The 57,671-nt window shown below is 37.1% G+C and carries 44 protein-coding genes (1 of these 44 running past the window's edge); 35 read left to right on the top strand and 9 right to left on the bottom strand.

The window, feature by feature from the left end:
* Nucleotides 1–332 precede the first annotated feature (332 nt).
* The 7 genes from IGI37_RS14700 to IGI37_RS14670 all read left to right on the top strand — a co-directional run bounded on the left by IGI37_RS14700 (nt 333) and on the right by IGI37_RS14670 (nt 8,394).
* Nucleotides 333–1,157, top strand: coding sequence for a phosphate acyltransferase (locus tag IGI37_RS14700; RefSeq protein WP_438762815.1), 825 nt, complete (start codon nt 333–335; stop codon nt 1,155–1,157).
* Between the two features lie 42 nt (nt 1,158–1,199).
* Complete coding sequence (gene buk / locus IGI37_RS14695; protein WP_438762814.1) at nt 1,200–2,267, top strand: butyrate kinase; 1,068 nt, start codon at nt 1,200–1,202, stop codon at nt 2,265–2,267.
* Nucleotides 2,268–2,310: 43 nt separating this feature from the next.
* On the top strand, nt 2,311–3,723 hold the full coding sequence (gene lpdA, locus IGI37_RS14690) for a dihydrolipoyl dehydrogenase (protein WP_438762813.1): 1,413 nt from the start codon (nt 2,311–2,313) through the stop codon (nt 3,721–3,723).
* Nucleotides 3,724–3,740: 17 nt separating this feature from the next.
* Nucleotides 3,741–4,727 carry a thiamine pyrophosphate-dependent dehydrogenase E1 component subunit alpha gene (locus IGI37_RS14685; RefSeq protein ID WP_438762812.1) on the top strand — a complete coding sequence of 329 codons (987 nt, stop codon included), beginning with the start codon at nt 3,741–3,743 and terminating at the stop codon, nt 4,725–4,727.
* Nucleotides 4,728–4,749: 22 nt separating this feature from the next.
* Entirely contained in the window at nt 4,750–5,736 is a 987-nt protein-coding gene (locus IGI37_RS14680) for an alpha-ketoacid dehydrogenase subunit beta (protein ID WP_438762811.1), read from the top strand.
* Nucleotides 5,737–5,760: 24 nt separating this feature from the next.
* Nucleotides 5,761–7,092 (top strand): dihydrolipoamide acetyltransferase family protein, encoded by a 1,332-nt coding sequence (locus IGI37_RS14675; protein WP_438762810.1) that lies wholly within the window; start codon nt 5,761–5,763, stop codon nt 7,090–7,092.
* 249 nt (nt 7,093–7,341) lie between these two features.
* Nucleotides 7,342–8,394: a PTS sugar transporter subunit IIC gene (locus IGI37_RS14670; RefSeq protein WP_438762809.1), complete on the top strand. Its 1,053-nt coding sequence runs from the start codon at nt 7,342–7,344 to the stop codon at nt 8,392–8,394.
* Between the two features lie 18 nt (nt 8,395–8,412).
* On the opposite strand, the gene IGI37_RS14665 is transcribed toward IGI37_RS14670, so the two are convergent.
* The gene (locus tag IGI37_RS14665; protein WP_438762808.1) at nt 8,413–9,309 is read right to left on the bottom strand and encodes a LysR family transcriptional regulator; all 897 of its coding nucleotides are present in this window, start codon (nt 9,307–9,309) and stop codon (nt 8,413–8,415) included.
* Between the two features lie 186 nt (nt 9,310–9,495).
* Between IGI37_RS14665 and IGI37_RS14660 the strand changes: the two genes are divergently transcribed.
* Nucleotides 9,496–10,437, top strand: coding sequence for a 2-dehydropantoate 2-reductase (locus tag IGI37_RS14660; RefSeq protein WP_438762807.1), 942 nt, complete (start codon nt 9,496–9,498; stop codon nt 10,435–10,437).
* 180 nt (nt 10,438–10,617) lie between these two features.
* Here the strand turns inward: IGI37_RS14660 and IGI37_RS14655 are convergent, their stop codons facing one another.
* Nucleotides 10,618–11,562 carry a hypothetical protein gene (locus tag IGI37_RS14655; RefSeq protein ID WP_438762806.1) on the bottom strand — a complete coding sequence of 315 codons (945 nt, stop codon included), beginning with the start codon at nt 11,560–11,562 and terminating at the stop codon, nt 10,618–10,620.
* 118 nt (nt 11,563–11,680) lie between these two features.
* On the opposite strand from IGI37_RS14655, the gene IGI37_RS14650 reads away from it, so the two are divergent.
* Genes IGI37_RS14650 through IGI37_RS14635 form a run of 4 tightly spaced genes read left to right on the top strand, consistent with a single transcriptional unit; the run spans nt 11,681 to nt 17,178 of the window.
* Nucleotides 11,681–13,093, top strand: coding sequence for an FAD-dependent oxidoreductase (locus IGI37_RS14650; protein WP_438762805.1), 1,413 nt, complete (start codon nt 11,681–11,683; stop codon nt 13,091–13,093).
* A gap of 11 nt (nt 13,094–13,104) precedes the next feature.
* Nucleotides 13,105–14,385 carry a citrate transporter gene (locus tag IGI37_RS14645; RefSeq protein WP_438762804.1) on the top strand — a complete coding sequence of 427 codons (1,281 nt, stop codon included), beginning with the start codon at nt 13,105–13,107 and terminating at the stop codon, nt 14,383–14,385.
* Nucleotides 14,386–14,406: 21 nt separating this feature from the next.
* Complete coding sequence (locus IGI37_RS14640) at nt 14,407–16,539, top strand: hydantoinase/oxoprolinase family protein (protein WP_438762803.1); 2,133 nt, start codon at nt 14,407–14,409, stop codon at nt 16,537–16,539.
* A gap of 12 nt (nt 16,540–16,551) precedes the next feature.
* Nucleotides 16,552–17,178, top strand: a complete 627-nt coding sequence (locus IGI37_RS14635) for a hypothetical protein (RefSeq protein ID WP_438762802.1) — start codon at nt 16,552–16,554, stop codon at nt 17,176–17,178.
* A 52-nt stretch (nt 17,179–17,230) separates the two neighbouring features.
* Here IGI37_RS14635 and IGI37_RS14630 read toward each other — a convergent pair whose 3' ends face one another.
* From IGI37_RS14630 to IGI37_RS14620, 3 genes are all read right to left on the bottom strand, one after another.
* Complete coding sequence (locus tag IGI37_RS14630; protein ID WP_438762801.1) at nt 17,231–18,085, bottom strand: MurR/RpiR family transcriptional regulator; 855 nt, start codon at nt 18,083–18,085, stop codon at nt 17,231–17,233.
* Nucleotides 18,086–18,364: 279 nt separating this feature from the next.
* The gene (locus IGI37_RS14625) at nt 18,365–19,327 is read right to left on the bottom strand and encodes a 1-phosphofructokinase family hexose kinase (protein WP_438762800.1); all 963 of its coding nucleotides are present in this window, start codon (nt 19,325–19,327) and stop codon (nt 18,365–18,367) included.
* Nucleotides 19,324–20,085: a DeoR/GlpR family DNA-binding transcription regulator gene (locus IGI37_RS14620; RefSeq protein ID WP_438762799.1), complete on the bottom strand. Its 762-nt coding sequence runs from the start codon at nt 20,083–20,085 to the stop codon at nt 19,324–19,326. Before IGI37_RS14620 ends, IGI37_RS14625 begins: the two co-directional genes overlap by 4 nt.
* A 299-nt stretch (nt 20,086–20,384) precedes the next feature.
* Between IGI37_RS14620 and IGI37_RS14615 the strand changes: the two genes are divergently transcribed.
* The 5 genes from IGI37_RS14615 to IGI37_RS14595 are packed head-to-tail and all read left to right on the top strand — an operon-like array spanning nt 20,385 to nt 23,604.
* Nucleotides 20,385–20,843, top strand: coding sequence for a PTS sugar transporter subunit IIA (locus IGI37_RS14615; protein WP_438762798.1), 459 nt, complete (start codon nt 20,385–20,387; stop codon nt 20,841–20,843).
* Between the two features lie 12 nt (nt 20,844–20,855).
* Complete coding sequence (locus IGI37_RS14610) at nt 20,856–21,155, top strand: PTS sugar transporter subunit IIB (RefSeq protein WP_438762797.1); 300 nt, start codon at nt 20,856–20,858, stop codon at nt 21,153–21,155.
* A 34-nt stretch (nt 21,156–21,189) separates the two neighbouring features.
* Entirely contained in the window at nt 21,190–22,554 is a 1,365-nt protein-coding gene (locus tag IGI37_RS14605) for a PTS galactitol transporter subunit IIC (protein ID WP_438762796.1), read from the top strand.
* An 18-nt stretch (nt 22,555–22,572) separates the two neighbouring features.
* Nucleotides 22,573–22,848, top strand: a complete 276-nt coding sequence (locus tag IGI37_RS14600) for a hypothetical protein (RefSeq protein ID WP_438762795.1) — start codon at nt 22,573–22,575, stop codon at nt 22,846–22,848.
* A 3-nt stretch (nt 22,849–22,851) separates the two neighbouring features.
* Nucleotides 22,852–23,604, top strand: coding sequence for a class II aldolase/adducin family protein (locus IGI37_RS14595; RefSeq protein ID WP_438762794.1), 753 nt, complete (start codon nt 22,852–22,854; stop codon nt 23,602–23,604).
* Nucleotides 23,605–24,441: 837 nt separating this feature from the next.
* Here the strand turns inward: IGI37_RS14595 and IGI37_RS14590 are convergent.
* Nucleotides 24,442–25,254 carry an AraC family transcriptional regulator gene (locus tag IGI37_RS14590; RefSeq protein ID WP_438762793.1) on the bottom strand — a complete coding sequence of 271 codons (813 nt, stop codon included), beginning with the start codon at nt 25,252–25,254 and terminating at the stop codon, nt 24,442–24,444.
* Between the two features lie 153 nt (nt 25,255–25,407).
* Here IGI37_RS14590 and IGI37_RS14585 point away from each other — a divergent pair, with 153 nt between their 5' ends.
* From IGI37_RS14585 to IGI37_RS14545, 9 genes are all read left to right on the top strand, one after another.
* Nucleotides 25,408–26,373, top strand: a complete 966-nt coding sequence (locus IGI37_RS14585; RefSeq protein ID WP_438762792.1) for an alpha-L-fucosidase — start codon at nt 25,408–25,410, stop codon at nt 26,371–26,373.
* Between the two features lie 396 nt (nt 26,374–26,769).
* Complete coding sequence (locus IGI37_RS14580) at nt 26,770–27,339, top strand: DUF5067 domain-containing protein (RefSeq protein ID WP_438762791.1); 570 nt, start codon at nt 26,770–26,772, stop codon at nt 27,337–27,339.
* A 3-nt stretch (nt 27,340–27,342) separates the two neighbouring features.
* A complete protein-coding gene (locus tag IGI37_RS14575; RefSeq protein WP_438762790.1) occupies nt 27,343–27,963 on the top strand; it encodes a hypothetical protein in 621 nt (206 codons plus the stop codon).
* Nucleotides 27,964–28,725: 762 nt separating this feature from the next.
* On the top strand, nt 28,726–29,970 hold the full coding sequence (locus IGI37_RS14570; protein WP_438762789.1) for a sugar ABC transporter substrate-binding protein: 1,245 nt from the start codon (nt 28,726–28,728) through the stop codon (nt 29,968–29,970).
* Between the two features lie 271 nt (nt 29,971–30,241).
* Entirely contained in the window at nt 30,242–31,135 is an 894-nt protein-coding gene (locus IGI37_RS14565) for a carbohydrate ABC transporter permease (protein ID WP_438762788.1), read from the top strand.
* Between the two features lie 13 nt (nt 31,136–31,148).
* The gene (locus IGI37_RS14560) at nt 31,149–31,979 is read left to right on the top strand and encodes a carbohydrate ABC transporter permease (RefSeq protein ID WP_438762787.1); all 831 of its coding nucleotides are present in this window, start codon (nt 31,149–31,151) and stop codon (nt 31,977–31,979) included.
* An 11-nt stretch (nt 31,980–31,990) separates the two neighbouring features.
* On the top strand, nt 31,991–34,144 hold the full coding sequence (locus IGI37_RS14555) for a glycoside hydrolase family 3 N-terminal domain-containing protein (protein WP_438762786.1): 2,154 nt from the start codon (nt 31,991–31,993) through the stop codon (nt 34,142–34,144).
* A gap of 12 nt (nt 34,145–34,156) precedes the next feature.
* Nucleotides 34,157–37,462, top strand: a complete 3,306-nt coding sequence (locus tag IGI37_RS14550; RefSeq protein ID WP_438762785.1) for a GH36-type glycosyl hydrolase domain-containing protein — start codon at nt 34,157–34,159, stop codon at nt 37,460–37,462.
* Between the two features lie 13 nt (nt 37,463–37,475).
* Nucleotides 37,476–38,432 (top strand): LacI family DNA-binding transcriptional regulator, encoded by a 957-nt coding sequence (locus IGI37_RS14545; protein WP_438762784.1) that lies wholly within the window; start codon nt 37,476–37,478, stop codon nt 38,430–38,432.
* Nucleotides 38,433–38,587: 155 nt separating this feature from the next.
* Here IGI37_RS14545 and IGI37_RS14540 read toward each other — a convergent pair whose 3' ends face one another.
* The 3 genes from IGI37_RS14540 to IGI37_RS14530 are packed head-to-tail and all read right to left on the bottom strand — an operon-like array spanning nt 38,588 to nt 42,340.
* Complete coding sequence (locus IGI37_RS14540) at nt 38,588–39,733, bottom strand: ArgE/DapE family deacylase (protein WP_438762783.1); 1,146 nt, start codon at nt 39,731–39,733, stop codon at nt 38,588–38,590.
* Between the two features lie 16 nt (nt 39,734–39,749).
* Nucleotides 39,750–41,141, bottom strand: a complete 1,392-nt coding sequence (locus tag IGI37_RS14535; RefSeq protein WP_438762782.1) for an MFS transporter — start codon at nt 41,139–41,141, stop codon at nt 39,750–39,752.
* Nucleotides 41,141–42,340, bottom strand: a complete 1,200-nt coding sequence (locus tag IGI37_RS14530; protein WP_438762781.1) for an amidohydrolase — start codon at nt 42,338–42,340, stop codon at nt 41,141–41,143. The genes IGI37_RS14535 and IGI37_RS14530 overlap by 1 nt, the downstream gene beginning before the upstream one ends.
* A gap of 179 nt (nt 42,341–42,519) precedes the next feature.
* Here IGI37_RS14530 and IGI37_RS14525 point away from each other — a divergent pair, with 179 nt between their 5' ends.
* The 9 genes from IGI37_RS14525 to IGI37_RS14485 form a co-directional block, all read left to right on the top strand.
* The gene (locus IGI37_RS14525) at nt 42,520–44,856 is read left to right on the top strand and encodes a helix-turn-helix domain-containing protein (RefSeq protein ID WP_438762780.1); all 2,337 of its coding nucleotides are present in this window, start codon (nt 42,520–42,522) and stop codon (nt 44,854–44,856) included.
* 137 nt (nt 44,857–44,993) lie between these two features.
* Nucleotides 44,994–46,268: a hypothetical protein gene (locus IGI37_RS14520; RefSeq protein ID WP_438762779.1), complete on the top strand. Its 1,275-nt coding sequence runs from the start codon at nt 44,994–44,996 to the stop codon at nt 46,266–46,268.
* A gap of 656 nt (nt 46,269–46,924) precedes the next feature.
* Complete coding sequence (locus IGI37_RS14515) at nt 46,925–48,877, top strand: KUP/HAK/KT family potassium transporter (protein WP_438763661.1); 1,953 nt, start codon at nt 46,925–46,927, stop codon at nt 48,875–48,877.
* Nucleotides 48,878–50,073: 1,196 nt separating this feature from the next.
* Nucleotides 50,074–51,393 carry an IS1380 family transposase gene (locus IGI37_RS14510; RefSeq protein WP_438759486.1) on the top strand — a complete coding sequence of 440 codons (1,320 nt, stop codon included), beginning with the start codon at nt 50,074–50,076 and terminating at the stop codon, nt 51,391–51,393.
* 308 nt (nt 51,394–51,701) lie between these two features.
* Nucleotides 51,702–53,012 (top strand): radical SAM protein, encoded by a 1,311-nt coding sequence (locus IGI37_RS14505; protein ID WP_438762778.1) that lies wholly within the window; start codon nt 51,702–51,704, stop codon nt 53,010–53,012.
* A gap of 20 nt (nt 53,013–53,032) precedes the next feature.
* Nucleotides 53,033–53,281: a hypothetical protein gene (locus tag IGI37_RS14500; protein WP_438762777.1), complete on the top strand. Its 249-nt coding sequence runs from the start codon at nt 53,033–53,035 to the stop codon at nt 53,279–53,281.
* A gap of 714 nt (nt 53,282–53,995) precedes the next feature.
* Entirely contained in the window at nt 53,996–55,783 is a 1,788-nt protein-coding gene (locus tag IGI37_RS14495) for a DUF1611 domain-containing protein (protein ID WP_438762776.1), read from the top strand.
* A 17-nt stretch (nt 55,784–55,800) separates the two neighbouring features.
* A complete protein-coding gene (locus IGI37_RS14490; RefSeq protein ID WP_438762775.1) occupies nt 55,801–56,550 on the top strand; it encodes a hypothetical protein in 750 nt (249 codons plus the stop codon).
* Nucleotides 56,534–57,671, top strand: partial view of an ABC transporter ATP-binding protein gene (locus tag IGI37_RS14485; RefSeq protein ID WP_438762774.1) — the 5' portion only. 656 nt of this gene lie beyond the right edge of the window; 1,138 of the gene's 1,794 nt are visible here — the first part of the coding sequence; it begins with the start codon at nt 56,534–56,536; its stop codon lies off the right edge, out of view. Before IGI37_RS14490 ends, IGI37_RS14485 begins: the two co-directional genes overlap by 17 nt.

Below are 57,671 nucleotides of genomic sequence, written 5' to 3'. Positions count from 1 at the left end.
ATAGCACTAGCAGGGATAATAAGCGTGAGGCGATAATGTGAATTGGCACAATTCACTACCTCTGTAAAATAGTAAACTGTGAAAAAATTCAGTAGAAACCTTTTCGTACGTTCGCTTAATTGGTGAAGGATGAATTTTCTGAAAATTTAGTCTTTTTCACAAGAGCGGTAGAAATGTCCAGATAAGATTTTAGAAGCCTTGTAAAGACGGGCTTTCTGAGGGGTATTAATGGAATTTATAGTAGTATAAAAAAAGACAAATTGTATACGCTTTCATATGAGTTGGTGATGGTGTACAGTAAAGATAACAAGAAGAATAAATGAGGTGAAAGCATGATTACTGTTTCTATTGCCGGTGGGTCTCGGCCGGAAATTTTAGAGTTGGTGAAACAAGCAAGAGAAAGATATGTAGAGCAACTGGCGTTTGTCGTGTTTGATACGGTGGAGAATATTGGAGATGATTCTTTGTGGACCTACTATTTATGTCAAAGCGATGTTGAGGTTGCAGAAAAAGCTGTTTCATATGTAGCAGAGGGTTCAGCACAGATTTTGCTGAAAGGAATTATCCAAACACATACCCTATTAAAAGAGTTAGTGAATGAGCGCTATGGTCTAAAGACCAAAAAAGTTTTGTCTCATGTGGCGATGGTGGAGCTTCCATCTAGCAAACAATCATTTTTACTCACAGATTGTGCGATGAATATCACGCCAACAAAGGAAACAATCTTGGCAATTGTCGAAAATGCCAAAGAAGTCGCACATAAAATTGGTCTTGTCTTACCAAAGATTGCTTTGTTAAGTGCGGCAGAAAATTTTAATCCAAAAATGCCTTCATCTGTTTTGGCAAAAGAAACAGCAGAACATTTTCAAGATATCGATGATGGACTGGTTTTTGGCCCACTCTCGTTTGATTTGGCTCTATCCAAAGAAGCGGTGGCTCATAAACGTTACGAAGGACCGATTATGGGTGATGCTGACGTCTTGGTGGTACCGACGATTGATACAGGAAATGCACTGTATAAAGCTTTGACCATTTTTGCTGGGGCCAAGGTTGGTGGAACAATTGTTGGCGCAAAGGTACCAGTGGTGTTGACTTCAAGAAGCGATTCGACACAAAGTAAGCTTCATTCATTAGAATTTGCAATGAAGCAGTTATAGAGGAGAAGCGTTGGTTAATTTTGTGAAAAGAGGAGAGAGAATATGGAAGCTATTTTAGTGATTAATCCTGGTTCGACATCCACAAAAGTGGCAATTTTTGCGGATCATCAGTTGATAGCTGAAGAAACCATTCGGCATCGTGTGGAGGAAATTTCCCAGTTTAAAAGCATTATTGATCAAACAGAGTTTCGCTATAAAATTGTTTTATCGTTTGTTGAGAAACAAAATTTGAAGGACAAATTAGTTGCTGTGGTTGGTCGTGGCGGTTTGTTAAAACCAATCTCAGGTGGGACCTATCAGATTAATGAAGAGATGTTAACTGATCTACGTGAAGAAAAATATAATACACATGCTTCGAATTTGGGGGCAATTTTGGCGAATGAATTTGCCAAGAGTTTGGGGATACCGGCCTATATTGTTGACCCTGTAGTAGTTGATGAAATGCAGCCTCTTGCTCGAATCTCAGGACTAAAGGGAATTAAAAGAAGAAGTGTTAGCCACGCACTAAACCAAAAAGCAGTAGCTAGAAAAATCACTAAAGATTTAGGAAAAACTTATGAAACGAGCACAGTTATCGTGGCTCATCTCGGTGGTGGGATTAGTGTCGGTGCGCATTTGAGGGGGAAGATGGTTGACGTGATTAATGGACTTGATGGAGAAGGGGCTTATACACCAGAACGAAGTGGTGGACTTCCGCTTGTCGATTTTTCAGACCGAGTAATTCAAGAACACTTATCGTTAGACGAGGTTAAAAAGTTGATTGCCGGCAATGCAGGTCTCAAGTCATATCTTGGAGAGACGGATATCCGGTTAATCGAGAAAAGGATGAATGGGGGAGAAAAAGACGCGGCCTATTATTTGAAAGGGATGTGTTATCAGGTTGGAAAAAGTATTGCAGAGCTTGCGGCAGTGCTAAAAGGTCAGGTGGATGCGATTATTTTGACAGGGGGGATTGTGTATTCGGAATTTGTCACAAACGAGATTAGTCAGTATGTTCGTTGGATTGCCCCAATCAAATTGTTTCCAGGTGAAATGGAGATGGAGGCGTTATATGAAGGTGCGTACCGTGTATTAAACGGAGAAGAGCCTGTAAAAGAATATCATTCTTGAACAGAGATAAGCAATAAAGTAATCACGTAAGGAGTGAAGGACGTTGGCAGAACAAACTGATTTACTTATTTTAGGTGGTGGAACAGGTGGTTATGTGGCAGCAATTAGAGCTGCACAAGGTGGGCTAAATGTAACTATCGTAGAAAAATATAAGCTAGGTGGGACTTGTTTACACAAAGGATGTATTCCCACAAAAGCCTTACTAAGAAGTGCAGAAGTCTTTGATACGATGAAAGCCGCTGAAAAATTTGGGATTGAACAAAAGAGCCAAGCGGTTGTAAATTTCAAAAAAATTCAAGAACGTAAACAAGCGGTTGTCAATCAATTGCACAAAGGAGTTGAAGGGTTGTGTAAAAAGAATAAGATTACCGTGTTAGAAGGAGAAGGTGCCGTCTTAGGGCCATCAATTTTTTCTCCAGTTTCTGGGACGGTGGCCGTAACATTTAATGACAAAAGCCGTGAGGATGAAATTATTGTACCTAAAAAGGTCATTATTGCGACAGGCTCTAGTCCGAGAACCTTACCTAATTTACCGTTGGATGAACAAACTATTTTGTCTTCAGATGGGATGTTAGAACTTGAAGAGTTGCCAGAATCAATTGTGATTGTGGGTGGCGGTGTGATTGGTGTTGAATGGGCTTCGTTACTTAACAGCTTAGGAGTGAAGGTCACGATTGTTGAATTTTTGGATCGTCTATTGATAAATGAGAGCGCTTATGTATCGCGTGAGTTAAAAAAAGTGTTTGAAAAAAAAGGGATCACGATTTTATTGAAGAGCAAAGTGGAGGCAGCAGAGTTAGTTGATGGGAAAATGGTTGTCACAATTGAAGGGAAAGAACCCGTGTCTGTTGATAAAGTCATGGTAGCGATTGGTCGCTCACCAAATGTTGAAGGCTTTGGCTTACAAAATACCTCAGTCAAGTATACAAAAAAAGGGATTGAAGTCAATGAGTTTTATCAAACGAGTGAAGGGCATATTTATGCGATTGGTGATTGTATTGATACCTTGCAGCTAGCTCATGTAGCGATGAAGGAAGGCGAATTAGCGGTGGCGCATTTGCTAAATGAAGACGTGCAGCCGTTAAATTACACTAATGTCCCTAGAGGTGTGTATACAAGTCCTGAAATCGCGAGCGTTGGTTATGTTAGAGAGAACGTGCCAAAAGATAAACGGGTCAAGATTGGTACCTTTAATTTTTCAGGAAATGGAAAGTCTCTCGTCTATGGAGAAAGTGAAGGGTTTGTTGAAGTGATTCGTGATCTTGAAGCGGATGACTTGTTAGGTGTCACAATTATTGGTCCCCATGCAACGGATTTGATTACTGAAGCAAGTACGGCGATTTCTATGGATGCAACACCTTTAGAAATTGGCGCAGCGATTCATCCTCATCCAACATTAACAGAAGCAGTCCAAGAAGCAGCGTTAGACACATATGGTAAAGCAATTCACAAATAATAGAAAGGTTGGTAACTATGAAAACATTAAAAAAATCAGGATTAAGCAAAGAAGAAGTGATTCAAGCTTATCGTGAAGTATTAAGAGGACGCAGACTTGATGAACGTTTGTGGCAGCTGACACGGATCGGGAAGACCTCATTTAATATTTCTGGTCAAGGGGCAGAAGTTGCTCAAGTAGCAATGGCAATGGCATTTGATCCAAAAAAGGATTATTTTTTACCTTACTACAGAGATATGACTGCTTGTTTGGTTTGGGGAATGACGTCAAAAGATATTCTCTTAGGTTCTTTTGGGAAAGAGGCAGATCCATCCTCTCATGGTCGTCAAATGCCTAATCACTATGGTTCAAAAGCTCATAATATTGTTTCTTTTTCTTCGACAGTTAGTACGCAGATGCCGTTAGCCACAGGGGTCGCTTATTCCGCTAAATTGGAGAAAGCTGATTTTATTGCTCTTACTACAACAGGTGAAGGTTCAGCTAATCAGGGTGAAGTTCAAGAAGCGATGAACTTTGCGGGTGTTAAAAAATTACCGATTATCTTTGTGGTAGAAAACAATGATTATGCAATTTCGGTACCAGCTAAAGAACAATATGCTAACGAAAAAATGTCAGATCGTGCACATGGATACGGGTTTGAAGGGATTACGGTAGATGGGAATGATTTTACTGAGGTTTATTTAACTTTTAAGCAGGCTGTTGAAGATGTCCGCAATGGAAATGGCCCTAAATTAATTGAGTTGATGGTCGCACGTTTAACCTCTCATTCCGCTGATGACGATCAAAACGTCTACCGTTCAAAAGAAGAAATTGAAGAAATGAAAAAGAATGATGCGCTAGGTGTTTTTGAAAAACAATTAATTGATGAAGGGTACCTTACTCGCGAAGAAATAAAAAAAATGGATCAAGAAATTCAAACAGAAGTAGATATGGCGACTGATGAAGCAGAAGCTATGCCAGATCCTGATGCAGCTTCACTATTAGAACAAGTCTACGCAGAATAATAGACAGAAAGGAATGAATAAAATGGCTGAGATGACATATTTAGAGGCAATAAATTTAGGGATTTCAGAAGAGATGGCACGTGATGAAAAGGTTGTTATTTTTGGAGAAGACGTAGGTGGCGAAAAAGGTGGTGTGTTTGGTGTCACAAAAGGTCTAGCAGCAAAATTTGGTGATGACCGCTGTTTTAATACACCTTTAACTGAAGGGTTGATTGCAGGGTTAACAACCGGATTGGGCTTGAGAGGTTATCGGGCGATTGGGGAGTTTCAATTTGCTGATTACATCTTACCTGCGACAAACCAAATTTTATCTGAAGCTAGAACCATGCGCTATCGAACGCAAGGGGATTGGACGGCACCGATTGTTTATAGAACTCCGTATGGTGGTGGTGTTCGTGGTGGTCTTTATCATTCACAATCGACGGAAAAGGTTTTCTTTGGACAACCCGGACTACGCGTGGTGACACCGTCAAATCCTTATGACGCAAAAGGCATGATTAAAGCAGCGATTCGATCAGACGATCCTGTGCTCTTTTACGAACATAAACGACTCTATCGTTTGTTAAAAGCAGAGGTACCAACAGATGACTATATTGTGCCAATTGATAAAGCTAATGTTGTTCGTGAAGGATCCGATATTACGGTGATTGGCTATGGCATGGTATTACAATATGCACTATCTGCAGCAGAAAAGCTTGCCAAAGAAGGGGTTGAAGCAGAGGTTGTGGATGTTCGCTCCTTGTACCCACTAGATAGAGAAACTTTAGTTAATGCAGCTAAAAAAACTGGGAAGGTGTTACTACTCACAGAAGACAATAAAGAAGGAAGTATTATTGGGGAAATCGCTGCGATGATTGCAGAAGATGCACTGTTCGATTTAGATGCACCGATTCAAAGGCTTGGTGGACCCAATGCGCCTAGTATGGCCTATGCGTTACCACTAGAAAGAGCATTTTTGGTCAATGAAGAACAGGTAACAACTGCGATGAGAGAATTAGCAGCCTATTAAATTTTTAACGAGGAGGAACAGACGATGGCAATAAAAGAAGTCCAAATGCCTAACTTAGGTGAAAGTGTGACAGAAGCTGCCGTATCTCAGTGGTTAGTGCAACCAGGCGATAAAGTCAAACGTTACAGTCCACTGATGGAGGTAGTTTCAGATAAAGTGACAACAGAAGTTCCCTCAGATTTTGACGGAACAGTCAAAGAATTATTGATTGATTTGGATACGGATGTACCAATTGGAACAGTTGTTATGACACTAGAAATTGAAGGGAAAGCAGATGAAGGTGCTGTGGAGACAGATGCCGCACAAGCTCAATCAGCTGGTCAATTGCCTACATCTGCAGCTGAGGCCTCCACCTCAAAAGAAACGAGTGGACCTGTTACTATTGCACAAGCCGCTAAACCAATCAAACAAGGCGAGAATGCCAGTCGTTATTCACCAGCCGTTTTAAAACTGGCACAGGAAAAAGGAGTTGATTTGGCTGAAGTAACAGGCACCGGGAATGCGGGTCGAATTACGCGTAAAGATGTCTTGAATTTCACACCAGGCACAGCTGTAAAAACAACAGGCCAACCAACAACGCCTGTTCAACCAGAGCCGGTTTCGCATACACCTGTATCGACTCCTGCGCCAACGCATGTTTCAACGGATACAAGAGAGACAGATACGCGGGTCCCAGCAGACGGCATACGCAAAGCGATTGCAAAAAAAATGGTTCAAAGTGCAACAGAGATTCCTCATGCTTGGATGATGGTAGAGGCTGATGTTTCGAACATTGTTTCTCTAAGAAATAAGCTTAAAGGAGAATTTAAAGAACAAGAAGGAATCTCGCTAAGTTTCTTCCCATTTTTTGCCAAAGCGGTCGTTCAAGCGCTGAAGAAAAATCCAAAAATTAACACCTCTTGGCAGGATGGGATGATCGTGTACCACAAGGATATCAACTTATCGATTGCGGTCACTACTGAGGATCATCTTTATGTGCCAGTGATTCATCAAGCGGATACTTACTCTTTAGCAGGCTTGGCAAAAGAAATTCAGCGTCTAGCTACTGAGGTTCGGACAGGTGCTTTAGCTAGTACAGACATGCAAGGTGGAACCTTCACAATCAATAATACAGGAAGTTTGGGTTCCGTTCAGTCCATGGGTATTATCAATTATCCGCAAGCGGCTATCTTACAAGTTGAATCAATTAATAAACGAGTGGTTCCAACCGCTGACGGGGGAATGAAAGTGGCAGATATGATTAACTTATGCTTATCAATTGATCATCGAATTTTGGATGGCCAACAAGGAGGCAAGTTCCTAAATGATATAAAAACGAATTTGGCACGTTTTTCAAATGAGTCAGATATTTATTAAAAATGATCTTCGAAGGTAAATAGACAGAGAGAACATCCGAAAGCGTACGGTTTTCCATCTATGAAGCGTGACTTTCGGATGCTTCTTGACTAGTCGTAGTCGTCGAATCATTTTTTATCAAAGAGAAACAAGTTATCAGAAAAGGATTTGTTTTAAGTGGAAAGAGGGCTTAAAAAAGAGGGATAAATTCACTGAGGTGAGTAGGGGGAGTTCCTTATCTCACACGAAATATGAAAAGGAGAATCTATTATGACAAACGATGCCACTCAAACAAAGATGACACCAAAGATTTTCTTCAATAAATTATTAGCAGGAACTGCGCAGGGGACTATTATCGCATTGATTCCGAATGCCGTTTTAGGGGCAATTCTGAAATATTTTTCTGAGAATACATTTGTTCAGATGATTATTAATGCAGGACTCATTTTCCAAGTAGCCACGCCTTTAATTATTGCCGCACTTATCGGAAAACAATTTGATTTTACACCTGCCAGAATGATGATTGTTGGTGGAGCCGCATTTGCCGGTTCCGGTGTGATTAAATACAATGCCGATGCAGGCGGATTTATCGCTGCAGGTACCGGAGATATTATCAATATCATGATTACGGCGGCAATCGCTGTTTTAATGATTCGTTTCATTAAAGATAAATTTGGTTCTGTTGAAATTATAGCGATGCCGATTGTCGTGGGTGTTGGTGCAGGTTTTATTGGGATGCTATTGTATCCATATGTGACGCAGATTACTGTGGCAATAGGAAACATGATTAACAACTTTACGAATTTTCAACCAATTATTATGAGTATTTTGATTGCTTGTTCGTTTGCAACATTAATTATTTCGCCAATTACGACTGTGGGAATCGGTCTAGCTATTCAGCTTGATGGGGTTTCAGCAGGAGCTGCGGCGATGGGCATTGCAGCAACAACAATTGTTTTGGTCATTCATTCATGGAAAGTCAATCAATCCGGTGTAACAATTGCTGTTGCATTGGGAGGGATGAAAATGATGATGCCTAACTTATTCAAGTATCCCATCATTTTGTTACCTTGTTTGTTCACGGCGATTATTTCAGCCATTCCGGTAGCATTATTTAATATCTCTGGGACACCACAATCAGCGGGCTTTGGTTTGGTCGGTCTGGTCGGTCCTCTTGCCTCTCTTGATGCGGGGTTGAATATTGCTTTGTTATTGTTATCTTGGTTTGCGATTCCAATTGCGGCAGGCTTAGTGGCTAAACTGTTATTTGAAAAAGTTTTAAAATTATATGACAGTAAGATTGTTTTTGCTTATCAAGGATAAACAGATAAACTTAGGCAACTAGTTATTCTTAATGATGTCAATAAAATCTTTAATATCTCGTGTCATATGGTAGTCATCTCTGAGTGCGATACCAATTGGAAAATAATCATATTTGTCTTTTAAAGGAACCCATTTGAGATGGTCACTTTTACCGACTTCGCGATATTCAATGGGTAGGATACAGATGGAGTCATTTCCATTCAAGCTGTGTAAAAGCACTTGCAAATCATCATTATGCAAAACAATATTTGGTTCATACCCGCATTCACTGGAGCGCTCGAGGAGTAGTCTACCAAGCATGAAGTTTTTTGTCAGAGAAGAAAACCGCTGTTCTTTTAATTCCCGGAAGGTTAGCTCCGTACGATTAGCTAACGGGTTAGACTCTGGTAAAACAACATGAACATGGTACCCACGAGTAGTGGTTTCAAGCGCCTCGAACGAAAGGGATTCCGGATAGAGATTTGGATAAGAGACCAGACCAATATCTAGTTCTTTTTGATGAAGCATTTTTTGGAGATAGGGCGAACCGTCTTGTTTGATAATCAAGTCAACATGCGGATGAGTACTCAAAAAATGAGTGATTTCGTTCATAAACTGAACGGCAAAAAGAGTCGTAATTCCGAGACGTATTTTTACTTTTGCAGGACTGGTTCGGTCACTCATTGCATGGATGTCGGCAACTAATTGGTCAAATTGTTGAACGAGTGGGACACCTTGCTCATACAAATGTAGCCCGGTATTTGTTAATTGATAAGGTTGTTTCACATGCGTAAAAAGTGTTGTATGTAACTCACCTTCTAATTTTTTGATGGCCAGTGAAAGTGTCGGTTGAGTAACAAATAGGTTTCGAGCTGCAGCGGAAAGATTGTGTGTGTTGACGACTTCAATAAAATATTTTAAGTGTTGAATGTTCATAATACTCACCTTTCAATCTGGATTATAAACCGGTTACATTTTGTGAATAAATTCCTTATCTGTACACAGTCATTCTATCATACACCTTGTTTTTTTGTCCGAATATATGGCTAGTTTTCTGAGGCTATTAACTGATTTTAATCGTGTAATTTTTCACTATCTATAAAAAATTGAGGAGTGAAACAAATGAAAATTATTATTGCAGGTGTCGGTGCTATGGGAAGTCGCTTTGCTCTAATGCTTCATCAAGCACAAAATGATGTCTTATTAGTGGACGGTTGGCAGGCACACATTGACGCCATTCGTAAAGATGGATTAAGAGCCAACTTTAACGGTGAAGAGATTTCTGCAAAAATGCCAATTTATCATCAAGAAGAAGTTAGCAAAGTTGATTTTTCTGCTGAGCTGGTGATTCTATTTACTAAGGTTATGCAGCTGGAAGGAATGCTTCAGGCAATCAAGCCTTTAGTTCATAAAGAAACGAAAGTATTGTGTTTATTAAATGGGATTGGGCATGAGGATATTATCAAAAAGTATGTACCGTTAGAGAATGTTTTGTTGGGAAATACGATGTGGACAGCAGGTTTGGAAGGACCTGGTAAGGCCAAATTATTTGGCAACGGATCGATTGACTTACAAAGCTTAGGGACAGAAGGAGAAAGTGCAGCTCGGCCAGTACTTGATGTCTTAAATGCGGCGAAACTCAATGCAAAATATTCAGAAAATATTCTGTCTTCTATCTACAAAAAAGCTTGCGTGAATGGGACAATGAATGGGCTATGTACGATATTGGATGCCAACATGGCCGACTTTGGTGAAACATCCGTTGCAGAACAAATTGTCGAAGCGATTGTTTCTGAGTTTTTTGCAGTTGCCAAAGCACAAAACATTGAGCTACATCATGATGAAGTCATGGCTCAGATCTATTCTTGCTATAACCGTGAGACAATTGGTTTGCATCACCCGTCCATGTATCAAGATTTGATTATTAATCACCGTTTGACAGAAATTGATTATATCAACGGTGCAATCGTCAGAAAAGGCCAACAATTTAATATCCCGACTCCGTATTGTTCCTTCTTAACGGAATTAGTGCACGCAAAAGAAGAGATTTTAGGAGCGAAATAAGTGAGCCCAACTCGAGCTGTTTAACACAGAGAGACCAAAGATACGATAAAAAGATGTGTACAATGAAATATTGAATACAAAAAAGATTCCGGCCATTCTCCTAGATAAGGAAAACGGCCGGAATCTTTTTTTGAAGCTTATAGTGAAAATCGAGGAAATTTATCGTAGACGAGGTAAGGTTCAATCTACAATTGAGAAAGTATAGGTCGTCTTTGAGGAGTAGGGGCGCTTCTTCGAAAGTTCAACTAACTCCAAATGATTGGCAGGATATTGCGTTTCAAATGTTATTCCTGAGAAAGCAGGTAAAAGTTGGTTATTTCTTGTGAAGGCAGGTTGTGGTGCATTAAAAGTAAAGATAACTGCGGCTGGAAGTGTGGTAGATATAGAAATTTTCCGGCCGGATTCTGGAGAGTAGAGACTCCCTACTTGTTTATCGTCAAATTGAAAGGTGGTATCTAAGCCACCATATTCTTCAAGATTTATTAAACTTTTCGGTTTTGAAAAATTCAAAAAATCTTCTTCGTCTAATAATTTTATGGAACGAATGAGTCTGTCTGTATTTTCTAGATAGATTTTTTGGCTGTTTATATACAGTTCATGATTTGTGACGGGTAACTGATTCTCACCATTCAGGTTAAAATAAACATGATTCGTTGGATTAAAAAAAGTTGATAAAGTAGAAGTCCCGAAGATTTCCATGGTTAATTTATTCCGTTTCCACAAGGTATATACTACTTGTATCTGTAGTGATCCTTCTGAATACCAAAAGGAAATCTGTTGTTTTTCTTCGGTGTAGCTTACTTCTTGTTCCCATAGCTGTTTATCAATACCATCTGTCCCACCGTGGAAATGAACTGGGGGTCGATTCTCTTCGAGCGCGTATCCGTTAGGTGAATAGCGTCCAGCAAGAGGCCCGACAATTGAACCAGCAAACGTTCGATTGTTTATCCACGAATCAAAATTTTCAGGAAACATTGTAATACTTTCAGGTTTATTGAATTTATTTGAAAAAATAATATTTTTAATTGATGCGCCAAGATTACAAAACTCTATCTCTAAATCTTTAGTGAATGCTAATATTGTGCAGTTTATACCGTTGTTTTTTGTTCTAGATTGATCGGTCATAGCTTACCTCCTCTACTTAGGATTGTACCTTTCTTGAATATTTTTTTCAACGTTATTGACAAAAAATGAAAAAATAGTATGATTACACTGTAAGCGTCAACAAGAAAGGAGTTTTGAGATGTTTCAATATTTGGAAACAGAGGAAATGTATGATGTAGTAGTGCTTGGTGGGGGAATGTCAGGAGTTTTTAGTGCAATTGCAGCAGGTAGAAATGGAGCTAAGACATTAATCATTGACCAAAATGGCTATTTTGGCGGAACATTAACTGCAAATGGTGTGGGTCCGATGATGACTTTTTTTGCAGGTGACAAGCAAGTGATTACGGGATTAGGTGAAGAAATGGTTGAGCGCTTAGTGGCGAGAAATTACTCGCCAGGCCATGTGTTAGACTCAACAAATTATATTTCTTATGTGACTCCTTTTTCTGCGGAAGGCTTGAAAATTATCTTGGATGAGATGGTTAATGAGGCGAATGTCGACACGCTTTTTCATTCATACTTAATTGATGTTGAAAAAAATGACTCTCAAATTAGTAGTATTTTTATTGCGAATAAGGATGGGCTTAGCCAAATCAAAAGTAAAGTGTTCATTGATGCAACTGGCGATGGTGATCTGGCCGTTATGTCTGATGTTCCTTTTCAATTGGGAAGAGAATCTGATAATGCAATGCAACCAATGACAATGAATCTTAAAGTTTACAACGTGGACACTGAAAAATTACGAAATATTGTTTTAGAAGACCCTAAGAAGTTTCCTCGTTTAAATAGAGATTTGGCGGTAATGAAGAATACTGAGATTCTTTCATTTATAGGCTTCGATGATGAGTTTAAGAAAGCCAAAAGCGAAGGAAGAATCAATATTCCTCGAGAAGATATTCTATTTTTTGAAACAAACGTACCAGGAGAGTTTATTTTAAATACCTCAAGAATCATAAATGAAAGCGGAGTTTCAGCACTGGGATTGACGAAGGCTGAAATGATTGGGAGAAAACAGTGTGAAGAGTTGTTCGAATTTTTAACAACATCTATCCCTGGTTTTGAACAAGCAAAAGTAGCCTATACCGGACCAAGTGTTGGGGTTCGAGGGACTAGGCAGATTAAAGGGATGTATACATTGACGAATGACGATGTTTTGGAAAACAAACACTTCAAGTCAACGATTGCACATTCTGGGTATCCAATAGACATTCATAATCCAAAAGGGGAAGGAACTTTATCTGTTCATTCCAGTAACAGTGAAGAAATTGATCATGAACAATTTGATAAATCAATTTTTAATAATTACTATCGAATTCCTTATGAAATAATGGTGACCAATGAAATGAGTAATCTAATTGTGACGGGTAGATGCGTCTCCGCCTCATTTGAAGCGCAAGCAGCTATTCGAACAACACCGACAATGACAGCACTAGGTCAAGCAGCCGGTACTGCTGCAGCAATGTCTGCAAAAAAACAAATTGATGTTAAATCAATTGATATAGATGTATTACAAGAAACATTAATTTCACAAGGAAGCTTTATTGAAAAGTAGGAGGAAAAAAGATGGAAACGATTCAATTAATAGGGATTTTATTGGTCTTTGTTGTGATGGTAGGGTTAATGATGACGAGAAAAGTACCAACAATTTTGGCACTTCCCGTCATGGCTATTGTTATCTCATTTATTGCAGGGATTCAGTTTATGTCGAGTAACCCAGAGCAATTTACGATTGTAAAAGATGTCTTAGAAGCGGGCTCTATGAAGATGTCTACTGCTTTATCAGGATTGATATTTGGTTCTTTATTTGGTAAAGTCCTTTCAAAAGTCGGTGTTACGGAAACTATTATTAAAAAAGCTGCAGAAATGGCTGGGGATAAAGCATTACCTATTGCACTTTCATTTTTAACTGTATGTTCAGTGATTTTTGCTGCAAGTAATGGGTTAGGTATGGTCATCTTAGTTGGAACTATCATTATTCCAATCATGATTTCAGCTGGATTGTCACCAATGGTTAGTGGCATTATTTTATTGTTAGCAAACGGAATTGGTGTGACGTTCTCTGTTTCAACATTAGCTGTTTATATTGATGTATTAGGCTTGAAACTAAGTGAAGTCACTTCTTATTCATGGATGGTCGGATTACCGTTGATTATCGTATCTATTATTATGGTTGTCTACTATATTCAATTTAGTGGAAAAAAACGCAAGGCTTGGGCAATGCCAAACAACCATCGCGGAAACGGGCATGTCAGAAGTATTGCTCTTATTTCTCCAATTGTTCCTGTGGTATTAGTATTTGCTTTTCAAGTACCTTTAGTGGCCTCAATTATTATTGGAATCATAGTGGCGCTATTGTTAAGTACACCTAGAAATCCAATTCATGTATTAAGTAGTGCTTTTGTTGAAGGGATTCAAGATGTAGCTGGAGCAGCTGGACTTATGATTGGGATTGGTATGTTGTTAACAGCCGTAATGTCGACAGAAGTCTCAAATATTTTACAACCTGCTATCTCATTGATGATTCCTCACAATCAATTAATGTTTGTCTTAGTATTTGGGTTGTTGTCGCCATTAGCCATTTATCGTGGTCCATTAAATGTTTGGGGATTAGGAAGTGGAATTATCTCACTACTTGTCGCTGGTGGAATGAACCCAATCGCTGCAATGGTTGCTTTACGATTAGACAGTAATGTCCAAGCGGTATGTGACCCAACAAACTCACATAATGTATGGATTTCAGATTTTACAAAAACAGACGTAAATGAAGTATTGAAGAAAACAATCATTTGGATCGCCGCATCAACATTCATTGGTTTAGTTGTATCTTCATTCTTCCTATACTAGGATTCAAGGGGGACGAATAGAATGGGAAAAAAAGTCAGAATTGGTATTGATGTAGGCGGTACGTTTACCGATGCAGTCGCCATAGATAACGAAACCTATGATGTAATCGCAAAATTAAAAATTCCAACAACCCATGAAGAAGGTGTAGCACGTGGGATTGTTAAGATTGTTCATCGTTTATTAGAGGAAAATAATATTTTAGCACAAGACGTCATCTTCATTGCACATGGTACAACTCAAGCGACAAATGCCTTGCTTGAAGGAGATGTTGCAAAAGTTGGGATTATTGGTATGGGCACAGGGATGGATGCGCGCACCGCAAAAAAAGAAACGAATATTGAAGCAATCGAGTTGGCACCAGGCAAGCATCTTCAATCTGAGCATAAATTTATTGACTCTGCCAAATTAACGAATGAGGAAATTGAACGAAGCATTCATGAGCTGGTAAATAAAGAGTGTCAAGTAATCGTTGCAAGTGAAGCTTATTCTGTTGACGATCCAGCCAATGAATTAGCGATTATCGAAGAAGCCAAAAAGAACAACTTGTTTGCGACAGGTGGACATGAAATTTCACAGCTTTATGGCTTGAAAATGCGAACTCGGACAGCTGTGGTGAATGCCTCTTTAATTCCAAAAATGATGCAAACTGCTGATATGACTGAAACCGCTGTATTGGATACGAATATTCAATCAGGTTTAATGATTATGCGTTGTGACGGTGGCGTCATGAGCATTAACGAAGTCCGACAAAGACCTATTCTAACGATGTTATCAGGGTTAGCTGCTGGGGTTGCTGGGGCTTTAATGTATGAAAAAGTCAGCGATGGAATCTTTTTTGAAGTCGGTGGGACGAGTGTCGATATTTCTGTTATAAAAAATGGGAAAGTGATGATTAAATACGCACAAGTTGGTGGACATAAGACGTATTTACGCTCATTAGATGTTCGGACACTGGCAGTTGCGGGAGGCAGTATGATCCGCGTTAAAGATAAGAAAATTATCGATGTCGGACCAAGAAGTGCGCATATTGCTGGGTTAGAGTATGAAGCATTTACTGAAAAAGAAAATTTGGAGAATTCTTCGGTTACGTTTGTTTCACCAAGAGAAGGAGATCCAAACGAGTATATTGTTATTCAAAGTGCTTTAGGGAAAGATTTTTCATACACACTTGCTGGGGCAGCGAACTTATTGGGGTATGTTCCAGAAGGAGATTATGCACAAGGAAACAAGGAAGCAAATCGGTTAGCATGGAATGTATTAGGTGACTATTTAGGAATGAGTGCAGAGGATGCAGCCAAAGAAGTGCTCCGCCTAGCGGTACAAAAGTTGGAACCTGTTATTGACGAACTGATAGATGAGTATGAAATGGATCGTAACTTTTTAACTTTAGTTGGTGGTGGTGGTTCAGGAGCGATTGTCGTTCCAGCTTTGGCCGAACATTTCGATTTTAAATGGAAGCTAGCGAAGAACGCGCCATACATCTCAACAATTGGTGTAGCACTTGCGATGGTTCGAGAGCAAATCGAACGATCAATTACTAACCCGAGTGATAGTGATATCAAAAAAATTCGTGCAGAGGTGATTGAACGAATTGTTCAATCAGGAGCCAACGAAGCAACGGTTGAAGTGAATATTGAGATTGACTCACAAAGAAATATTGTTCGAGCAGTAGCAACGGGTGCAACAGAGCTTCGCCAGAAAAATCTTGGGGCAAGTCAAGTGACCGAAGAACAACTGAAAGAAATCACTGCAGAAGCGATGGGATTAGAGGAATCAACTATTGAACTTGTTTCAACAGTTGGCCGTTGGAATCTACTTTCAGCGACAACAGTCGTGAAGAAATTTATTTTTAAGAAAAAACAAACGAATGTGTGTATTGTGGATAGAGAAGGTGTCGTTCGATTTAAACGGAGCCAAGCGTTTGATTTGAACTTTACGAAACAAGAGACTGAGTCGGCTTTCCTACCGTTTATTGATGAACATACCATTTACTCTGATGCAAATGCGACTATTCCAAAAGTGTTTTTATTTTACAAGGAAAAAATGTTAGACTTGACTGGGATGCAAACAATGGAACAGTTGTTGTCGATTATGGAAGTAGAGACAGAGATGCTTGACTCAAACGATGAGATTATTGCTATAGCTTATAAGTAAGTGAGGGATTGAATGGATTATTTTTCAGATGAATTTTTGGCATATTTAGAATTAAAACAAGACATGTTTTTTGATAAAATACCTGCAAATAAAGTTTCTTATTATATTCACAAAGGACTAGAGGCGGGGAGCAGTTATGCAGAAACCTACCGAGAGAGTACGATTGAAGAGCTTTATGCAATGAATGCAATCAGCATAAAGACAGAAGAACATGATGGTGAATTTTTTAAGGTCAAGTTACGTGCGCAATTTGAGACTGATTCTAAAGGGCATAATCAAGTTTATCTGTATAAAAAATCTATTCTTCCTTTGGCAAAAGCTAATGGTTTAAGCTATGAAGAGATGTCTAGAATTATTTTAGCGCACGAATTTTTTCACCATGTTGAATTTGGATTGGGAAAGACAATCGCAGAGAGCACGGATAAAGTGGTGAGTTTGCGCTTTCTTGGTGTTAAAAGACAAGTGAATATTCAACGAGTGAGTGAAATCGCAGCCAATGCCTTCACAAAAAAATTCTTGCAGCTTCCCCATTTACCTAACTATTACGATTATCAATATTTGATTCAGTCTGGTGAATTGTCGCAGAAAGAGTTAGAGGAAGAATACATTCGGCTTGAAAAAATCCTAACTTTAAAATGAATACTAAAAAACTCTTGCGTCAGACAGAAATGTCGTTGATGCAAGAGTTTTTTTACCATTCATAAATTGCTGAGTCTGCTGCTTGAAACGAATTAATAATCGTATCGCTGCTCATTTTTTTTTGCCGTAAGCCTTTGTTGTCTCTTAAAATGGTCGCGTAAATCATGTCGAAAATTAAAGAAATCATCACACTGTTTGTAAGAACTAAAGGATTGTCAGCCATTACATGATCAGGAGTCAAAAACTTAATATCGATTAGATCGTTAATTTTTGGGTTGTCATTACTGGCAATAAGAATGACTTTGACATCTTTTTTCTTAATATTCGATAAAAAAGGAATAAAGTCCTTGCTGATGACAGAAGGAACGACCGCAATCAAGAGAGAATCACTATTCATATTTTCAATCGCTAACTGAGCTTCAAGATTTTCTTTCAGGCTAGTAACATCTAGTCCAATTTGCTTCAATTTGAAAGCAAATTCATCACTGATAAAGGATGTATTGTAGACAGAATTTATAAAAATCTTTCTCGACAAGGTGATAAGTGACGCTGCATCATCAATATGTTGCGTATCTAAAAGAGCACATGTACTAGCAAGCATTTTTTTGTAGTCCGCAGTGATGTACTCCATAATATTTGACTCATCGATTTCTTCATTACTAATTTTGTCAAATTGAATGTTGCTTTGAGCCAAAGCAATTTTAAACTTATTGAATCCTTTATAACCAATCTTCTTACAGAAGCGATTGATACTTGCTTCAGAAGTGTTGATTTTTTTTGCTAATGTCGTAATCGTATTGGTGATGACAAAATCTGGATTATCCAAAACAAAACGACTGATTTCATATTCACTAGTTGTAAATGAGGATTCTAAAGTTTTGATTTTCAATAAGACTGCTGATTGCATTCACTCACCTCATTTCTATCTTCTGTTTGTATTATAGCAATAAATCTGACTGTTTTGAAGCTTGTTGTGTGGATTCGCTAATTATATCCACAGGTAAATTTTGATAGAGATAAGTTTTAACGAAAACGTGAGATCAGCGACTTCACTAAGTTCGATTTCCACATTCTTTGTTTGTTTTTCATTTGACTACCAACTGAGGGGATTCTATTAGAGTAAAAGAACGATTAAAAAGGTTGTGACCGAACTTATGAAGTTCGGTCACAACCTAGGGTCGCTAATTTATTGAGCATTTATAATCTCAGTCATGTGCACGTCTTCTTGAAGCTGTAGAACTGTTTTTAAATCAATCATCCCGTTCGTTTCAAATTGGGCATTTGACATTCCGCAGGCCATTGCATATTTGATTGCTTCTCGTACAGATAAGCCAATTCTTAATGCATGAGCCATTCCCCCAACCGTTGCATCACCGCAGCCTGTCGTATTCACCACATCAACTTTAGGGATAGTTACCTCATAGAAGGCTTGTTTGTATTTGACTAAGGCACCTTTTGAGCCGCGAGAAACCATGACGATATCAATCCCATCAAATAACTCTTTTTGCAAAGCGGTTATGAGGGTTTCTGTTGTTGTCAGTTCTTCATTTAATAGTTCATTCAATTCGTGTGTATTCGGTTTGATGAAAGTTGGTTTATTCTTTCTGTTAAGTAAAACGTTCTCAAGTTGATTTCCCGATATATCAAGAAGTAGCGGGAAGGTATGTCCAACCTTATCACGAATGAAGTCGACTAAATCACTGTAAAAGTTTTGATTATCTGAGTTGACGGATCCAGAAATACAAATGACATCAATTGAATAGTGGGTGAACAAACTTAACAAATAAGAGTAAAATCTTTTTTCTTCTTCCTTGGATAAGTATAGGCCTTTTTCAACCAATTCAGTATGTGTATCTGTATCGTGCATGATAGTGACAGCATTACGTGAGTTTCCCTCTATCATTGAAAATTCTAAATCATATAGATTCTCTTTTTTTAAGATATTTAGAATCGCTCGCCCGTTAGGACCGCCCAAAACGCCAGTCAGTATTAAGGGGCTTCCAGAAAGTGCAGCAACTCGCCCGGCATTAATTCCTTTTCCTCCAATTGAAACGGCAGGATTTTCCACGCGGTTGACCTTTCCAAGCTGTAGCTCATCTGTAAAATAGTTGTAATCCATCGAAGGATTTAAAGTGATTGTTAAAATCAAGCAAGCTCCTCCTTAAGAATATGAACATATTCGCTATAATGTTCAAACGTATTATTTGATACTTTGTTGTCGGTAATTAAGTAATCGCTATCAGTCAAATGTTGAAATGTATAGACATCTGAACGATTAAACTTAGAACTATCCGCGACAATACATTTACAACGAGCGTGTTTAAAGGCGACTCGCTGAATAGCACCTTCAACTGAATTTGCTGTCGTTACATTGTTTTCGTAAATGCCATTTGTTGCAGCAAAGGCAATATCTATATTCAAATTTTCAAAACTTTTTTCTGCATTTTCTCCATAAAATTCCTCTGTTCGTCGTGAGAACTCTCCCCCAGTTAAAAGTACTCGGTAGGTTGTGTTATAAATCAGATAATTAAAAGCTAGTAAGCTATTTGTCACGATAAATAGATTTTCCTTTTTAATTTCAGGTAAAGCATAGAGCATCGTTGTTCCAGCGCTTATATATATAGTGGAATTATCTTTAATCAAGCTATTCATTACAGTTCCAATGTATTGTTTTTCACTCACGTTTGAGTGAATCTTTTCATTGGTAGATAGTTCTTGGTCAATCCGTTCAAGTTTTTGTGCGCCACCATATAGTTTGACTAGCATTTTTTTTTCGGCTAGTTCAGTAATATCTCTTCTGACGGTCATATCTGAGACGTCCAATTGTTTTGAAATCTCAGGGATAGACATGAAATCGTTGTGAGCGACTAATTCTAAAATCTTTTCTTGACGTTCTTTTTTTAGCAAAGAGTTCAACTCCTTAGTTATATAGTCTGTTACTGGATAAATCGTACATACCTATTTTTACCACTAAGAAGAGTAAAATGCAAGAAGAGAATGTTAATCTTTGTTAATTGTTGTTAATTTCGAATCTTGAAGTAAAGCAGATTTTGATAGGTTTATTTATAGAAGAGAAAATACTATTTGAAAAAAATAAAAAAGAAAGCGTTGGCAATTATTCTTTTTGAGTTTATATTAACATTGTAAAACAAAAAGTAACATAATTTAACAAAAACTAACTGAAACGTTCAAAAAGGAGGGCGTAAATGGATTTCAAAAAAATGTTGCATAAAGAATTGATTGATTTAATGATTGAAGGAGGGCAAGTAGAAGAAGTTTTCGGAACAGTGGCAAGTCATTTAAAGAAATTAAATTTTGTCAATGAAGGGTATAACGCGGGAATTTTAATTAGAGAACAAAAGTTTCCGACCGGTCTAATTACCCAGTATTTAAATATTGGGTTACCACACTCTGATCCTGAGTATGTGGAGCAGCCATTCATCTTCATTGCTAGATTAAAGCGACCAATTACTATGAAACAGATGGGTGATAGTCAAGAAATGAGTGTTTCCAACTTATTTTTTCTAGGAATTAAAGAACCAACAGAGCAAGTTGGGCTACTACAAGCATTTATGAATTTATTTATGGATGAAAACTTTGTTACCCAGTTTGTATCCTTAACAAAACCAGAAGACATTTATCAATTATTTGTCGAACATATTTAGGAGGAAGAAGAAATGAAGAACAGATTAATTGTTGCATGCGGAAGTGGCGTGGCTACAAGTCAAACGATTGCCAGTAAAATTGCCAGTATGTTTGAAGAGGATGGCATTGATTTTCCGGTAGAAGCTGTAGATTATAAATCAATTCAAAGCGAATTGCCTTCAACAGGTATCTACGTTTTTGTGGCACAACCTGATGAAGAAGTCTTAGAAAAAGCAGAAGAGCTAGGTGTTAAGGTATTTCCAGGAATTCCTTTCTTAACAGGGATGGGCAGTGCAGAAATTTATGAAGAGATAAAGGAATTAGTTGAATAGACACAAATTAACTAGGTAGAGAGAAGGAAAAATTATGGAAATCTTTCAGGATATTATCAATTATATCTTAGGGTTAGGGTCAGCAATTTTTGTTCCGTTAATTATTTTGATTCTGGGATTAGTTGCTGGAATGAAACTTAAAAAAGCTTTTATGTCGGCAATCACTCTAGGAATTGCCTTTACAGGTATGTCAATGGTTATTGGATTTATGTCAAATGCAGTGAGTCCTGCATCAGAAGCGTTGGCGAAAAACACAGGAATTAATTTACCTGCGCTAGATTTGGGATGGACAGGAGCTGCCAGTATCACTTGGTCATGGTCGTACGCCTTTGTATTTTTTGCAGTGGTCTTAGGTGTGAACTTTGTTATGTTGATGCTGAATTGGACGAAAACATTGAACGTCGACATGTGGAATGTTTGGGGGAAAGCACTAACTGCTTATCTTGTGTACTTTATTAGTGGAAGCTTACTTGCTGGATTTGTTACCGCAGTTGTACAAGTTATCTTAGAACTTAAAATGGGTGATATGTTCCAACGTCATATCGAGGATTTAACAGGGATTCCCTTAGTGACTGTCACACATTTGATGAACATTTCTGCCGTTCTTTTATTACCATTTAATGCGATTATGGATAAAATTCCATTCTTAAATAAACGTGCAGATACTAAAGCTCTGAAGAAAAAGATTGGTATTTTCTCAGAAAACTCTGTGATGGGCTTTATTATTGGTCTAGCGCTTGGATTGGCTGCTGCATATGGTGTTTCAAAATCGCTTAATTTAGCCATCCAAATTGCAACGGCAATGGCCTTGTTCCCTATGATTTCGAAAATGTTTATGCAGTCATTATCTCCATTAGCAGATGCTATGTCTGAAATGATGAAAAAAAGATTTAAAGACCGAGAAGTCTATATTGGTTTAGATTGGCCTGTGTTGGCAGGACGATCTGAGGTTTGGGTAACAGCAATTTTGCTTGTTCCTGTATTCATTGGTTATGCGATTATTTTACCAGGAAATGCCGTTCTTCCTTTGGCTGGCATTATTAATTATTCGATTGCAGTAGGTGGGTTACTTTTAACTGGTGGAAACCTAGCTCGCATGTTGATTTTAGGGGTCATTTCAATGCCAATTTATCTATATGGCGCTACTTATTTAACACCTGTATTAACTGGATTAGCAGAAAAAACAGGTGCGGTTGAAGGAATTGACAAGGGGCAACAAATCACTTGGTCATCTATTGAGGGGCCGGAATTCCGAATTTTGTTTGCAGAGGCATTTAAAGGGAACTTTTTAGCGATTGCTGGTGCTGTAGTCTTCATCGGATTATTTATTTGGTTGTACAAATATATGTCAAAAGCCCAAGTTCCAAGTAAACGATATGAAGAGCTAGAAGGAAAATAGGAAAGAAGGACAAGAAATATGGGGAAAAGTGCTCAAAAGGAAAAAATAAAGTGGTTGGCCATTTTGTTTCTTGCAGTAGGCTGTTTTGTCCTTGCCCTTACTACGCAACAAGTGCTTTTTAATTTGATTACGATTCTTTTAGCAATAGTAGTTTACCGATTTGGGCAGCCGATTCTGTTTAAAGAATACGATGAAAAAAGAAAGAAAAAGTATGAAGAAGCAATCAAGATTAGACAAGCCGCACAGGAAGCAGTTGTTAGCAAAAAAGTTTTTAAAAATAAAAAGGTGGGTTAACAAATGTCAGATGGACGTATGATATTCGAAAGAGAAAGAGAAGATTTAGCAAAGATTGTTCATTTAATTTTTACTAGAAAAAACACAAATGTTGCAGGAGGGAATTTCTCGTTTAAGACGGTAGATGAGTCAGGGAACGAGTTCATTATTATGACACCAACGATGATGTCAGAAGCGTATTTGGGCGAATTGTCTGCCGCGCAAATTCTTGTTGTAGAACCTCATACACGGAAAATTATCGATGGTGTTGGGAAGCTCACTCGTGAGATTAACCTTCATGAAGCGGTTTATGATACAAATCCAGAAATTAAAGCTGTGTTACATGCACATGCACCAAACGCGATGTTTTGGGCAACTTCTGGTTTAGACATGCCAAACTTAACTGAAGCAACACAGAAAGTAGGCTATGTACCAGTGTTGGGCTTTGAACCAAACTGCTCGCCAGAATTGGCTGAGTTGGTAAGCCAGTATATCAAAGAGGAGGAGCTAGCGATTCCTCACATGTTACTGTTAAACAGCCACGGTGTATTAATCAATGCTTCTGGATCGACTGGGATTGAAGCGATTCATAAAGCGTTACAAATTTTGGATACGACAGAATGGAATGCAGAGATTGCTTATAAACAAACAATCTTCCAATCATTGGGATTATTGGATGGTTATTATTCAAAAGGTCAAAAAGTTGGCGATTTAGAAGACTTGAAAAAACATGTACCTATCTACAACAAAGAAGAAATATTTGCTGGTGGAGATTAAAAGGATGATTGGTGTGGGTATATTTTATCAAAGCTCTTAAAAATCTCATTAAAAGGCTACTGAAAAAGTTATCCTGTGGTAAATTTAAACCTGTTTCCAAAAAGGGCAACATTGAGAGGAAAATAAGGCCAGGATGTAACTTTATCAGTTATGTCCTAGCCTCTCTTTATCCGAATAAACGGTAGGTACAGAAAAAGCAACTCATACTAAGCATGTAAACTAACACTATTAATAAAAAAATCGTCTCATCCGTTCAAAAAAATTAGACAAAAAGAGGACATGGATGTTCCAGTGACTTCAAAATAAAAACGAACCTGTGGGAGCAGAGCTAGTTTTGCTCTTGCAGGTTCGTTTTAGAATACTCTTTTTTACTTATATGTATAACTTTTAGAATAATAAATCCCTATTGGCTTTCTAGCCGTTGGAGTCGTTGAAAGCCCATTTATAGCCTTACTTCTATATTTATGAGTTTGAAAAATTGGCTCCGCAGACATCGTTACTATTTTTACATTTTTTTGTTGCCCTCACTTTCAACCTTGTAACTACCGGAATATGTTACTGGATAGCTGTTAGTTAGACTAAATCCGACGTCCAAAATAATCTGTCCCAACTTAAGTCCCGCTTATGCAGAAATGGTTGCACTTATAGATGTAGTATACGCTAATCCAATAGTCGTTCCAGGATTTCCTGCAACTTTATTAATTACCGACCCATAAGTGTCCCCTCTTTTTTTGCAAGCATTTTCTCGGTCTTGGTATTTTACACTCCTACTTTAAATAAATTTACTACGTAATTTGATCAATAAGCAAACATAAGCACTATTAGTAGTAGCTAATTTCAATTGGTTTCAGCAGATTTTTGATTGCCTTTGTTCAAACGTTCTGTAGAAATCTTCAAATAGTCTCTAGGTGTCATATTGAAGGCTTTCTTAAACTGATTGTTATACGTTCGAACGCTAGGAAACCCTGCGTGGATAGCGATGTCTGCGATGGGCAAATCAGTCGTTTGTAGAAGATCCAGTGAGTAGCTTAGGCGCAGACCATTAACATATTTTTGGAAGGGAGTCCCTAAATGGTCAGAGATAAAATGGGACAGATAAGAATAGTCGTATCCCAGAGCTTTGGCACTACTGAGTAAGGTGATTTCTTCTTTATAGTGTCGACCGATATAATCAATAATCTTTGTCAAAAGTTCATCATTTTTTTGAGCGGTAGTTGTCCAGGTGACTTGCTCATAAAAATAACCACATAACAGCAATAAAAAACCACGTGTTTTGAAAGGATTCTTAAATAGCTGTTCCAAGGTTTGTTTGTCGTAAGTTTGCAATTCTTTATAAGAAAATTTAGGCGTCTGTGGAAACCGACCAGTGATTGATTTCAAAAAAGGTGAAATCCAGTTAGGTGAAAAAATAAATGCATAGTACGTACAATCTTCAGAGCTATTGTAGCCATGAGGTTGATTGGATAAAAAGAACACAGCCTCGCCAGCAGACAATAAGAGGGTCTCGTCTAGCTGCAGAACCTCCAATTGTCCTTTTGTAACATAGACCACCTCAATTAGCTGATGGTGGTGCAGAGGGTAGCTAAATTGCTGAAATTGGATAAATTCAAAATAGTCTTCTGAGTCAAAGTGCTCAATCTGATATCTCATGCTTGCCCTTTCTAAAACCACATATTTTTTCCAAATCGTCACATATCTTTACTACATTGCCTTAGTGAAATTTGTTACACTCAATAAATAAAAGCGGTGTCATTTCGTTTTTTATAGCACTAGTATACTATTTTATAATTGAGGTGTATAGGAATGAAAAAAGATTTAGTAACCTTACAAAAAGAATTTGTAAACTTGAGAAATGGTGCGTTTATCCATTTTAATAGCGCGACGCAACAATTTTGCGATTCAGATGTGCATGATTGGGACTATGGAATTACCGATAAGAATGATAAGAATCGACATGTTTTTGATCCGCAAACGTGGAATCCCAATCAATTGAATTGTGCACAGTGGGCAAAAGTCGCAAAGGATGGCCAAGCCAAGTTTGCGGCATTAACGGCAAAACACCATGAAGGATTTACGCTATGGGCAACAAAAACAACGGAACATAGCATTCACAATGGGACGTTTAAAGTGGATGTTGTCAAAGAATATTTACACGCGTTTCGAGAAGCGGGTATCCTAGCGGGACTGTATTTTTCAATCTTGGATTTACATCACGGAATCACTGAGACGAGTTGTACGAAAGAGGATGTGCAGTTTATCAAGGCACAAATTAAAGAGTTGTTAACAAACTATGGCGAAATTCCTTTTTTAATTATCGATGGCTGGAATGCTCCTTGGGGCGGTCCGCGCTTTTCTGACTTACCTTTTTCAGAGATTGACTCGTTTGTCAAAAAAATTCAACCCAATTGTTTGGTAATGAATATCGGTAGTGGAGAAGATATTCAATCAACAGATATTGTCTTTTATGAAAACGCGGCTGGTGAAGAGGCTGAGGATGATTTCGTTGGGCCAGGTGCTAGCTGTAATATCTACACAAAGACTTGGTTTTGGAAAGAGGGTTATCAAACCGAAACACTTAAGCCAGCAGCATGGGCTGTTGAAAAAGTGGAAGAGTGTAATGCGAAGAACATTAGCTTTTTGATGAACATCTCTCCTAATAAATACGGCACAGTTGATGATAACTTGGCGCAACGGTTTCATGAATTTGGCGAGCTGTATAAAGAGTGTGCACCTTTAGAGGAACTACCTGAAGGCTGGTTGTATCGTTAATCGAAATACATGGATAAGAGGGTGGGATAGAACTTTACAAGTTTTATGTCCCACCCTCTTTTTATCCAAATAAACGGTGGGGACAGAAGAAACCCCATCTTCACTGCGCAAAAAGACTCCGATCTCATCAATTTCTAAAGGTGAAACACCTTAAGAATTGAAGGACGTTGTTCCGCTCTCAACAACTTCTACGCATGAGACATGCTAGAGTTGAAGGTCTGCACTTCGCCCCACCAATTTCTAAAGGTGGAGCACCTTTAGAACTGATGGACTGCGTTCCGCTATCATCAACTTCTAAAAACGATTGATTCTTTGGGGAGATAAATTTTTAATATACTAAATGTTATTTATAAGATATAGTAGAGATATATTTTTTGGATAATATAGGAGGAGAAAATGAAAAAATGGAATAGTTTTGCAATGCTAGGTGTTCTTTTATTAAGCCTTAGTGGGTGTGGCTTATTAAGCGGAGCCTTTCGAGAAGGCGTTGAAAATGCGAAGAAAGGAACGGAGAATACTAGCTATGAACAGATTGAAGAAGACCAAATAAAGGAAGAGTTTAAAGAAAGAGTACTGACAACCAATAAGTATAAAATTGAAATTGAGTCAGCGGAAGTGGCTCCAGACTATGATAAAAAAGGACAGATTGTGGTATTAAGCTATTCTTTTACTAATAATAGTGAAGATTTGCTCGTTCCAGAGCGATGCTTTTCTGGATCGTTTGGTTTAACTCAGGAGTTAGAGGATACGATAGAAGATTTAGCTCCAGCTTACGTATCGTATGACTCTGGTTTCTCTAAATTAAAAGAAAAAAGTCTGGCGAAGGTGAAACCAGGAAAAACAATTACAACTGTAGCTAGTTATAAGCTGAAAGAGGAGACAGATTCGGTATTAGTGACAGCTTATAGCACAAAAAATACATTAGTTATTGGTGAAGAAGTGATAGAAATGCGTAAAAAGGAGTAGCCTATGAAGAAAAATAAATTACTTATCGGTTTATCAATAGTATTTATTATTGGTATTAGCTTTGGTTGGTATTATTATAAAAAGAATATAGAGAATCATTTTGTTGGGTTGTGGGAAAATAAATCAAACCCTAGTCTTGAGCAAACAATGGACATCGCAAAAGATATGCAAATTGTAATAAGTATAACTAGTGAAATAAAGGATTTTTGTGAGGATCGCATGACTTTAACCTATCAAGGTGACTTAGCATCGCCAGATAAGTTTGTATTTGGAATTGAAGATGCTACTCGTTATGAATTAGAATACATTCTTTCTGATAAGTTGGTTGAAGAGGGCGAAGCAATTGGATTAATGCGTTCTTTCGTTGATTCAGTGATTAGACCTCATTTGACGGATGAGGAGATGGAGAAGTATTTACATATTAAGGATGGAACATTGAATTTAGTAATTGAAGAGCCAAAAATTATAAAAAAGATGTTGAATATTTCAACAGAAAATAAAGAGGATACTGATAATAAGCTTTGGGCGCAGTTAATTTTAAAGAATGGAATCAACGAGTTCGAGCATTTTTATTCGTCAGGTGAAAAAGCCCAAGGAACCTATAAACGTATAGAAAAAAAGTAGGTTTTGTGCGAAAATTTAAACTAAATATACTAAGATCAGTGGGAGCGTGGGATAGTAGCCAGCTCCTACTCTTTTTTTATCCTAGAATCCAATCAGTGGCGTTTCCTAAGTAACCTGACACTATGGCGGGGTCTCAGCAGACGCTCAAATTCCATACTTTTACTTTTTTTGGAATTTTTGCCTATTGCTAGAACAAGCTTTTCAAATGCCGTGTACTCTTTATCGTGATTTTTATAGCGTTCTTTTCTAGTCCAAACGAAAGAGGTAAGTGAGTGGTTATCTCAGAAAAATTTATTTGTTTGAATAAATTAGTAAGAGTATTTATCGTCGAGTGATTGCTGCTCACTGAATAGCAAGGTTTATATGCTGAAAACTCTGTCGCTACAGGAGTTTGAATGGTATCACTACCTATTGCATTAATTGAGCGCCCAATTTCTTTGACTGCAGGTTTTAATTAAATTTACTGATTGATAGAGTTCAGGATTTCTATATCATCAATCTCCTTATTTTGTAGAATACAGCAAATCATCAACCGGTTGTTTTTGTCGGAGAAAAGGTTCCTTTTAAGTGAAACGTTTCTAAAGAGTGGTACGTTATATGTATTTATTTTTAGTATATAAATTATTTTAATAAAAAAACACTTGAAACACGGACTTTATCAAAGCGGAATAAAAAAATGGAAAACGCTTTACAAAATTAATCGTAAATTGTATACTAATTTTTGTAGAAACGTTTCACTAAAAATGTTTGGAGGAATAAGAAATGAAACTATCGAAAAAAATCGCTTTGATGGGGTTGACTACTGTACTAGCATTAGGAGGGTTGGCAGCCTGTGGGTCAAACAAAGACTCAGCAAAAGAGGATAAAGTTTTAAATATCTGGGGCATGGGTGATGAAGTCAAACAATTATCGAAAATGACAGATAAATTTACTGATGAAACAGGAATTGAAGTGAAAATTCAATCAATTCCTTGGTCTAACGCACATGACAAGTTGTTAACAGCAGTTGCTTCAAAGAGTGGTCCTGATGTTCTTCAAATGGGAACAACTTGGATGCCAGAATTTCAAGAGGCGGGTGCACTAACAGATATGACCCCATATATTGAAAAATATGACACGATGAAAGCAGATAATTTTTATGAAGGTTCTGTAGAAACGACACAATTTGATGGCAAATCTTACGGGATTCCATGGGCGGCTGAGACACGCGTATTATTCTATCGGACAGACGTTTTAGCCTCAGTGGGCTATAAAGAAGCGCCTAAAACATGGGAAGAGCTTGAAGATGCATCGAAAAAACTAGCTGAACGTGGCGATGACAAGTACGGAATTAACATTGACTCTAAAGAACAAACATTAGGATTTATGTTTGCTCGTCAAAATGGTTCACCACTTATGTCTGATGGAAAACCAGAGTTTAATAAACCAGAATTTGTTGATGCAGTCTCTTATTTGAACAATTTTATTCAAAAAGGTTATGCACCAAAACAAGACCTTGGATTAGATGTGAGCCAAACATTTTCTGGGGATGATGCGATGGTTCCAATGTTCATCAGTGGTCCTTGGATGGCAAAAGCTGTCAAAGATACAGTTCCAGATGTTGAAGGAAAATGGGCAATTGCACCGTTACCAAGTAAAGAAAATAACACATCATCTATGGGTGGTTCTAACTTAACTATTTTTGAATACTCTAAGAAAAAAGATGATGCAGCAAAATTCATTGATTTTATGTCTAAACCAGAAAATCAGTTAGAATGGATGCACTTAACAGACGCGTTACCAACTGTTAAAGAAACATGGGAAAACAAAGAATTAAAAGATGATCCAATCTACAGTGTGTTTAATGAACAATTGAATAACTCAGAACCAATGCCTCTTATTCCTGAGTTTGAAGAAATCGCACAAAACTATTTGAAACATTTTGAAAAAATCTACTTAGGTGGAGAAGATGTTCAAACTGAAATGGATTCATTCAATGAAGAAACAGAAGCTTTAGTAAGCAAATAATGAAATGAAGGGGAGCGGTTGGGACATAACTTACAAAGTTATGTCCTAGCCTCTCTTTATTCGAATAAACGGTGGGTACAGAAGCAACTCCATCTTCACGTTGTTCCGCTCTCAACAACTTCTACGCATGAGACATGCTAGAGTTGAAGGTTCGGAAATAAGCTGAAATTCACAAAAATTTGAAGAACAATTTCCGTGAATTCCTTCTTATTTCTCGGAGTTAAACACTTCTGTCCCAACCTCGTTATCTATTAGAAAGGAAGTTAAGAAATTGAGAAAAAGCAAAAATCCAAAAGCACCGTATTTCTTTATTGCACCGGCATTAATCTTATTATTACTTTTTTCAATTATTCCGATATTCGTTGCTTTTTTTATTAGTTTTACAGATATGAGTCTAGTGGGTTTGGCAGATTGGTCCAAGATTAAATTTGTTGCATTTGAGAATTATCAGGGCATTCTGACGGATCCGGTATTTTTGAAGAGTATAACGAATACCGTTTTTTATGTTGTTTTAGGTGTACCAACCGTCATTGTGATGTCTTTAGGTTTGGCGTTGATGATTAATTTCGGTAAAAATAAATTGTTTTCAGCTTTCCGTATGATTTTTTATACGCCAGCAATAACAAACGTCGTGGCAGTTGCCGTTGTTTTCAGCTATTTATATAACCCAAGCTTTGGCTTTTTAAATTATCTACTGTCCTTCTTGCATATTCCTGCTATTCCATGGTTGACAGACCCGACAGTTGCAAAAGTTTCCTTAATTATTTTGGGCGTTTGGCGAGCGGTAGGAACGAATATGTTAATCTTTTTAGCTGCCATTCAAGGGATTCCCAAAGAATTATATGAAGCAGCCTCTTTGGACGGTGCCTCAAAGAAAGCACAGATATTCTATATCACGATTCCGTCCCTTCGTTTTTCAACTTTTTTTGTTACGGTGACGACTCTAATTGGTTGGCTTCAATTTTTCGAAGAACCATTCGTCATGACAAATGGTGGACCATTAGATAGTACAACCTCTGTAGCCTTATTTATCTATAGAAATGGGTTCCAGTTCAGCAAGTTTGGTTATGCAGCAGCCGGCTCATTTATTTTATTTGCAGCTATCATTATTGTCACTTTATTCCAATTCAGAATGCAAAAACGCAATTCTGAAAATCAACTGTAAAGGTGTGACTAATATGAATAAAGAACTTAAAAGTAATTCGCGTGCTAAATTTGCTATGGGGGTCATTTTAGCAATTGGTGCAATTATCTGGATGCTCCCATTTATTTGGATGCTCCTTTCCTCTTTAAAAACGGATATGGAAATTATGGAGTTTCCACCTAAAATTTTCCCGGCAAAGGCAAATTGGGATAATTTTGTTCAATTATTTAATGCTTTTGATTTTACGACGTATCTAAGAAATACACTAATCGTCGTGGCGTTCTCTTTTTTAGGAATGCTCTTTAACGCAATGGCAGGTTTTGGTTTTGCTAAATATCAGTTCAAAGGAAGAGAACCTTTGTTTTATTTGGTTCTTGCAACAATGATGATTCCAGGGCAAGTAACGATGATTCCAGTGTATTTGATTATGAACTCTATGCAGCTGACAAACACAATGCCAGGGATTATTCTGCCAGGCTTAGTTGGTGCGTATGGTATCTTCTTGTTCCGTCAGTTCATGTCTGCTATCTCAAATGAATTATTAGAGGCAGCTAGATTGGATGGGGCAAGCGAATGGTTTATCTTTACAAGAATTATTTTGCCAATTTCAAAACCAGTTCTGGCTGTTCAAGGAATCGCAACCTTCATTGGTGGTTGGAATTCATTCCTATGGCCGTTAATTATGGCAAATGACGAAAAATATTACACCTTATCTGTTGGATTACAGCTGTTAAAAGGCCAATATGCCAATAACTATGCCTTACAAATGGCCGGATCAGCATTTATGGTGGTACCAATCATAATTATCTTTATGTTCCTACAAAAATATATTCTGGATGGCTACAATGTTTCTGGAAATAAATAGAGGTGTAACTAGTGGAAAGACAACAATTAATCAAACTTGTTGAACAAATGACGATAGAAGAAAAAGTAGATCAGCTGTTACAATTATCTGCTGATTTTTATTCTGAGGTAGCTGAGGAAAGAACGGGTCCAATGGCAGACCTAGGGATTACTGAGGAGATTATCGATAGAGCAGGGACGACTCTAGGGGTATCAGGGGCGAAAGAAGCGATTCAAATTCAGAAGAACTATATGAAAAAAAATCGTTTAGGTATCCCAACAATCCTTATGGCGGATATTATCCATGGTTTTCGAACCATCTTCCCTATTCCATTAGCGATTGGTAGTTCTTGGGACTTGGAAGTAGCAGAACAAATGGCTGAGGTGTCTGCAAAAGAAGCCGCAGTATCAGGTTTACATGTGACGTTTTCACCAATGGTAGATTTGGTCAGAGATCCAAGATGGGGAAGAGTTATGGAGTCAACAGGCGAAGATCCATTTTTAAATAGCCGTTTTGCTGAGGCCTTTGTCAAAGGATACCAAGGGGCTGATTTGAAAGAGGATTTCTTTAGAGTGGCTTCTTGTGTGAAACATTTTGCAGCATATGGAGCAGCAATCGCAGGGCGTGACTACAACACAGTCAATATGTCTGAACGTCAATTAAGAGAAAGTTACCTTCCAGGGTACAAAGCTGCGTTAGATGCTGGAGCAAAGTTAGTAATGACTTCATTTAACACAGTGGATGGTGTGCCTGCAACCGGGAATAAATGGTTATTTAGAGAGGTTTTGCGTAAAGAGTTTGAATTTGATGGCGTTGTGATTTCCGATTGGGGAGCGGTTAAAGAATTGATTCCTCATGGTGTGGCTGAAGACGAAAAAGAGGCAGCGGAATTAGCGATAAAGGCTGGCGTAGATATTGAGATGATGACGACTTGTTATACGCAATATTTAGAAGAGCTAATCGAGGAAGGTGCAGTCGAAGCAGAGCTGTTAGATGAGGCTGTTTTAAGAATCTTGACTCTTAAAAATGAGTTGGGGCTCTTTGAAAATCCTTATCGAGGGGCAGATGAAGCACTTGAAAAGAGATGGATTCTTTCAGAGGAGCATCGTAATGCAGCTAGAGAGATTGCTAAAAAATCAATGGTTCTACTAAAAAATGAAGCGATCCTTCCTTTAAACAAACGAGATAAAGTAGCGATTGTTGGACCAGGGGCAAATTCAAAAGATATATTAGGTGCTTGGTCATGGCAAGGGCGTCAAGAAGAGGCAGTATCTTTGAGTGAAGGGGCGCAAGCTATCTCGGAAAATGTTTTGATAGGTGCAGAAAGTTTTGATTATTTTACCCCAAGCCAAGCGGCAATTGACGAAGCACTGAAACTTGCAAAACAGGCAGATAAAGTTGTTTTAGCTTTAGGTGAAAGAGAATGGATGAGTGGGGAAGCAGCCAGTAGAAGTGATATTAAATTACCTGAAAGCCAATGCCAATTATTTGAGCAAATAAAAGAAGTCAACCCTAATGTGATTGTTACGCTTTATAATGGTCGGCCATTAGATTTAACAGAGATAGATACGGCCAAAGCAATTGTTGAAGCATGGTTTCCTGGAACAGAAGGTGGTGCCGCACTTTCTGAAATTCTTTGGGGGCAATATAACCCGAGCGGTCGCTTGAGCATGTCGTTCCCTGAGTCAGTCGGCCAAGTACCAATTTATTATAATTGTGATAATACAGGACGTCCGTTTGAAGTGACACCAGATGAAAAGTACGTCTCTAAATACCTAGATGTTTCCAATTATGCCAAATATCCTTTTGGTTATGGCCTAAGTTATAGTCAGTTTAGTTACTCTGATTTTTGTTTAGAAAATGATGAATTGGTTTCTGGAGAAGTGATTGAAGCTTCTGTTATGGTAGAAAACACTTCAGATTATGCAGGAGAAGAAACGGTTCAACTCTATATACGTGATAGGAAAGCAGAAGTTGTCCGACCAATAAAAGAGTTGAAGGGCTTTAAAAAAGTCAAACTTTCGCCAAAGGAAAAGAGAAAAGTTAGCTTTATGATTGATGAAAAATTACTAAGATATGTCCATAGTAATCAAAAATTCACAAGTGATACAGGTGTATTTAACATCATGGTCGGTGCAAATAGTCGAGACTTATTAACGTTGAGTTTTAAACTAACAAATAGATAGGAAGATTGATTCATGAAACAAACAGATATCGTATATGCAAAAGGAAATACAACCTTTACTTTCTTAGAAACAGGAGATATTTTTGATATCCAAAGTAATGGCATGATGATTAACCAATTGAATGGGAATGTCATAGACGGCAGTCTGAACCAATTATATTTGCGTGTGTATCAATCAAATGAGATTGTTTTTACACCAATGATTGGTTCGAATTCTAAGAGTAAATTTATCGAAAGAGAAGACAGCTTGCAATGGGAAGGACAGTTTTTGGGTGTTTACTATATTGTCACATTCCATCTCTCTAAAAAAGATAGTTGGTTCTGGGATATATCGCTATCTGGTGAAGGCCAAATAGTCGATGTTATCTACGGCCAAGATTTAGGCAATGCATTGACGGGGGCAGTTCGTTCAAATGAGGCATACATGTCACAATATTTGGATCATCACATTAGCGAAATAGATGAACATATTGTTATTTCCTCTCGTCAAAACCAATCTCAAGGTGGGAAATATCCATTAGTAGAACAAGGCGCTCTTACTAAAACAATTTCTTTTTCAACAGATGGTTATCAGTTTTTTGGTAAAAGTTATAAAGAGACGAATACACCAGAAATTCTGAATAAAGAGCAATTAAAAAATGAAGTTTATCAATATGAATTTGCTTATACCGCACTGCAAACTGAAAAAATGACCTTAAACAATCAGGGGAAGCAGGTGACTTTTTATGGCCTGACAAAAGCCAATCAAGAAGAGGCGGTGACAGAACCTGTTGCTTCTATACAGCAAATTCAAACAATTTATGATGACTGTACAACGAATCAAAAAGTTAAAAAAGAGACATATCTTTCTAAGCAAATAGGGAAACCACTTGTTGGTCAAACCTTTACTGAAAAAGAAATTAATGAATTGTTCCCAAATCAGAAACAGGTTGAGCAACAAGATGGACAGTTACTTTCGTTCTTTACAGATAAGTATCATCACGTTGTTTTAAAAGAAAAAGAGTTATTAATGGAACGAACACATGGGCACATTTTATTAAGTGGGACTGATTTAGATGTAGACATACCATTAATGAGTACAACACTCTATATGACGGGGATTTTTAATTCACAAGTCGTTTTAGGGAATACCTCTATGAACAAACTAATGAGTAATAGCCGAAACGCCTTAAATTTGATAAAACAATCTGGTCAAAGAATCTATGTGAAGAAAGAAAATCAATGGCGGATTTTAACCGTGCCTTCTGCTTTTGAAATGGGCCTAAATTCTGCTACTTGGTACTATAAGCTGGAAGATGATCTATTAAAAGTCACAACCTACTCGATTACTGAAGCTGTACGAGAAATTCGAACAGAGGTGCATAGTCAGAAGGGCAAAACGTATTCATTTTTAATTACCAATCAATTAATTATGGACGCAGATGAATTATCTCCTGCTTTTGAGCTTACTCAAGAGGGCGAGACAGTTAAAATCCGCTCGACAAAAGAATCAGCCATTCAAGCGGCTTATCCAGAATTAACTTACTATTTTAATTTTGACAAGCCTTATTTACTCACTGATGAGTCTGTTCTATTAGCGTTTTCACACCCATCTTCTTTAACCGCATTTCTGTTAGAGGATCAATCGGAGTTTGTGCTCTCAATTCAAGGAAGCCTCGAGGGTCAAATGTATAAAAAGGTTGAATCAAACTACAAGTCAGAAAACCAAGCCTATTTAACATATATCAATGGGTTATTAAACGGTTTTGAATTAGATCATGCGACCACCGATGTGAACCAAATGAATACGATTGCTCGTTGGTATGTGCATAATATGCTTGTTCATTATTTATCTCCACACGGGTTAGAACAATATGGTGGTGCAGCATGGGGGACGCGAGATGTTTCTCAAGGACCAACTGAATTTTTCCTTGCCGCTAACCGCCCAGATGTAGTAGGCTCAATTATCAAACATGTGTATGAGAACCAGTTTGAAGATAAAGGGAACTGGCCACAGTGGTTTATGTTTGACCGTTACGAAGAACAAAAGGCAGATGAGAGTCATGGAGATGTCATTGTTTGGCCAATGAAAATAGTCGCTGATTATCTGAAAAAGACCCATGATTTTACGATATTAGATGAACAAATTGCTTATACTCAGCGAGGTACATTTAGAAAAACAGCAGAACGTTACACTTTATTAGAGCATATCAAAAAAGAAGTTTCTTATATCGAAAATAACTTTTTAGAAGGTACCTACTTATCGTGTTACGGAGATGGCGATTGGGACGACACACTACAGCCTTATGATAGTAATTTGAAAAAATATATGGCAAGTAGTTGGACGATTGCGCTTACGTACCAAGTGCTAAAAGAGTTAAGTGAGTTAATTGGTTATGTGGATAAAGAATATAGTCATCATCTCGGTATATTAGTTGAAAACATCAAAGTAGATTATGATAAGTACATTCTAAATTCTGAAACAATTCCAGGCTTTGTCTATATGCAAGAACCAGGGAAAGTCGAGAGAATCATCCACCCTGAGGATAAGAAAACAGGGATTCAATACAGATTACTGCCGATGACAAGAGGAATGATTGCCGAAATGCTAACACCTGAACAAGTTGGTAATCACTTGTCCATTATAAAAGAGTACCTTCAGTTTCCTGATGGGGTTCGATTGATGAATCGGCCTGCTAATTATCAAGGAGGAGTCAGTACCAACTTCAAGCGTGCGGAGCAGTCAGCAAACTTTGGTAGAGAAATTGGTCTTCAATATGTCCATGCGCATATTCGTTTTGCCGAAGCGATGGCTAAAATCGGGGAGACAACCCAAACGTGGAAGGCTTTAACTATTATTAATCCAATCCAGCTAAGTGAGAGAGTTCATCATGCGGCTCTTCGTCAATCTAACGTTTATTTCAGTAGTTCTGATGGAGATTTCAAAACAAGGTATGAAGCGCAATCAAATTTTGGTAAACTAAGAGATGGAAGTGTTCCGGTTAAAGGCGGTTGGAGAATTTACTCTAGTGGTCCTGGAATTTATTTAGGTCAATTAATTTCTAGTGTTTTAGGGCTTCGCCAAACAAGCACTCAGGTGACCTTTGACCCAATTTTACCAAAAGAATTAGATGGGCTAAAAATGTCTTATCGTTTATTTGAAAAAGAAGTACAACTAGCGTTTCATTTAAATTCTGGGAAATCAGAAGTCGTATTAAATAATCAAACACTTCACTCGACAAGGGAAAATAACCCCTATCGAACAGGTGGGCTGGTTGTATCGGCTGAGGAGATACTTAGTGGATTGAATGAGACCAATCAATTAGAAATTTATTGTTAGGAGATGAGCAAACATGGTAGGAATTAAAGATATCGCAAAAGAAGCCGGCGTTTCAATTTCGACAGTTTCTTATGCTTTAAATGGCAGCTCAAAAGTGACAGAAGAGACTAGAGAGCGAATTAAAGCAATTGCGGAGAAGTTAGATTATGTTCCTAACATGGCTGCTCGGACTTTAAAAAGGCAACATACAAATATAATTGGTGTTTATTTAGCCGATTACGGCGGAAGTTTCTATGGCGAGTTGTTAGATGGGATAAAAAAAGGCTTGGCTGTGTTTGATTTTGAAATGATTGTGTGTAGTGGTGAAAAATCGCATCTCTTTTTACCAGAGAGAATGGTTGATGGTGCAATTGTACTAGATTGGACGTTTCGCACGCAAGAAATTCAACAATTTGCTGATCGAGGACATCACGTGGTGGTTCTAGACAGGAAGATTGGGCATGAAAATATCCGAAAAGTTTTATTGGATAATAAAGGTGGAGCGACCTTGGCAATTAGTGAAATGGTTGCAAAAGGGACAAAGTTTGTTTACCTACTGACAGGCTCATCAAAAGCCTATGATAGTCAGCAACGTTTAGAGGCTAGTCTAAAAGAGTTAAATAGATTTTCTATCCCTCACGAAACAATCGAAGGAGATTTCACAGAACCCTCTGGATACGAGGCTGCCAAACAAATTATGGAAAAAAAGCATAAGTTACCGATTGATATCTTTGCATTCAACGATGAAATGGCGGTAGGAATGTACAAGTATTTTGAGAAAACAAATTATGTGATAGGAAAAGATGTTCGAATTATCGGCTTTGATAATATTGAGATTGGAGAATTTTTACTGCCCAAGCTATCTACAATCTCATACTCCAAACATCGCTGGGGAATGTTAGCGGCAGAAAAAATTGTCCAACTAATTCAAGGGATGGAAACAGAGGATGAACACATCTATACAACTTTAATTAACGGAGATTCTTTTTAATTTGTTAGAAACGTACCTTTACTGACCAAACATCAAATCGGGCAGGGAAGGTGCGTTTTGGTTATTACTGCTACAATTCATCGATGTCCAAAAGCTGCGCCCACTCAGAAAATTGATTTCCGAGTGGGCGCAGCTTATTTTTGTCATGAGAGGTCTTAGTCTTTAAAGAATTGGTTGGCGATTGTTTGATTGATAGTAATCATTTGGTAGAAGTCCTCTATCGTAACGAATTCATTCGGTTGGTGCGCATATCTTGGGTCGGCAGGGCCTAAGATTAAGATGGGGAAATCTTTTTTTACGCGTGCAAATTGGGAGCCATCGGTGTAACCACTCATGCCAAATGTCGGAGCTTCTTTTCCAGTTACTTCTGAGACGACCTTTTGAGTGAGTAAAGTAAAGGGATCGGAGGCTTCTGTTTTCATTGAAGGTAAATCATTGATAAATTCTAACTCTGCATGGAAATTAGGGATTGTCTTGGTGAGTTTATCCAACATCTCTGTTATCTGTGCTTTCATTTCTTCATGATTTTGCGCTTTGATGGTACGGATATCTATCTCAACGCTACATTTATCAGGAACGACATTTGTTCCGTTGCCGCCTTTGATGACATCAATACTAGAGGTTGAAGCGCCAACAAGATCGTCGATTGATGAGGAAAAATCAAAGGTATCTCGGAACGCTTCAAGAACGAACAACATATGATCTATCGCATTCACGCCTAAACTTGGCATAGAACCATGTGCTGTTTTTCCATACGTCGTGATTCTAGGCCATAAAGCGCCTTTATGAGCGACACCGACTGCCATATCTGTTGGTTCACCGATTACTAGAGCGTCTAAGTTGTCAGCATAACCCAAATCGACTAATTGTCCTGAGCCGATTGCGCTCGTTTCTTCACCGACTGTTGCTAATAACTTGATTGTGCCATTGATAGGAGTCTTGGCCTCTTTCAATCGAATCATAGCAACGACGGCTGCGACTAAGCCAGATTTCATATCACAGGTGCCTCGACCATAGAGCCGCCCCTCTTTTTCAATTGCTGCGAAGGGATCATCCTCCCATGGGATTTCGCCGACCGGAACAACATCCATATGGCCTGAAAAACCGAGAACAGGACCCTCCCCTCCTGAAAGTGTCGCAACTAATTGGTTTCTTCCAGGACTATATTCAATCTGTTGACAAGGAATTTCATGCGCCTCCAAAGTTTTTTGAAGTAAATCGGCCACCAGTTTTTCATCCTTTAAAACACTTTGAATTTTAACAACCTCTTTTAATAACTGTAATGCTTCTTGATTATTCATAAAAATTCTCCATTCATTATTTATTTTTTTCTTTTGGAATGATAAAAACAATCGACAAGATAGCAAGTAAACAAAAGATTATATTTGTCAGTAGACCTAGGTTAGCGCCTAAAGTATACGATCCAGCAGTACTAAAACCATTATACACGGCGGCGGATAGTGCGACACCTAATGCGCCTCCTAAAGAGCTAGCCATTTTGTAAAGCCCGGAAGCAACACCTGCTTTTTCATTAGGAACACTAGAAATCGCTGTGTCGGTTGAAGGTGTGGCGTACATACCAAGACCCATGCCGAAAAAACTATAACCGATAAAGACGAGCACAAAATAAGCAAGACCTGTGAACATAGTTAACGACATAAACAGTACACCAATACCAGAAAATAAGGTGCCTAAAATCATGGGTTTTCTTGGCCCGACTTTTTGCAAGACTTTTTCACCAATCCGTATCGTCAACAAAACTAACACAAGATAACCAATGGAAAGGCTGCCTGTTGTTGCCGCGCTTAAGCCGCGTCCTTGCTGAACATAGGAATTAATCACTAGTAATGTACCCGCAACAGCATTTAATAAGAAATTAGAAATAGTTGCCCCTAGATAACCACGATTCTCAAATAGTGAGAGATCAATAAAGCTGTTCTGCCCCTTTTTTTCAACACGATAGAATAAGATAATCCCCAAAACAACAACAAGAAGTAAGCCAAGAACAAGAGGGCTTAACCAACCGAATTCAGAGCCTTTTGAGACAACAATATTTAATGCAACCATCGAGAGAATAAACAAGGCAAGTCCCAATGAGTCAAAGGGTCCCTTTTTTTCTTGAACGACCTTACTTTCGGGGGTTCCTAAGAGTAAAAGCGCGCTAATCAAAGAAAGCATAATCGAAAAGATAAAGACATATCGCCAGCCAAAATAGCTAGCAATCGCTCCACCAAAAAATGAGCATAGACCTGAACCGCCCCAAGAGCCAATTGACCAATAACTCAAGGCACGTTGGCGATTTTTTCCTGTATAGTAAGCCTTCACTAAAGCCATTGTAGCAGGCATAATGCAGGCTGCTGAGAGCCCTTGTAGTATTCGACCTGCAATGAATAACACGGGACCGTTTGCGAGAACCAAAAAGGCTGAACCGACGATACTAAGTAACAAACCAATATAGGTTAGTTTCATTCGGCCTAATTTATCCGCAAGGCCACCAGCTACGACAATAAAAATTCCGGAAAACAAACCAGTAATTGAGACACCAATATTTAGAATTCCTGAAGAAATGCCTAAATTTTGTTGAACGACAGGAGCAATATTTAATAGCGACTGAGCGAACAGCCAATAGGTCAACACGCTAAATACAATCCCTATTAGCAACTTATTTGTGCCTTTATATTCTACATGAGTTATCACGGAAGTTTTCATTATTCAGCTCCTTTTGTTAGATAAAACAAACTAACACTTGCCATAGCTTTAGCAGCGATGAGTAAACAATCCTCGTCCAGATAAAATTTAGGGTTATGATGGGGGTAGGCAGGTGTCCCTTCTTTGTGAGCACCAACAAAAAAGAAACAGCTTGGGCGTTCGAGCGCATAATAGGCGAAGTCTTCTGAAGGAGTTTGTGGTCCACAATCCTCTACGTGAGAAACTTCTGGGATATTTGCGTTTATAACGGCTTCTTTGACTAGTTCAGTCAGCTTTTGGTCGTTCACACACACTGGGTAATCATTTTGATAATCCAGTTCATAGGTGAGTCCGAATGCTTCGCAGATGCCATGTAACAGTTGCCGAAATTCTTTTTCAATCACTGGACGAAGTTCTTCTCGCATTAGGCGAACATCACCTTCTAAAGTCACCGTTTCTTTGATGACATTTGCGGAACCTCTTCCATCAAAGGAACCAATCGTGACAGTTGCTGTATCAAAAGGATTGATTCTTCGGCTGACAATCGTTTGGACAGAGCTGACAAATTGGGCGGCCGCTACAATCGCATCGTTGGCTTCTTGAGGTGTCGAGCCATGACCACCTTTGCCATGTAAAACAGCTTTAAAGGTTGCTCGTCCGGTGTGTATCGGACCTGCATGATAGTAAATATTTCCTGTATCCATCGTACTGATTACATGAATACCAAGGACATGATCAATTCCTTCAAGACAACCTCCTTCAATCATTGTTTTTGCGCCACCTGGTGGAACTTCTTCAGCGGGTTGATGAAGAATTCGAATGCTTCCAGGTAGTTCATCCTTTAATTCAATGAGTGATTCGGCCAAAATCATCATGTAAGCTGTATGGCCATCATGACCACAAGCATGCATAACACCTGGTGTTTTTGAGGCAAAAGGGAGCCCTGTGTCCTCTTGAATAGGTAAAGCATCAAAATCGGCACGAATAGCTAGGTGCGGTTTTGTTTGTTTGCCGATGATATCGACAGTAAGCCCATTTCCGCCACCAATCTTTGTCTTAACCAAACAATCCTTGCCTTTATAGAAGTCTTCAATATAGGCCGCAGTTTTTGTTTCATGAAAGGATAACTCAGGATTCTCGTGGAGATAGCGACGGATGGCAATCATTTTTTCTTCTTTTTCAGTTACTTTTTGAAATAGTTTTTCTTGTAAAGTTGTCATTTTCCTTTCCTCCTTCTTTCTCTCTTATTGTACCTCTGAATGGGTATTGGACAATGCGTTTATTTTCGTAAAAGTGTCAATCTTTTTTTGTTTATTAAATTTGGAAAATAATGGTTTGTAAAAAGAACATTATTTTCCTTAAGCGTGATAGAATGAGAATAAGAAGGAGAGTGAGTGTCATGGAGAGTAACAGTTTGGGCGGAATTTCTTACAAGGAAGTCAGAAAAGAAGAACAATTTTTTGCAAAAGAGGTAACGTTACTAATGGTTTTAAAGGGAGCTATCGTCCTCGAAGATGAAGGAGAAGCCTATCATCTAGCTGCTGGGGATATCTATCTGCTGAATATGAATCGTTTTTTTATTATAAAGGCCACGAGTCATTCGCAAAGCTTGCTGGTTTTTTTAGCAATTGACAACTTGTATTTTACGTCTCAATTTCCAAAGTTTTATACAACCTTGTTTGAATGCCACCCAAGATTGAGTGAGCAAGGGAAAAAAGAAGAAATGAATATCCTTCGAAAACGGTTGGCAGAAATTTGTCTGAATGAGTTTAGTGAGACGGATGAAAAGAAAATTCAGTCTACAGTGGGTGTTACACAAATCCTGTTACAAATCATTCGGTACTTTCAAAAAGGACAAAGGCAGGCAGCTATTGGGTTAGAAAACCAAAAACTACAACAAATTTTGGAATATATTGAAAATCACTATCGGTCGGGAATCACATTGAAGGAGGTTTCTGATAATTTTTATCTGTCCGAATCAACGTTATCTAAGTATTTTAAAAAAGAGACAGGCGAATATTTTTCTGAATTTGTTAAAAAGCTTCAGGTACGCCACAGCTTGTCTGATATCTGTTACTCACAAAAGAGCATTGAACAGGTAGCTCAAGAAAACGGCTTTAATAGTGGCAAGATTTATCGCGAGCAGTTTAAGAGAATTCTGGAGGTGTCGCCAACAGACTATCGGAAAAGGTATAAGGGCGAACAAGAAAAGAAACAAATACAGGACCAGTCAGAGTGGGTTCAAAAAGTCGATCAAAATGAACTAGTTGTCATTTTATATGGATTTATTCAAGCGACTCATGAAGAAACGGTCTCACAAAACCTGACTGTTAGAAGAAAACGATTGTTGATTGAACCATCAATTGAAAGAAAACCCCAAAAAAAGTTGGCCATTTTTATTCATGTGGGGAGTCTGACAACTTTAAATGAAAGGAAAATTCAAGAGGAGATTCGACAGCTTAAGAGCCAAGAGATGATTACACACGTCAGTTTTTATAATTTATTTGCAGCTATTTCTCCTCTGTACTCTGTTTCTCAAAAAGCGCACATGAACGCTTATCCACCATTTTCTGAGTTAGAGACAGCAGTGGATTTTATCAGACGAGAGAATCTACAAGTACTTTTTACCCTTCAAATAGTTGGCTCTACTAAAGAGCTTGAACAGTCGGTTCGTTTATATCAGACCTTTTTTAATGATCTTCAAAATCGTTTTGGGGAAGAAGAAATGAAACGCTGGTCGATTAATATTCAACTGACGAAGCGGTCGAGTAAGCTATCGAATTCTTTATATAGTGAAGTACGATCAGTCTTTAAAGAGCTGTCACCTTTTATAAAGGTCGGCCTTGAATTTCTATTATTGGATCCATACACCGAGCAAGAAGCTAGACAGGGTTTTTTTGAACTCACTCGAGGGCTTCAAAACCAACTTGATTTTCTGACGTATACAGTCGAGCCCAACTTCATTTTTCAAGAAGAAGGGAGAAAAACACTTGATTTGAAAGAGTATCATCAATATGTTCAACAAAAAACATTGTTTATTCATTCGTTAGTCAAAGAACACCATCTGTCGGTTCCTATTTATTTGGCGGAGTGGAATACACTTACTGGAACAACGATTAATATGAATGGGCTATTCTTTCGGGGGGCGTTAGTTTTACAAGACTTACTTCAATTAGAAGAATCGGTTGAAGGGGTTGGTTTCTGGTTGAATATTGAGCAGCTTGAAAAAAATAGACACCTTTCGCCGACAAAAAGTGAGGGATTGGAGCTGTTTCATTTTTATAGTAGTCGGCGTCCATCTTATTTTTGCTTGTCTTTTGTCCAACGAATGAAAGGGATGATTGTGGCACAGGGGGATTCTTATTTATTAACACAGTCTGGCAAGGATTATCAGTTACTTGTTTGGAATGCGAATTATTTTGATCCTCATTTATCATCTGAAGAAGCATTCTTAAAAAGCCAAGGGTTACGTTTGGATGTGACGATTCAGCAAATATCTGGACAATATCAAATAAAACAATTGGAGCTTAATCGAAATAGTGGGGCCTTGTTTTATACGTATAATGAATTTCAAGAGACAAAAATCATTGATTATGAGATACAAGAATACACACGAACGATGACACGACCAAAAATGAAGGTCTTTGATACAACGATTCATGAACAATTCACGGTTTATCTGACATTAGATACCAATGCAGTGACGTTATTGGAATTAAAAGCCCTAAAGGAATGATTTATCCGTTTTTCGAAAGAGAATTTTTTTATTTAGCCACATATCATAAGTTATTTGTCTGTGGCTAAATTTCATTTTTACAAATGCGAACTTGTTTGCTATGATTAAACTAGTAGCGTGTAAAAAAGGAGGACAACATGTCGGATCATAACCTTGAGACAGATAAAAAAAATACAGAGAACGATATATCCGAAACACCAATTAAAAATAAACAAGATACTACATATGTAAATGAAGGATTGCGTAAAGAAATAGAAATCAATACTGCAGAAAAAATTGACCGTTGGCGTAATCAAATAGAGCCAACTGTTGCAGATACTTCTATAAATTTGACAAACAAAGTGATTTCTGAGGTGGAACAAACAGAGGTACCAGAAGAAACAATTCAAGAGTCAATATCTATTGAAGAGAAGGTAGCCGAACCGACCAGTCAATCTGAGGGGCAGGCAGTGAAGACTGAGGATAAAGCGGCAGGCTCTTCTAAAGAGGTGACCACGGGGGCGGTAGACGAGCTGTTGAATCATCATTTAGATAATGAGGAATTTGTTCAACAAACAGCGGGAATTAACTACCGTTCTGATGCGAACAATATGAACTGGGAGGAACCAAGTGTTCAACCGACCGTCGAAGAAATGAATCGTCCACCTTATGAAACTGAAGGTGGTGGCTACGGAAATTATCAGCAAAACTATTCTAACGGGGAGATTCCTTATGAAATTAAGAGGTGGAACTGGGGAGCTTTTGCGTTTAATATCTTTTGGGGAATTGGCAATAAGACCTACTTACCATTACTTTGTCTAATTCCTGTCTTCAACCTTGTCTGGGTCTTCATTTGTGGCGCAAAAGGAAACGAGTGGGCGTGGCAGAGTGGTGACTATCATTCAGTTGAAGAGTTTAACCGAGTTCAAAAAAGTTGGAATATAGCGGGGATTGCTAAATTTGTGATTAGTCTTGTCCTTGGATTATTCATGCTTCTTGTGATTCCTGTAATAATTGGTTTTTCGGCTTACTTTTTCGAAGAATTTCGTAGTGGTTATGTCGGTGGCTATCATTCCAGCTACATGGCTCCTTATGATGATTTTGAAGATTATGATGACTATGCCTATAGTGATATTGAGATTTCAGATATCGGAAAATGGACACAAGAAATCTTTGACAGTATCCAAGTAGCAGATTTAGAATATGATTTGAAAACAGACAAGGAAATTTATGCAAATGGGACAAAATATGAAGATTTAGTCAAAGTCGTGGGTGCTCCGGTCTCCACTTATAATGATGGGGATACCATCGAAGCGAGTTGGGATACCTCTCAAAACGACGATGACGAGTATGACTATGATCTAGCTTATATTGCAGTAAACTATGATATCAAGTCTGGATTAATCATTGACAAAAGCTTCTCAGAAGAATAGTAAAGTTAGCTAATTTGAAAGTGACTGTTCCTATATAAATAGGTAGACGAATAAATAAGTTGGTATCTCTGAAATTTGAGTGATAAATTTCGGAGTGTCCGACTTATTTTTTTTGTGGTCGATTAGTCAAATTTATCAAAAGATAAAATGACAATCGTTTTTACAAAGGAAAAAGTACAAAGGGCTAAATGTCTCTAAATACGCCGAAATGCCGAGTATAGGGGGTTCTTTCGAAAATAAAAATCAATAAACAAGTATTTTTTGATAGAAATTTTTAATTTAATGGAAATTGTTTGACAGCAGCAGAATTAAAGGACATAATGATGTACATATTTAGGGGAGTAGCACATAGTTAACTATGATTTTAGGTCAACAGCAAGTGAAAAATTCACTGGTCTAAAATTTCCATTGCAAGACCTAAGTGTTTGGCTTAAGGGCCGTCGCTTGTGGTCTTTTTTTATATATAGGTAGAGCTTTAAAATAGGTTTCTATTGGATAAGTGACCGATTTTACACAAATTGTGACTATGGCTTCATAGTCGATAATACGCATCTTACAATTAGGTAAAAGGAAAAATGTGTAGGGTGTTGAGGAGGATAAGGAAAGTGTCTGAACAAAAGAAACATACAGCAACAAAACTGTCAGCTGCAGGAATTATGGTGGCAATGGGGGTTGTCTACGGGGATATCGGAACGAGTCCGCTGTATGTTATGAAAGCAATTGTTGGGGATAACGGGGGACTAAAGAGTTTGAACCCCGACTTTGTGATTGGAGCAGTCTCATTAATCTTTTGGACATTGACGTTACTCACAACGATCAAATATGTCATGATTGCATTAAATGCAGATAACCATGGGGAAGGAGGAATTTTTTCTCTCTACACATTGGTGCGTAAAGGAAGCAAGTATTTAATCATTCCAGCGATGGTTGGTGGAGCAGCGTTGTTGGCAGATGGCGTGTTAACACCTGCTGTGACCGTGACCACAGCGATTGAAGGTTTGAGAGGAATTCCAGCATTTTATAATCAGTTTGGAAGTGACCAACAGATTATTGTGGTGATAACCTTAGTGATTATTCTCGGATTATTTGCTGTTCAACGATTTGGAACAGAGATGGTTGGAAAAGCATTCGGACCGATCATGTTTTTATGGTTCACCTTTTTAGGTGTGATGGGTATCATTAATTTTAGTCATGATTTATCAGTGATTCGTGCGTTAAATCCTTATTATGCAATACAATTATTGCTTAGTCCGGATAACAAATTAGGGCTGTTTATATTAGGGAACATCTTTTTAGCAACCACTGGGGCAGAGGCCTTGTATTCTGACTTGGGACACGTCGGAAAACAGAATATTCGTATGAGTTGGCCGTATATCAAAGTTTGTTTGGTTTTAAACTATTTTGGTCAAGCGGCTTGGTTGTTAGATATCTATAAGGATCCAACAGTCGGTGAAATTGAGAACCTGAACCCATTCTTTCAAATGATGCCAAGAGAAATGATGGTTATCGGTGTTGGGTTTGCTACGATTGCCGCGGTGATTGCGTCACAAGCCTTGATTTCAGGCTCCTTTACCTTAGTTTCTGAAGCAATCAAATTAAAATTATTACCAAGATTAAAAATTATTTATCCAGGAAATAGTATCGGTCAAATGTACATCCCAGCTGTAAACTTAATCTTATGGCTCGCTTGTTCTTTAATCGTTATTACCTTTAGAACATCCACACATATGGAAGCAGCTTATGGTCTATCAATTACAGTGACAATGTTAATGACCACGACATTATTGTATTTTTATTTAATACAAAAAGGAACTTCCCATATCTTTGCCCATATCATTACATTATTTTTTGGCGTTGTTGAAGTCATTTTCTTCATCTCAAGTGTGGTCAAATTCTTCCATGGTGGGTTTGTTGCGGTAGGGATCGCTTTACTTATTTTGGCGGTTATGACCATTTGGGAAAGAGGAAATATAATCCAAGAAAACGCAGCGGATGAGGTTTGTTTTTCAGAATATATCCCGCAAATTGAAATGTTGCGAAAGGATTCACGCATACCAATGTACCAAACGAATGTCGTATTTATGGTTCCTAATTTGGATAATGACCGAATTGGCCGCCAGTTTATGTATTCCATTCTGGATAAACGCCCAAAACGAGCAATGGCTTATTGGTTCGTGAATGTTGAAGTCACTGATGAACCATTCACACAAGAATATGAAGTCAATATGATGGACACAGACTTTATTATTCAAGTGAAACTATTTTTAGGATTTCGCATCCAACAAGATGTGAATGTCTATATTCGCCAAATTATTCATGATTTGATGAAGAGTGGTCGCCTACCTAAACAACCACAAAGTTATACGATTACACCAGGGCGTGAAGTAGGTGATTTTCAATTTGTTTTGATAAAAGAAGAATTGTCAAATGTAACGACGCTTGCCCGATTTGATCGTCAAATGATGCAAGCCAAATTGGCAATCAAACGCCATGCAACTAGTCCAGAAAGCTGGTTTGGGTTAGAGTATAGTGATGTAAAATATGAAACTATCCCACTAATCATTGGAGAAACAAGAAAGACTTGGTTAAAGGAAAGAACAAAGGCATAGTTGGAATAGGCATATCTGTAAAATCAGCCCCAGCTAATCGAATAATTTCTAAAACAAAGTGAATAGAGACTGCACAGCAGAACCGTCAAGATGAGGGGGATGTTGTGTGGTCTATTTGTTTTGTAAATATCTATGGAAAAATTGGAGGTTGGAACAGAAGTGTTTCATTCCGAGAACCGGGAAGGTACTGTGCAACATCAACTCATACCTCGTTGTGTTTTACAGCACCGATTAGGTACTGTGCAACATCAACTCATACTTCGTTGTGTTTTACAGCAATAAGAACCTTCAACTCTAGCATGTCTCATGCGTAGAAGTTGTTGAGAGCGGAACAACGTCCTTCAATTCTTAAGGTGTCTCACCTTTAGAGATTGATGAGATCGGAGTCTTTTTGCGCAGTGCAGATGGAGTTGCTTCTGTACCCACCGTTTATTCGGATAAAGAGGGGCTGGGACATAACTCCACAAGTTATGTTCCAGCCTCGAAGGCAGTTGATTTATATAATTTTCCCTTAATATCCTTTAGTAGCTTCTTGGTCTCCCTATTTAGATATAATTATTTAGGAGGAAATCAGCAAGAATTAAAATCTTTGATTGAGAAAATCCAAATTTCTTATTTTGAAATCAAGAAATCAAGAGGAAGATAAGCTGAATTAATTTTTTCTACTTCTTAGCTTCCATGCCAGTAAGTTCATTTTTATAAAAATATTTTTATGTTGTATGGTGCTTGTTGTATGCTCAACAGGTTATTTTATGTGACTCTCTTTTGTGTTTATTCCTAGTAGCTCATTGAAATTTTTGACAGTATAGTTAATTGTTATTACGGAGGTTAAAGCTTGTTCAAATTCTATCCTCTTCTCAAATGAAAAAGGTTTACTTGTCAAGTGCTGGAACTATTTTTGGAATCTTTAACTTCATTATATTAAATGGCAGATTGCGTCAGAAAAAGAGAATTGCTCACTTTATACAGATGATTAATAACGTTAATCATTACAAAAATGTACTTAGCGAATTTTGTGATTTTATTTTTAGGAGGAAACCTGAATTATTCATAAAATCATTAGAAAGTTTCAAGACTCTAAGAACCTCAAAGGGTTTGAGATTTCTTTCATTTCACCCAATAGGTGCACAAAAAGAGCACACTTTATGTTATTGTAAAGTTGACAAAAACCAACAAAAACAAGGAGTGTGCTCTTCATGTCTACATTACAACAACAATCCCTTTTATTCAATCCCAAACTGGAAATTTCTAACGATGGTGGTCGGCTTTCCTCAGATGGCGGCATTTTACTTGTGAAAGAATTTATGAAAAAAATCCAATTTGACCATTTTTTACAAGAAACAGTCGCTTTTCAAGACAATAGGAAATATTGTACCCATCAGCTAAAGAACCAATTTACGCAATTGGTCCTTCAACTGATTGCCGGATATCAGAAAGATGAAGCGGCTAACACATTAAAAGAGGATCCTGTTTTTCAACTTGCACTGGATAAGCTTTGTGCCTCTCAGCCAACGTTATCTCGTTTTATCAATGGGGTCAGTCAAGAAGAACTGCCTGGCGTACACCATTTAGCACAAACTCTCGGTGCGTTTTTAATCGAGCAAACGAATCAAAGACAAATGATTTTGGACATCGATTCTACGCACTGTGATACTTATGGAAAACAAGAAGAATCAACTTACAATGGCCATTATAAAACCACTGGCTATCATCCTCTATTAGCTTTTGACCTCATTTCTGGCGCATTATTAGGTGCTGAATTGCGTGCAGGGTGCGACTATACTTCAAAAGGTGCCGAAGATTTTCTAGCGCCTATCCTTCAGCGTTATCAGGAAAAGGAGTTAGAACTGATTGTTCGAGGAGACAGTGGATTTGCCAAACCTGAAGTCTATCAAGTTTGTGAAACACACCATGCCAAATTCATCATTCGACTAAAAGCCAATCGAAAACTGCAAAAAATCGCTGAACAACTTGTCTTATACAGTGATGAGACTGATTTCACCAAAGAAGAAGTCCAGTGGTTTACGTTAGAGAACTATTGCCCGAATACTTGGGTACATCCCTATCGCGTGGTGATCAAATCGACTCGAAACGCTGGAGAATTTCTGTTTTCTCATGCATTTCTCGTAACCAATCTAATAGAGTTATCTCCAAAACAAATTTTCCCCATGTATCAAAACCGTGGTGCCATGGAAAATTTAATCAAAGAAATCAAAAACGGTTTTTTCTTCGATAAAACGGACAGTACATCGTTTACAGCGAATGCATTTCGGATGCTTTTAAGCAGTGTTGCTTACAATTTAATGCAGTGTATGAAACAACTGGTCTTTCCTGAAACTCAAAAGAAGCTTAGCATCTGTACGATTCGTTTCCGTCTATTTCATATCGCAGCTCGTGTGGTCTCTCATGCAAGGCGAACGTTTATTCAACTTTCTAGCACGAATGTATTTGATGTGTTTTATTGGCAGGTTCTTGAAAAAATACAAGGCTTACAGCTTTATCCTACAAAAAACTGACATAGACCTTAAAAAAATTTTTTAGTGCTACCAAGGGGCTAGTGTGCCCTTTTTTAAGTGAAACCCAAGAAATGAAGGCAGAATTAAGTTTCGAATCCAATTTTTCTTCTGAATAGATTCAAAATTAGGTGCCAAGTTCTCTAAAATTTGGTTTTAAGGTTTTCTTCGTTATTTTTTTAAAAGTATGAATAATTCAGGGGAAATAAAAAAAATATTGTTCTAAAGAAAGAAAACGTTTACAAAGTGACTTTGTGGGTTTATACTGCAATCAATAGTGAATGAATGAGCAAAGGGAGAGATGAATAAAAGTGGAGAAACTAAAGTATTCAAAGTTTAATAATATTGTAAAAAGCGGAGAAAATTTATTAATCTATAACTCGGAAAAGAATACATTTATTAAAATCAATCAGGAGTTATTTGCTAACTATAACGAAAGTGACAAGCATAAAAAATTAATGGAAGACTTGCTTAGTTATGGAATATTAGTTAAATCAAATAAAAATGAAGAATCATATATCCAATATAAATATCAAGAACATATCATGGACGCTACTTTAAGACTAACGATATTATCTTCTGAGCAATGCAATTTTAGGTGCTCATACTGTTATGAAGATTTTAAAAGAGGAAATTTAGATGATGAAGTAGCAGAATCATTAATTATATGGTTACGAAAAAATATTAAAAATTATACCGCTGTTCAAATATCTTGGTTTGGTGGAGAACCATTATTAGGCATTAAAAAGATACTATACTTATCTGAAGAGATTAAAAAAATATGTATACAATCGAAGAGACCCTTCTCTTCTGGGATCACTACAAACGGTTATTTATTGAATGAAAATAACTTTAAGAAATTACTGTCTGTCGGGCTGAGACAGTATACTATTACAATTGATGGAGTCGCTGAAGACCATAATAAATATCGAAGGCTAGCTTCAGGAAGAGAAAGTTTTGGAGAGATAATAAGTAACTTAGAAAGTATCAGAGATAATTTAAAGACAGGAGCCTTCAGAATTATCATTAGGTGTAATTTGACAAAAGAGAACTTAAAGAATATCGATAAATATATAAAATTCATGCACGAAAGATTTTATAGCGATAAAAGATTTTCTTTTATTTTTAGACCAGTAGGTGATTGGGGAGGAGAAGTAGTAAAAGATGTAAATAAAGAATTAGTAAGTGCTTTTGATGATATTTATTTACCTATTTTAAACGGAATAAAAAAATATCCCCTTAATATTGATGAATATAAAAATATGTTGATAAATGGTATGTGTGATTCCTCTAGAAAAAACTATTTGATTGTTGGTAGTGAAGGAACAATATATAAATGTACAATGTTGTTTAACTCCGAAGACAATCAAATAGGTAAATTGTTTGAAGACGGAAAAATGTATATTGATGAAAAAAAGGTATCAAAATGGGTTATTGGTAGAAGAGATGGTATAAATTCTAACTGTATGGAATGTCCGTTTTCTTTATCTTGCTTCGAAAGAACTTGTGCAGCAAAAGGATGGTTACTTTCTGATGAAGGAAAATGCGGGTACGAAATGAACTCTTTACGGCATGTGATGACATTACTAGATTCTCAGAACCATTTTAAATATATTCGTTAGCATAGAAAGTAGGTTTTTTTATGAATGAACAATTGAAGCAATGTTTCGAGAATTTGGGGATATTTATTGAGAAAGAAGAAGGGTTTAGGTTAAGTGATTATATTGATGATTCATTATCTTTTATCTCATTAGTAGTTGAAATTGAAGAAAATTTCAATATTGAGATAGAAGATAGATATTTAAATATTGACTTGCTAGAAAGCTTTCAAGATATTGTTGATCTGATTCGGAAAATAAAATTTGATGATGAAGAAAAGTTATCCACATGATATCAAAATGAATTGTTTGAAAATAAATTAAGGAGGTGACGGACATGAGATTAAAAAAAAGGAAAAGTACTAAGCAAAAAAGCAACTGGATTGGTTTTTATGGAGAAGCAAGCGGTATAGGATGCGGTATAGGGTGTGGTTTGAACTGGTAATAAGGAGGTACTTATGAAATTAATGAAAAGAAAAAGAAGATGTAAACTAAATTGGATGCGCTTTTATGGTGAGTCGAATGGTGATTTTTGTGGAATTAGCTGTGGTTTAAACTGGTAAGGAAAAGGAGAAAAAGATGAAGTTAAAGAAAGCAAAAAGAAAAAATGAATTAAATTGGATACAATTCTATGGAGAAGCAAGTAATGGAACAGTGTGCGGCTTTATGTGCGGTTTAGGTTGGTAGGAGAGGGAAAAATGAAAAAAGAGCTAATGAAAAAAAAGATAAAAAAATATCAACAAAACTGGATACAATTTTATGGTGAGTCAGGTGGACATAACTGCGGTTTGGGATGCGGATTAAATTGGTAGGAAAGGAAGAGTACAGTTGAAGAAGGAGCTACTAAAAAAGAAACAAATCAAACAAAATAAAAACTGGATTAGTTTTTATGGAGAAGGTAATGGAAGCTTATGTGGTTTAAGTTGTGGATTAAACTGGTAAATTAAATAAGTAGGTGAATGAGTTTTTATTCACCTGCTTTATTTTGGGAGATGAGTTAGAGATAAATGAAGAATGTATTTATTATAGATAGCTATCCTGATCCAACGCATCAGTATTTTGATAATAGAGATTTAGATTTATATAGAGTTGACGAAAAAGGTCATAAGTGGGAAAAAGGTTACGATAAAATGATTACTAACCCACACGGTACAGCAATTGGTGGTATTTTATCAAAGAATATAGAGGATAGTGAAGTGAAACTCACGTTTTTTGATATTTACTCAAGTGATGAAGAGAAAATGTTGAATCTATTAAAGAGAAGTCTGATATTTATACATGAAAGATATATATCAGGTGTAATCAATTGTAGTGTAGGTACTATACTTTTTGATTCTGAATTACAAGAAATAATAAAACTAGTTTCAAAAGATTTCATTATAATATCGGCATTTGATAATGCTGGTGCGGTGTCATATCCTGCTGCATTTGAACAAGTTATCGGTGTAGATTCATCCTATCGTTGTTTAAAAAAGAATGATTTTGTAATAGTTGAAAACAGTATTATAAATGTAAAAGCAAAAGGTGGACTTCAAAGGGTTCCGTGGTATAATCCAGAATTTACCTTGAATCAAGGTTCATCGTTTGCTTGTGCATATGTAACAGCATATGTTGTGAATAACTATTACGGAATGGATAGAAATTCTATTCTTAATGAGCTAAAGAAAATAGCTAAATTTGTATATAATTTTGATGAGATTCAAGAAATAGCGATAGATAAGAGTGTTGAAAATGTAAGTTTTGTACCATTTAATAAAGAGATTAATTCAGTATTCAACTTTTCGAATCAGCTGAAATTTAATGTTTCAGGCTTTTATGACTTTAAATTTTCTGGAAATCTCGGGAAAAAAGTTACATCGTTTTATGATAGTTCCGTTGAGACAGAAATAAAATCCTACAAGGAAATTAATTACGGTGCTATTGATTTATTAGTGATAGGTCATTTGGAAGAAATTTCTAATATTTCAAATATTAACTTAAAAGAAGAATTATTAATTAAATGTTTGGAGAATAATGTTAGTGTCTTTTGTTTTGATTCATTGCATATAAAGGATTTTCAGGAGGGATTTGATAAAAAAGGATTGACTTTATTTTCAGCTGATAAATTATCAACCTTTAAAGGTGAAAAATTTGGGAAGCTATTTATCTTTAAAACACCGATATTAGGTGTTTTCGGAACAAGCAGAAGTCAAGGCAAGTTTACCTTGCAATTACAGATAAAAAATATATTAGAAAGAAAAGGATATAATGTTGGAAGCTTGGGGACCGAGCCAACTTCATTTTTATTTGACTTTGATTATACATACCCATTTGGGTATTTAGGAATCGAAAATTTAACTCCTTATCAAATTGTTGAAGAATCTAATTATTTATTAAGTTTAATTGATAGTAAGAGCAATGATATTATTATTGTTGGATCACAATCTGGAACAATCCCACAAGAAGTATTTAATGTTGGCCAAATTCCGTTAGCTCAATTGAGTTTTTTAATAGGAACAAATCCCGATGCGATTATATTAACAATCAATTTTGATGATACTAATGAATATATATCTAGAACGATTCATAGTATTGAGAATTTAATCGACTGTAAAGTTATTACTCTTGGACTGTACCCGTTCTTATTCAAAGATGGTTGGGGTATTATTAATGATAAAAAAATAAAAGCATCTTTGATTGAAATAGAAAATAGGATACAAGAGTTAGAGTCTATATTTAGTTGTGTAGTTGTCGAAGTGGGAAATAAGCAAACTGAAAGTAAAATTATAGAAACTATAGAAGCATATTTTTCATGATTTAATAGAAAGTCAAGGTGGTTAGAATAATAAATTTAGTGAATGACGCAAACTTTAAAACGAAACTATCTGAGGAGTTATACTGGGTTCCGTTTAATACGTTGGGAAAAGTAACAACTGGGAATAATAGAGTTACTCTATTAGACTCATTATTATTTTTCCAAAGCATAAACTTTAAAGAATTTGATGATACCTTATATATAAATGATTCAGGATTGAATTGGGAGTTTCATAGAACAGGAGATATAGCATTTTTATCTAACTCAGGGTGTTGTTCTTCAACTGCGGGATGGGCTTGTTTTGAACTGAAAAATAAATTTGACGAGGTTGGCATGTTAAGTTTATTTAGACCTAACGGTACAGGTCATGTTTTTAACTATATTTATCATAAAAAAAAATATTATGTGTTTGATTTTTTGCCATTTACAAAAAATTATGGAGCAAAGCTTATTGAAACTGGAGAAAAAAGAAGTTTTATAAAAAATAAGTACTTAACTAGTATCTGTTATGAAACAATTGACTTGAATTACTTTTCGCGATTTTTTGGAAGAATCCAAGCAAGTAAAGGATTTGATCATTTGTTTTTTCAAATAAAATCATATTCCTCCCCGCCATGTAGTTATATAGGTGATGAGTATAAAGTATTAATCTATCCAGAAAACCACAAAATTATAAAGCTGAGCAGCTATAAAGAAGAAAACATGGGTTTTTTACGTGTGCCTTTAAAAATTTCTGATGAAATAATCTCAAGTGATTATTTCTACTGAGGAGGAAAGAAAAATTAAGAGTATAAAATTCTTTATTAGCTATTGTTGGTTATACAATAAAAAGTATGTTCTGTATACGTTTTTGTATCAATTGGTTATATCAATCCTGCCGTTGTTATTAATTGTTCTACCAAAATTTATTATTGATGAATTGGTTAATTTCCAAAGAGTAGACTACCTTTTCTTATATGTCAGTCTTTTATTAGGCTATCAATTTTTAGGAGGTTATCTAGCGAATGCTTTAAAGAAACACGCGTTTATTCAGAAATCACATTTATTTATATCTTTTCAATCTGAACTGACAAGAAAAATGGCGACAGCTGATTTTGAAAAAATAGAAAGTGCAGAATTTTTGGATCATAAAGAAAAAGCATCAAAATTTTTATATGGAAACGGTCAGGGATTTGGTATTGTGTTTGATAACTTTGCCGGTATTTTAGGAAATCTAGTGGTCTTTTTAGGGATTATTGGAATTATTTCAACATTAAATATTTATTTACTAGGCATATTTATCCTTTTATCTATCGTGACTAGTTATTTTGATAATAAAACTAAACAAAAATATGTTGCATGGGATATGGAAAAAGCACCCATAGAACGAAGAACAACTTATCTAATTAATGTTATCGAATCCTTTCAATATGCGAAAGAAATAAGGATCTTTGATTTATCTTCGTGGTTAACTAAGAAGGTAGACAAGCATTTGAGTGAAGGAAATGAATTTTACACAAAACAAGTGAATGAGTCAGTTAAGGTGGAAAATATTGGCTTGTTGTCCAATTTTCTTCGTGACGGTATGGCCTATGTTTTTTTAATCGCTCAATTTCTGGCAAAAAAGATATCGATAGGGGACTTTACCATGTACATGTCCTCGATTAATACATTTAGCAATTTACTAAAACAAGTTTTAGAAAGCCTAACGACAATCAGGCAGTATGAAAGTTATTTTGAAGCCTTATCTTCTTACATGCAGATACCACAAATGAATACTGAAGAAACAATAAGGGGGCCTCAACTGTTTAACAAAATTGAAATTAAGTTTGAAGATGTTTGGTTCAAATATCCAAATGCAGCAAATTATTCTTTAAAACAAGCAAATTTTAAAATTAATTCAGGTGATA

This window comes from Enterococcus sp. AZ194, assembly GCF_051713825.1.
Classification (GTDB): Bacteria; Bacillota; Bacilli; order Lactobacillales; family Enterococcaceae; genus Enterococcus_K.
This window is presented reverse-complemented; position numbering and strand designations above follow the sequence as displayed.

Bases quoted from the DNA above. Each gene is read 5' to 3' on its own strand.
- IGI37_RS14500 (WP_438762777.1), top strand. From the start codon at position 53,033: ATGAATGAACAATTGAAGCAATGTTTCGAGAATTTGGGGATATTTATT.
- IGI37_RS14495 (WP_438762776.1), top strand. From the start codon at position 53,996: ATGAAGAATGTATTTATTATAGATAGCTATCCTGATCCAACGCATCAG.
- IGI37_RS14520 (WP_438762779.1), top strand. From the start codon at position 44,994: ATGTCGGATCATAACCTTGAGACAGATAAAAAAAATACAGAGAACGAT.
- IGI37_RS14610 (WP_438762797.1), top strand. From the start codon at position 20,856: ATGAAGAACAGATTAATTGTTGCATGCGGAAGTGGCGTGGCTACAAGT.
- IGI37_RS14650 (WP_438762805.1), top strand. From the start codon at position 11,681: ATGTTTCAATATTTGGAAACAGAGGAAATGTATGATGTAGTAGTGCTT.
- IGI37_RS14635 (WP_438762802.1), top strand. From the start codon at position 16,552: ATGGATTATTTTTCAGATGAATTTTTGGCATATTTAGAATTAAAACAA.
- IGI37_RS14560 (WP_438762787.1), top strand. From the start codon at position 31,149: ATGAATAAAGAACTTAAAAGTAATTCGCGTGCTAAATTTGCTATGGGG.
- IGI37_RS14645 (WP_438762804.1), top strand. From the start codon at position 13,105: ATGGAAACGATTCAATTAATAGGGATTTTATTGGTCTTTGTTGTGATG.
- IGI37_RS14545 (WP_438762784.1), top strand. From the start codon at position 37,476: ATGGTAGGAATTAAAGATATCGCAAAAGAAGCCGGCGTTTCAATTTCG.
- IGI37_RS14640 (WP_438762803.1), top strand. From the start codon at position 14,407: ATGGGAAAAAAAGTCAGAATTGGTATTGATGTAGGCGGTACGTTTACC.
- IGI37_RS14570 (WP_438762789.1), top strand. From the start codon at position 28,726: ATGAAACTATCGAAAAAAATCGCTTTGATGGGGTTGACTACTGTACTA.
- IGI37_RS14685 (WP_438762812.1), top strand. From the start codon at position 3,741: ATGAAAACATTAAAAAAATCAGGATTAAGCAAAGAAGAAGTGATTCAA.
- IGI37_RS14595 (WP_438762794.1), top strand. From the start codon at position 22,852: ATGTCAGATGGACGTATGATATTCGAAAGAGAAAGAGAAGATTTAGCA.
- IGI37_RS14600 (WP_438762795.1), top strand. From the start codon at position 22,573: ATGGGGAAAAGTGCTCAAAAGGAAAAAATAAAGTGGTTGGCCATTTTG.
- IGI37_RS14580 (WP_438762791.1), top strand. From the start codon at position 26,770: ATGAAAAAATGGAATAGTTTTGCAATGCTAGGTGTTCTTTTATTAAGC.
- IGI37_RS14515 (WP_438763661.1), top strand. From the start codon at position 46,925: ATGGTGGCAATGGGGGTTGTCTACGGGGATATCGGAACGAGTCCGCTG.
- IGI37_RS14665 (WP_438762808.1), bottom strand. From the start codon at position 9,309: ATGAACATTCAACACTTAAAATATTTTATTGAAGTCGTCAACACACAC.
- IGI37_RS14510 (WP_438759486.1), top strand. From the start codon at position 50,074: ATGTCTACATTACAACAACAATCCCTTTTATTCAATCCCAAACTGGAA.
- IGI37_RS14535 (WP_438762782.1), bottom strand. From the start codon at position 41,141: ATGAAAACTTCCGTGATAACTCATGTAGAATATAAAGGCACAAATAAG.
- IGI37_RS14615 (WP_438762798.1), top strand. From the start codon at position 20,385: ATGGATTTCAAAAAAATGTTGCATAAAGAATTGATTGATTTAATGATT.
- IGI37_RS14540 (WP_438762783.1), bottom strand. From the start codon at position 39,733: ATGAATAATCAAGAAGCATTACAGTTATTAAAAGAGGTTGTTAAAATT.
- buk (WP_438762814.1), top strand. From the start codon at position 1,200: ATGGAAGCTATTTTAGTGATTAATCCTGGTTCGACATCCACAAAAGTG.
- IGI37_RS14655 (WP_438762806.1), bottom strand. From the start codon at position 11,562: ATGACCGATCAATCTAGAACAAAAAACAACGGTATAAACTGCACAATA.
- IGI37_RS14675 (WP_438762810.1), top strand. From the start codon at position 5,761: ATGGCAATAAAAGAAGTCCAAATGCCTAACTTAGGTGAAAGTGTGACA.
- IGI37_RS14590 (WP_438762793.1), bottom strand. From the start codon at position 25,254: ATGAGATATCAGATTGAGCACTTTGACTCAGAAGACTATTTTGAATTT.
- IGI37_RS14630 (WP_438762801.1), bottom strand. From the start codon at position 18,085: ATGCAATCAGCAGTCTTATTGAAAATCAAAACTTTAGAATCCTCATTT.
- IGI37_RS14670 (WP_438762809.1), top strand. From the start codon at position 7,342: ATGACAAACGATGCCACTCAAACAAAGATGACACCAAAGATTTTCTTC.
- IGI37_RS14680 (WP_438762811.1), top strand. From the start codon at position 4,750: ATGGCTGAGATGACATATTTAGAGGCAATAAATTTAGGGATTTCAGAA.
- IGI37_RS14550 (WP_438762785.1), top strand. From the start codon at position 34,157: ATGAAACAAACAGATATCGTATATGCAAAAGGAAATACAACCTTTACT.
- IGI37_RS14530 (WP_438762781.1), bottom strand. From the start codon at position 42,340: ATGACAACTTTACAAGAAAAACTATTTCAAAAAGTAACTGAAAAAGAA.
- IGI37_RS14575 (WP_438762790.1), top strand. From the start codon at position 27,343: ATGAAGAAAAATAAATTACTTATCGGTTTATCAATAGTATTTATTATT.
- IGI37_RS14605 (WP_438762796.1), top strand. From the start codon at position 21,190: ATGGAAATCTTTCAGGATATTATCAATTATATCTTAGGGTTAGGGTCA.
- IGI37_RS14700 (WP_438762815.1), top strand. From the start codon at position 333: ATGATTACTGTTTCTATTGCCGGTGGGTCTCGGCCGGAAATTTTAGAG.
- IGI37_RS14585 (WP_438762792.1), top strand. From the start codon at position 25,408: ATGAAAAAAGATTTAGTAACCTTACAAAAAGAATTTGTAAACTTGAGA.
- IGI37_RS14660 (WP_438762807.1), top strand. From the start codon at position 9,496: ATGAAAATTATTATTGCAGGTGTCGGTGCTATGGGAAGTCGCTTTGCT.
- IGI37_RS14525 (WP_438762780.1), top strand. From the start codon at position 42,520: ATGGAGAGTAACAGTTTGGGCGGAATTTCTTACAAGGAAGTCAGAAAA.